This window comes from Singulisphaera chitinilytica, assembly GCF_049331405.1.
In the GTDB taxonomy this organism is placed as follows: Bacteria; Planctomycetota; Planctomycetia; order Isosphaerales; family Isosphaeraceae; genus PoT.
On record NZ_CP186274.1, the window covers coordinates 6206487 to 6263569 of the forward strand.

50 protein-coding genes and 4 pseudogenes (2 of these 54 cut by a window edge) are annotated in these 57083 nt (G+C 65.1%); 32 read left to right on the forward strand and 22 right to left on the reverse strand.

Annotated features, from left to right (window positions below):
• From ACOYYX_RS24635 to ACOYYX_RS24670, 8 genes are all read left to right on the forward strand, one after another.
• On the forward strand, positions 1–110 hold the 3' portion of the coding sequence (locus ACOYYX_RS24635; protein ID WP_422924642.1) for a hypothetical protein. It extends 175 nt beyond the left edge of the window; 110 of the gene's 285 nt are visible here — the last part of the coding sequence; its start codon lies beyond the left edge, outside the window; its stop codon occupies positions 108–110.
• Entirely contained in the window at positions 107–484 is a 378-nt protein-coding gene (gene rnpA / locus ACOYYX_RS24640) for a ribonuclease P protein component (RefSeq protein ID WP_422924643.1), read from the forward strand. Before ACOYYX_RS24635 ends, rnpA begins: the two co-directional genes overlap by 4 nt.
• On the forward strand, positions 481–735 hold the full coding sequence (gene yidD / locus ACOYYX_RS24645; RefSeq protein WP_422924645.1) for a membrane protein insertion efficiency factor YidD: 255 nt from the start codon (positions 481–483) through the stop codon (positions 733–735). The genes rnpA and yidD overlap by 4 nt, the downstream gene beginning before the upstream one ends.
• Positions 736–784: 49 nt before the next feature.
• Positions 785–1846: a S66 peptidase family protein gene (locus ACOYYX_RS24650; protein WP_422924647.1), complete on the forward strand. Its 1062-nt coding sequence runs from the start codon at positions 785–787 to the stop codon at positions 1844–1846.
• 123 nt (positions 1847–1969) lie between these two features.
• Complete coding sequence (locus ACOYYX_RS24655) at positions 1970–5227, forward strand: DUF1553 domain-containing protein (RefSeq protein ID WP_422924648.1); 3258 nt, start codon at positions 1970–1972, stop codon at positions 5225–5227.
• Positions 5228–5239: 12 nt separating this feature from the next.
• Positions 5240–6670, forward strand: a complete 1431-nt coding sequence (locus ACOYYX_RS24660) for a DUF1501 domain-containing protein (RefSeq protein ID WP_422924650.1) — start codon at positions 5240–5242, stop codon at positions 6668–6670.
• A gap of 394 nt (positions 6671–7064) precedes the next feature.
• Positions 7065–8198: a prenyltransferase/squalene oxidase repeat-containing protein gene (locus ACOYYX_RS24665; protein ID WP_422924652.1), complete on the forward strand. Its 1134-nt coding sequence runs from the start codon at positions 7065–7067 to the stop codon at positions 8196–8198.
• Between the two features lie 152 nt (positions 8199–8350).
• On the forward strand, positions 8351–9319 hold the full coding sequence (locus tag ACOYYX_RS24670) for a sugar phosphate isomerase/epimerase family protein (RefSeq protein WP_422924654.1): 969 nt from the start codon (positions 8351–8353) through the stop codon (positions 9317–9319).
• A 3-nt stretch (positions 9320–9322) separates the two neighbouring features.
• Here ACOYYX_RS24670 and ACOYYX_RS24675 read toward each other — a convergent pair whose 3' ends face one another.
• Positions 9323–9703 carry an MmcQ/YjbR family DNA-binding protein gene (locus ACOYYX_RS24675; protein ID WP_422924656.1) on the reverse strand — a complete coding sequence of 127 codons (381 nt, stop codon included), beginning with the start codon at positions 9701–9703 and terminating at the stop codon, positions 9323–9325.
• Between the two features lie 116 nt (positions 9704–9819).
• On the reverse strand, positions 9820–10614 hold the full coding sequence (locus ACOYYX_RS24680) for an SDR family NAD(P)-dependent oxidoreductase (protein ID WP_422924657.1): 795 nt from the start codon (positions 10612–10614) through the stop codon (positions 9820–9822).
• A gap of 128 nt (positions 10615–10742) precedes the next feature.
• On the opposite strand from ACOYYX_RS24680, the gene ACOYYX_RS24685 reads away from it, so the two are divergent.
• The 5 genes from ACOYYX_RS24685 to ACOYYX_RS24705 all read left to right on the forward strand — a co-directional run bounded on the left by ACOYYX_RS24685 (position 10743) and on the right by ACOYYX_RS24705 (position 16243).
• Positions 10743–12173: a hypothetical protein gene (locus ACOYYX_RS24685; protein WP_422924659.1), complete on the forward strand. Its 1431-nt coding sequence runs from the start codon at positions 10743–10745 to the stop codon at positions 12171–12173.
• Positions 12174–12451: 278 nt separating this feature from the next.
• Positions 12452–13531, forward strand: coding sequence for an acyltransferase family protein (locus tag ACOYYX_RS24690; protein ID WP_422924661.1), 1080 nt, complete (start codon positions 12452–12454; stop codon positions 13529–13531).
• A 619-nt stretch (positions 13532–14150) separates the two neighbouring features.
• Positions 14151–14639 carry a hypothetical protein gene (locus tag ACOYYX_RS24695; RefSeq protein WP_422924663.1) on the forward strand — a complete coding sequence of 163 codons (489 nt, stop codon included), beginning with the start codon at positions 14151–14153 and terminating at the stop codon, positions 14637–14639.
• Between the two features lie 68 nt (positions 14640–14707).
• Entirely contained in the window at positions 14708–15715 is a 1008-nt protein-coding gene (locus tag ACOYYX_RS24700) for a DUF1559 domain-containing protein (protein ID WP_422924665.1), read from the forward strand.
• A 117-nt stretch (positions 15716–15832) separates the two neighbouring features.
• A complete protein-coding gene (locus tag ACOYYX_RS24705; protein ID WP_422924666.1) occupies positions 15833–16243 on the forward strand; it encodes an RrF2 family transcriptional regulator in 411 nt (136 codons plus the stop codon).
• Positions 16244–16449: 206 nt separating this feature from the next.
• Here ACOYYX_RS24705 and ACOYYX_RS24710 read toward each other — a convergent pair whose 3' ends face one another.
• From ACOYYX_RS24710 to ACOYYX_RS24745, 8 genes are all read right to left on the reverse strand, one after another.
• Positions 16450–16818 carry a hypothetical protein gene (locus ACOYYX_RS24710; RefSeq protein WP_422924668.1) on the reverse strand — a complete coding sequence of 123 codons (369 nt, stop codon included), beginning with the start codon at positions 16816–16818 and terminating at the stop codon, positions 16450–16452.
• A 23-nt stretch (positions 16819–16841) separates the two neighbouring features.
• Positions 16842–17378 (reverse strand): cysteine hydrolase family protein, encoded by a 537-nt coding sequence (locus ACOYYX_RS24715; RefSeq protein WP_422924670.1) that lies wholly within the window; start codon positions 17376–17378, stop codon positions 16842–16844.
• Positions 17379–17455: 77 nt separating this feature from the next.
• Positions 17456–17746, reverse strand: coding sequence for a hypothetical protein (locus tag ACOYYX_RS24720; RefSeq protein WP_422924672.1), 291 nt, complete (start codon positions 17744–17746; stop codon positions 17456–17458).
• A gap of 1 nt (position 17747) precedes the next feature.
• Positions 17748–19190, reverse strand: coding sequence for a putative sulfate exporter family transporter (locus ACOYYX_RS24725; RefSeq protein ID WP_422924674.1), 1443 nt, complete (start codon positions 19188–19190; stop codon positions 17748–17750).
• A 467-nt stretch (positions 19191–19657) separates the two neighbouring features.
• Positions 19658–20035, reverse strand: a complete 378-nt coding sequence (locus ACOYYX_RS24730) for a hypothetical protein (RefSeq protein ID WP_422924676.1) — start codon at positions 20033–20035, stop codon at positions 19658–19660.
• The gene (locus tag ACOYYX_RS24735) at positions 19977–20429 is read right to left on the reverse strand and encodes a helix-turn-helix domain-containing protein (RefSeq protein ID WP_422924678.1); all 453 of its coding nucleotides are present in this window, start codon (positions 20427–20429) and stop codon (positions 19977–19979) included. Before ACOYYX_RS24735 ends, ACOYYX_RS24730 begins: the two co-directional genes overlap by 59 nt.
• A gap of 245 nt (positions 20430–20674) precedes the next feature.
• A complete protein-coding gene (locus tag ACOYYX_RS24740) occupies positions 20675–21856 on the reverse strand; it encodes a trans-sulfuration enzyme family protein (RefSeq protein WP_422924680.1) in 1182 nt (393 codons plus the stop codon).
• Positions 21857–21889: 33 nt separating this feature from the next.
• Positions 21890–23002 (reverse strand): PP2C family protein-serine/threonine phosphatase, encoded by a 1113-nt coding sequence (locus ACOYYX_RS24745; RefSeq protein WP_422924682.1) that lies wholly within the window; start codon positions 23000–23002, stop codon positions 21890–21892.
• A gap of 494 nt (positions 23003–23496) precedes the next feature.
• Here ACOYYX_RS24745 and ACOYYX_RS24750 point away from each other — a divergent pair, with 494 nt between their 5' ends.
• The 3 genes and pseudogenes from ACOYYX_RS24750 (at position 23497) to tnpA (ending at position 28652) form a co-directional block, all read left to right on the forward strand.
• Complete coding sequence (locus ACOYYX_RS24750; RefSeq protein WP_422924684.1) at positions 23497–26154, forward strand: M16 family metallopeptidase; 2658 nt, start codon at positions 23497–23499, stop codon at positions 26152–26154.
• Between the two features lie 157 nt (positions 26155–26311).
• Complete coding sequence (locus ACOYYX_RS24755; RefSeq protein WP_422924686.1) at positions 26312–28012, forward strand: prenyltransferase/squalene oxidase repeat-containing protein; 1701 nt, start codon at positions 26312–26314, stop codon at positions 28010–28012.
• 213 nt (positions 28013–28225) lie between these two features.
• A pseudogene (gene tnpA / locus ACOYYX_RS24760) lies at positions 28226–28652 on the forward strand (IS200/IS605 family transposase).
• A gap of 169 nt (positions 28653–28821) precedes the next feature.
• Here the strand turns inward: tnpA and ACOYYX_RS24765 are convergent.
• The 3 genes from ACOYYX_RS24765 to ACOYYX_RS24775 form a co-directional block, all read right to left on the reverse strand.
• Positions 28822–29625 (reverse strand): hypothetical protein, encoded by an 804-nt coding sequence (locus ACOYYX_RS24765; protein ID WP_422924688.1) that lies wholly within the window; start codon positions 29623–29625, stop codon positions 28822–28824.
• An 88-nt stretch (positions 29626–29713) separates the two neighbouring features.
• Positions 29714–29968, reverse strand: a complete 255-nt coding sequence (locus ACOYYX_RS24770; RefSeq protein ID WP_422924690.1) for a KTSC domain-containing protein — start codon at positions 29966–29968, stop codon at positions 29714–29716.
• 144 nt (positions 29969–30112) lie between these two features.
• The gene (locus ACOYYX_RS24775) at positions 30113–30529 is read right to left on the reverse strand and encodes a response regulator (protein ID WP_422924691.1); all 417 of its coding nucleotides are present in this window, start codon (positions 30527–30529) and stop codon (positions 30113–30115) included.
• Positions 30530–31237: 708 nt separating this feature from the next.
• Between ACOYYX_RS24775 and ACOYYX_RS24780 the strand changes: the two genes are divergently transcribed.
• Positions 31238–31714 (forward strand): hypothetical protein, encoded by a 477-nt coding sequence (locus tag ACOYYX_RS24780; RefSeq protein ID WP_422924693.1) that lies wholly within the window; start codon positions 31238–31240, stop codon positions 31712–31714.
• Here the strand turns inward: ACOYYX_RS24780 and ACOYYX_RS24785 are convergent.
• Positions 31707–33014: a TolC family protein gene (locus ACOYYX_RS24785; protein ID WP_422924695.1), complete on the reverse strand. Its 1308-nt coding sequence runs from the start codon at positions 33012–33014 to the stop codon at positions 31707–31709. The two genes, ACOYYX_RS24780 and ACOYYX_RS24785, sit on opposite strands and share 8 nt — an antisense overlap.
• Positions 33015–33218: 204 nt before the next feature.
• Positions 33219–33581, reverse strand: coding sequence for a hypothetical protein (locus ACOYYX_RS24790; RefSeq protein ID WP_422924697.1), 363 nt, complete (start codon positions 33579–33581; stop codon positions 33219–33221).
• 219 nt (positions 33582–33800) lie between these two features.
• On the opposite strand from ACOYYX_RS24790, the gene ACOYYX_RS24795 reads away from it, so the two are divergent.
• The 5 genes and pseudogenes from ACOYYX_RS24795 to rplS form a co-directional block, all read left to right on the forward strand.
• The gene (locus ACOYYX_RS24795) at positions 33801–34367 is read left to right on the forward strand and encodes a TetR/AcrR family transcriptional regulator (protein WP_422924699.1); all 567 of its coding nucleotides are present in this window, start codon (positions 33801–33803) and stop codon (positions 34365–34367) included.
• A 123-nt stretch (positions 34368–34490) separates the two neighbouring features.
• Positions 34491–35975 carry a signal recognition particle protein gene (ffh, locus tag ACOYYX_RS24800; RefSeq protein WP_422931661.1) on the forward strand — a complete coding sequence of 495 codons (1485 nt, stop codon included), beginning with the start codon at positions 34491–34493 and terminating at the stop codon, positions 35973–35975.
• Between the two features lie 365 nt (positions 35976–36340).
• The gene (gene rpsP, locus ACOYYX_RS24805; RefSeq protein WP_422924701.1) at positions 36341–36679 is read left to right on the forward strand and encodes a 30S ribosomal protein S16; all 339 of its coding nucleotides are present in this window, start codon (positions 36341–36343) and stop codon (positions 36677–36679) included.
• 17 nt (positions 36680–36696) lie between these two features.
• Complete coding sequence (gene trmD, locus ACOYYX_RS24810; RefSeq protein WP_422924702.1) at positions 36697–37356, forward strand: tRNA (guanosine(37)-N1)-methyltransferase TrmD; 660 nt, start codon at positions 36697–36699, stop codon at positions 37354–37356.
• 171 nt (positions 37357–37527) lie between these two features.
• Positions 37528–37869 (forward strand): annotated as a pseudogene (rplS, locus tag ACOYYX_RS24815) (50S ribosomal protein L19); the annotation flags it as partial.
• 246 nt (positions 37870–38115) lie between these two features.
• Here the strand turns inward: rplS and ACOYYX_RS24820 are convergent.
• From ACOYYX_RS24820 to ACOYYX_RS24840, 5 genes are all read right to left on the reverse strand, one after another.
• On the reverse strand, positions 38116–39021 hold the full coding sequence (locus ACOYYX_RS24820) for a cation diffusion facilitator family transporter (RefSeq protein WP_422924704.1): 906 nt from the start codon (positions 39019–39021) through the stop codon (positions 38116–38118).
• A 37-nt stretch (positions 39022–39058) separates the two neighbouring features.
• Positions 39059–42214, reverse strand: a complete 3156-nt coding sequence (locus tag ACOYYX_RS24825) for an efflux RND transporter permease subunit (RefSeq protein ID WP_422924706.1) — start codon at positions 42212–42214, stop codon at positions 39059–39061.
• A 234-nt stretch (positions 42215–42448) separates the two neighbouring features.
• Positions 42449–44071 (reverse strand): efflux RND transporter periplasmic adaptor subunit, encoded by a 1623-nt coding sequence (locus tag ACOYYX_RS24830; RefSeq protein ID WP_422924708.1) that lies wholly within the window; start codon positions 44069–44071, stop codon positions 42449–42451.
• A gap of 159 nt (positions 44072–44230) precedes the next feature.
• A complete protein-coding gene (locus tag ACOYYX_RS24835) occupies positions 44231–44611 on the reverse strand; it encodes a hypothetical protein (protein WP_422924710.1) in 381 nt (126 codons plus the stop codon).
• A 171-nt stretch (positions 44612–44782) separates the two neighbouring features.
• Positions 44783–45379, reverse strand: a complete 597-nt coding sequence (locus ACOYYX_RS24840) for a restriction endonuclease (protein WP_422924711.1) — start codon at positions 45377–45379, stop codon at positions 44783–44785.
• A 765-nt stretch (positions 45380–46144) separates the two neighbouring features.
• Here ACOYYX_RS24840 and ACOYYX_RS24845 point away from each other — a divergent pair.
• The 3 genes and pseudogenes from ACOYYX_RS24845 to ACOYYX_RS24855 all read left to right on the forward strand — a co-directional run.
• A pseudogene (locus tag ACOYYX_RS24845) lies at positions 46145–46690 on the forward strand (ice-binding family protein); the annotation flags it as partial.
• A gap of 71 nt (positions 46691–46761) precedes the next feature.
• A complete protein-coding gene (locus ACOYYX_RS24850; RefSeq protein ID WP_422924713.1) occupies positions 46762–47307 on the forward strand; it encodes a hypothetical protein in 546 nt (181 codons plus the stop codon).
• Between the two features lie 542 nt (positions 47308–47849).
• Positions 47850–48106: pseudogene (locus ACOYYX_RS24855) on the forward strand (lipopolysaccharide kinase InaA family protein); the annotation flags it as partial.
• A gap of 249 nt (positions 48107–48355) precedes the next feature.
• Here ACOYYX_RS24855 and ACOYYX_RS24860 read toward each other — a convergent pair.
• A complete protein-coding gene (locus ACOYYX_RS24860) occupies positions 48356–49303 on the reverse strand; it encodes a restriction endonuclease (RefSeq protein WP_422924715.1) in 948 nt (315 codons plus the stop codon).
• A 335-nt stretch (positions 49304–49638) separates the two neighbouring features.
• Between ACOYYX_RS24860 and ACOYYX_RS24865 the strand changes: the two genes are divergently transcribed.
• The 7 genes from ACOYYX_RS24865 (at position 49639) to ACOYYX_RS24895 (ending at position 56537) form a co-directional block, all read left to right on the forward strand.
• Positions 49639–50196, forward strand: coding sequence for a TerD family protein (locus ACOYYX_RS24865; RefSeq protein ID WP_422924717.1), 558 nt, complete (start codon positions 49639–49641; stop codon positions 50194–50196).
• A gap of 77 nt (positions 50197–50273) precedes the next feature.
• Complete coding sequence (locus tag ACOYYX_RS24870) at positions 50274–50894, forward strand: TerD family protein (RefSeq protein WP_422924719.1); 621 nt, start codon at positions 50274–50276, stop codon at positions 50892–50894.
• Positions 50895–50985: 91 nt separating this feature from the next.
• Complete coding sequence (locus tag ACOYYX_RS24875) at positions 50986–51624, forward strand: vWA domain-containing protein (RefSeq protein ID WP_422924721.1); 639 nt, start codon at positions 50986–50988, stop codon at positions 51622–51624.
• Positions 51625–51661: 37 nt separating this feature from the next.
• On the forward strand, positions 51662–52297 hold the full coding sequence (locus ACOYYX_RS24880; RefSeq protein WP_422924722.1) for a vWA domain-containing protein: 636 nt from the start codon (positions 51662–51664) through the stop codon (positions 52295–52297).
• 74 nt (positions 52298–52371) lie between these two features.
• Positions 52372–53934, forward strand: coding sequence for a protein phosphatase 2C domain-containing protein (locus ACOYYX_RS24885; protein ID WP_422924724.1), 1563 nt, complete (start codon positions 52372–52374; stop codon positions 53932–53934).
• A 21-nt stretch (positions 53935–53955) separates the two neighbouring features.
• Complete coding sequence (locus ACOYYX_RS24890; protein ID WP_422924726.1) at positions 53956–55470, forward strand: helix-hairpin-helix domain-containing protein; 1515 nt, start codon at positions 53956–53958, stop codon at positions 55468–55470.
• 44 nt (positions 55471–55514) lie between these two features.
• Entirely contained in the window at positions 55515–56537 is a 1023-nt protein-coding gene (locus ACOYYX_RS24895) for a VWA domain-containing protein (RefSeq protein WP_422924728.1), read from the forward strand.
• On the opposite strand, the gene ACOYYX_RS24900 is transcribed toward ACOYYX_RS24895, so the two are convergent.
• Positions 56518–57083: the 3' portion of a bile acid:sodium symporter family protein gene (locus ACOYYX_RS24900; protein WP_422924730.1), read on the reverse strand. The gene runs 415 nt beyond the window's last position; 566 of the gene's 981 nt are visible here — the last part of the coding sequence; its start codon lies beyond the right edge, outside the window — the gene reads right to left on this strand; its stop codon occupies positions 56518–56520. The two genes, ACOYYX_RS24895 and ACOYYX_RS24900, sit on opposite strands and share 20 nt — an antisense overlap.

Genomic DNA, 57083 nt, shown 5'->3' on the forward strand with positions numbered 1-57083 from the left:
AACGCCTCGGGCCGCCCCGGATCGCGGGCCTCCTCGAGTTCGAGGACCGGCCGGCCATGACCGAGTCCGACGCACCTTCTCCCGAGCCTCGAAAGTCCGAGCCTTCATGACTCCTCCGGCGACCTTCCGCCCCCACGAACGGATCAATGACCCCAAGGACTTCCGACGCGCCTTCGAACGCAAGCGGTCGGCCTCCGACGCGGCGATGGTGGTCTATGGCGCCGAGAACGGCCTCGGGTACCCCCGGCTCGGCATCTCCGTCGGCCGCAAGAAGATCCGGTCGGCCGCCGCGCGCAACCGCGTCAAGCGCCTGCTCCGCGAGGCCTTCCGCCTCGGCAAGGAAGAGCTGCCGGCCGGCATCGACCTCATCATCGTCCCGAGGGGGGCCCGCCTGACCTTCCAGGAGGCCAGGGCTTCTTTGCCCGCGCTGGCCCAGGCCGTCGCGCGTCGGCTTGGAGCCAGGACTTCGAAGGCCCCGACATGACGTACCGCGCCTTGCTCCGCTGGCCGGAGCAAGCCCTCATCGGCCTGCTGATCCTCGCGATCCGGGTCTATCAGAAGACCCTGGGGCCTTTGCTCTCGGCCAGCGGCCCCGTCTGCCGCTTCGAGCCCAGTTGCAGCCGATATACCATCGAGGCCTTGAAGAAGTACGGCCTGATCCGAGGCGCGACCAAGGGCCTTTTGCGCTTCCTGAGCTGCCACCCCTGGCATCCCGGCGGGTATGATCCACCCTGACATCAGCGATCGATCGGGCCACTCAAGCCGCCGGCACAGGAAGACTCCCTTGAAACGACAGAGACGCCGCATCGTCGTCGCCGCCTCGGCCTTCCTCCTCGCCGCACTCCTGGCGACCCCCGGCCGTTCGGCCGAGCCTGTCGCCGACGAGTCCTGGCTCAAGCCCCCTGCCCTACGGCCGGGCGACACGATCATGCTCGTGGCCCCCGCTGGGCCCTCGGATGAAACCCGGGTCCGTGCGTTCGCGCGACAGTTGGAGAAACAAGGGTATCATGTCATCATCCCCGCGAACCTCTTCAGGCGTCGCGCCTACCTCGCGGGGAGCGACGACGAACGCGCCGACGAATTGAACGCCGCCATCAAGGATCCCAAGGTCGACGCCATCTTCCCCTGCCGGGGCGGCTACGGCCTGATGCGGACCCTCGACCGCATCGACTACGCGGCCCTGCGTGCCCATCCGAAGATGATCATCGGTTTCTCCGACCTCACTGCGCTCCACCTCGCGGTCGCCCGGAAGGCCCACGTCATCACGTTCCACTCCCCGATGCCCGAGGCCAGTCTCGCGAAGAGCGGCCCCGGCATCGACTACGCCAACGACCTCTTCTGGAAGTCGGTGCGCTCCGACGGCTTCGCCGCCAGTCCGACGCCCGGCTACATCATCCCCCCGCCCCCCGGCGAGCCGAAGCCGACGACGCTGGTGCCCGGCAAGGCCCGCGGACGGCTCGTGGGTGGGAACCTCACGCTGATCAACTCCACCCTGGCGACCCCCTACGCCATCGAGGCCTCCGGCAAGATCCTCTTCATCGAGGACACGGGCGAGGCCCCCTACCGGATCGACCGCTACCTCACGCAACTGCGCCTCGCCGGGATCCTCGACTCCGTCGCGGGCATCGTGGTCGGCCACTTCAGCGAGAGTGACGTCGTCGACACCGAGCGCGTCCTGCGCGAGGCCCTCTCCGGGCTCAAGGTCCCGGTCATCCTCAACTTCCCCGTCGGCCACGTCCCGATCAACGCCACCCTCCCCCACGGCGCCCTCGCCGAACTCGACGCCGATCAGGGAACTCTGCGGATCCTCGAATCCCCCCTGACGACCGAGCCCTCCGCTCGCTGATCGGCCCGACCCCGACGCGGTAAGGAATTGGTTTGCCCAAATCCGGCCCCGCCGGTAAGCTGCTGAAACAATTGTTAAACGCCAGGGAGAGACGCGACCACCCGACCTCGAAGCGAGAAACAGATGCGGGCCTTCCTCGTCGCGACGATCTTGGGGACGCTGGGGACCTCGGCGACCGCTTTCGCGGGCGAAGCCGGCTCCGAGCGTTTCGAGAAGAAGGTGAGGCCCCTCCTCGCCGAGCGCTGCTGGCGTTGCCACGGGGCCGAGCAGGCCAAGGGGGGCTTGCGGCTCGACACGGCCGATGCGCTTCTCGCCGGCGGAGAGTCGGGACCGGCCGTCGTGCCCGGCAAGCCGGATGAGAGCCCGCTGATCGCGGCGGTTCGCTACTCCGACGGGCTCAGAATGCCCCCGAAGGGGAAGCTGAGCGACGCCGAGGTCCTCGAACTGACGGAATGGGTCCGCGCCGGGGCCATCTGGCCGGGCGGAGCTTCGGCTCCCGCGAGTCCTTCACCCGAGCCCACCAAGAAAGCCGGACCCCCCTCGCTCGAGGACGGCAAGTCGTTCTGGGCCTTCCAACCCCCGCGCGACCCCTCGCCCCCAGCGGTGAGGGATGCGGCCTGGGTGCGATCGCCGATCGACCGGTTCATCCTCGCCGCCCTCGAAGAGAAGGGGCTCGCCCCGGCCTCCGAGGCCGACAAACGCTCCCTGATCCGCCGTGCCACGTTCGACCTCACGGGTCTGCCCCCCACGCCCGAGGAGGTCGAGGCCTTTTTGGCAGACCAAGGCCCCGATGCGTTCGCGAGGGTGGTGGACCGACTCCTCGCCTCGTCGCGATACGGCGAGCGCTGGGGGAGGCACTGGCTCGACCTCGCGCGGTTCGCCGATTCGAACGGCATGGATGAGAATGTCGCCTATGCGAATGCATTCCGCTATCGCGACTACGTGATCCGAGCCTTCAACGCCGACACCCCCTACACGCAGTTCATCAGGGAGCAACTCGCCGGTGACCTGCTCCCTCGCTCGGAAGACGAAGCCGCGAACCGCAACCGGATGATCGCGACGGGGTTCCTCGTCCTCGGACCGAAGATGCTCGCCGAGGATGATCCGTTGAAGATGGAAATGGACATCATCGACGAGCAGGTCGACACCGTCGGCAAGGTCTTCATGGGCCTGACGCTCGGCTGCGCCCGCTGCCACGACCACAAGTTCGACCCGATCCCCACCGCCGACTATTACTCCCTCGCCGGGATCTTCAAGTCGACGAAGTCGATGTTCAACCACACGGTCGTTGCCATGTGGAACGAGCGGTCTCTTGCGACCGCCGACGAGCGAGCCGCCATCGACGCTCATACCAAGGAAGTCGCCCGGCGCAACGACGAGATCAAGGCCCGCGTCGAGGCGGCGAAGGCCGAGGTCGTTCGCGAGCTTCGCACGAGGCTCGCCGACTACCTCCCCGCCGCCTGGCAGATCGAGCAGGTGAACCGGCTCCAGCAACCTCCCCTCGCCGAGTCGAAAGCCGGCCAGCCGGGCACCCTGATCCGCGAGGCCGAGTCCTTCGACAAGGGCAACGTCCTGGTCGACACGACCGGGCACGGCCTTGGCATCGGCGTGATCCTCAACAAGGGCGAGGTGCCTAATTTCGCCGAGTACAATTTCGACATTCCAGCCGCGGGCGTCTACCAGTTGGAGCTGCGCTATGCGTCGGCCGAGCCGAGGCCCGTGCGGATCGTGGTCAACGGCCTGCTTCGCCCGGCGATGGCCGCCGGCTCGGTGACCGGCTCCTTCGGGCCCGAGAAGCAGGCCTGGACCGTCGAGGGGGTCTTGCCCCTGAAGGCAGGACGCAACACGATCCGCGTCGAGCGCGACGGGGCGATCCCTCATATCGACAAGCTCGCACTCGTTGCCCTGCCCCTGCCCGACGGCCTCAAAGTAGAGGAACTCAGGTCGGCCGAGGAATGGTGCCGGGACTGCCATCTGAATCCTCGACTGCTGGAACGCTGGCGGGGCATCCTCGCCCGAGCCGGGGCGGAGGCCGGCTCCATCTTCCGGGCCTGGAACCGCGACCAGACTATTGCCGATGTTTCGCTGCAAGCCGCCATCATCCAGGAGCCAAGGCCGCAGACTCCCCTCGAACTGGCCCGACGCTACCAGCAGCTCGTGGATAAGGCACTCTCTGGCGACCCGGCCAAGCTAGAGCCTGCTCCGGCCGCGTTGCGTCGCGTCATCGACGCCCCCGATGGTCCCTTCGCCCCCTCGAAGGAGCCGGAGACTGACTTCGCCCCCGAGATGGCCGACCTCCTCCGCCGCAACCGCGAAGAGCTCGTCGCGCTCGAGGCCAAGCCCCCGTTCGATCCCAGGGCGATGGCGGTCGAGGAGCAGAAGGCGACCAACCTCCGCGTCCACATCCGCGGCAACCACATGACGCTCGGGGACGAAACCCCCAGGCAGTTCCTGCGCGTGATCGCGGGCGAGTCGCAAAGCCCGATCGACGGCAGCCGCAGCGGCCGGCTCGAACTCGCCGACTGGCTCGCGAGCCCCGACCATCCGTTGACGGCCCGGGTGATGGTCAACCGGCTCTGGCTCTGGCACTTCGGCGAGGCCATCGTGCGATCGCCCGACAACTTCGGCCAGCTCGGCGACCGTCCCGCGCATCTCGACCTGCTCGACTGGCTCTCCCGGCGGTTCGTCGAGGCGGGTTGGTCGGTCAAATCCATGCATCGGGCGATCATGCTCTCGGCCACGTATCGGATGGGGACACGGCACGATGCCAAGGCGGCGCTGGCCGATCCCGAGAACCGGCTCCACTGGCGGATGAACCGCCGCCGGCTCGAGGCCGAGGCCATCCGCGACGCTCTCCTGTTCGTCGGCGGCCAGCTCGACCCGACGATGGGGGGGACACTCATCACGTACAAGTCGCACCAGTACGTCTCGCCCACCGGCGGGCCGACCCAGGCGGCCTACGAGCGGGACCGCCGCTCGGTGTACCTGCCCGTGATCCGGAGCGCCCTCTACGACGTCTTCCAGGCCCTCGACTTCGCCGACCCGAGCAGCTCGAACGGCCAGCGGGTCTCCACGACCGTTGCGCCCCAGGCCCTCTTCATGATGAACGACCGGATCGTCCTCCGCGCCTCGGAGGCCCTGGCGAAGGAGCTGCAAGGTCGCTCGGATCTGGATGAGCCTGGTCGCATCCGCCTCGCCTACGCGAAGGCCTTCGGCCGCCCGCCGACGGATAAGGAGATCGCCCGCGTCCAGGCCTACCTGCGGCGCTTCGAGGCCGAGTTCGAGTCGCAAGGGGTCGTGCCGGGTGACCGTCCCGCGAAGGCCTGGCAGGCCGCTTGCCAGTCGCTCCTCTCCGCGAGCGAGTTCATCTACCTCAACTGACGGGGAGTCGCCATGAACGCCCACTGGAACGGAACGACCGATCTCCCGTGCTCCCGGCGCGAGCTGCTCCGCCGGAGCGGCGGCGGGTTCGCGGCCTTGGCCCTGGCGGGGCTCCTGGGCAACGAGTCGCGTGCGGCCTGGCAGGCCCCCGATCCACGCGATCCCCTCGCCCCGCGACCACCCCTCTTCCCCGCGAGGGCCTCGCGCGTGATCTTCCTGTTCATGCACGGCGGGCCCTCGCAGGTCGACACCTTCGACCACAAGCCTCTGCTGACGCGGGACCACGGCAAGCCCTTGCCGTTCGCCAAGCCGAGGGTCGTCTCGGGGCCGACCGGCAACCTGCTCGGCTCCCCGTTCAAGTTCTCCAGACATGGCGAGAGCGGCATCGCCGTTAGCGAGCTCTTCCCGGAGGTAGCCCGGCACGTCGACGACCTCTGCATCCTGAACGGGATGCACGGGTCGAACTCGAGGCACGGCGGGGCCCTGCTGGAGTTGCACACCGGCAGCGATACGTTCATCAGGCCGAGCATGGGCTCCTGGATCACGTACGGGCTCGGGACCGAGAACCAGAACCTCCCCGGGTTCATCACCGTCTGCCCGGCGCTCAGCCATGGCGGCGTCAACAACTGGAGCTCGGCCTTCCTGCCGGCCGTCTACCAGGGGACCCCCATCGGCTCGGTCGGCATCCCCTCCGACCGGGCGAAGATTCCGTTCATCGAGTCGACGACCCCGCGCAAGCTCCAGCGCCTCGAGCTGGACATGGTCGCCGAGATGAACCGCGACCACCTCGACGCCGCCGGCCCCGACCAGGCCCTCGAGGGGCGGATCGCCTCGTTCGAGCTCGCCTATCGGATGCAGGCCGCCGCCCCCGAGATCCAGGACATCTCCAGCGAGTCGGCCGAGACCTTGAAGCTTTATGGGCTCGACCAGGAGCCGACGCAGAACTTCGGCCGCCAGTGCCTGATGGCCCGCCGGTTCGCCGAGCGCGGGGTGCGGTTCGTGCAGGTCTCGCACAGCTACAAGTGGGACCAGCACGACGGCCTCAAGCGGGACATCGTCCGCAACGCGCTCGAGATCGACCGGCCGATCGCCGGGCTTTTGAAGGACCTCAAGGCCCGCGGACTGCTCGACGACACCCTCGTGCTCTGGGGGGGCGAGTTCGGCCGCACGCCGACCTCGCAAGGCAACGACGGCCGCGACCACAACCCGCACGGCTACACCATGTGGATGGCCGGGGCCGGGGTGAAGCCCGGCTGCGTCCACGGCAGCACCGACGACTACGGCTATTACGCCGTCGAAAACAAGGTCCACATCCACGACCTCCACGCCACGATCCTCCACCTCCTCGGCCTCGACCACACGAAGCTCACCTATCGTTACGCCGGCCGCGACTTCCGCCTGACCGACGTCCACGGCGAGGTCGTCAAGGAGATCCTCGCCTGAGCCGATCGTTCGTCAGGCATGGTCGCGATCGTGTGGGCGGGCGACGATCCTGCTCGCGCCGATCGTTCGGTCTACCTTGCCGTGGAGCGTCGCCATCGACTCCCAGCACGGGTAAGATCGAGCGAGCTCGTCTCAGGCTCTGATTTTGTCAGGGCAAGAAATCGCCGTCGGTGGCGATTTCTTGGCCGGAGGTCGGCCGGTCCTCGCGCAATCGCGCTCGCGAGGGGCTTGCCCACTCATGTGTTGCATCAATCAAGGGGGGCGGGCGCGAGGTTTGCTTCCTTCGCCGACGCAAGACGGACCGCGAAGGCCGCGGTCCGTGCCGCCTCGCCGCCTCATCTTTCGAAACGGGTCGGCTTGTCTTCCAGGAAATGCTCATAGGGGGAACCATCTCATGTCAGACTTGCACCGCAGGGCGTTTCTCCAACGCGGGCTGGGGGCGGCGGGCCTGATCGGCCTGACCGCGAGGCTGGGCCTGTCGGCGGAAGGGGACGGGCCCGACGTCTCGGCGATGACGGAGAAGGCGGTCGGCTTCCTCCGGCCTCGCCAGGGGGCTGACGGGAGCTGGTCGGCCGACCGCAAGGAGCCGGGGATCACGGCCCTGGTCGTCACGGGCCTCCTGCGCTCGGGCCGCGTGACCGCCTCCGAGCCGGTGATCACCAAGGGGCTGGCCTATCTCGAGAAGTTCATCGGGGCCAAGGGCGGCCTTTCCGAGGCTCCTCACTCGGTCTACGCCACCTCGGTCGCTCTCATGGCCTATCAGGAAGCGAACCAGGACGGCCGCTACACGAGCATCATCAAGGGGAGCCAGGACTATCTCAAGGGGGCCCAGATCGATGAGACCGAGGGGAAGAGCCGCGACGACGCCTCTTACGGCGGCCTCGGCTACGGCGGCGGCAACAGCCGTCCCGACCTCTCGAACACATCGTTCTTCATGGAGGCGCTCCACGACAGCGGCCTCCCCGCCGACGACCCCGCGCTCCAGAAGGCCCTGATCTTCGTCTCGAGGTCGCAGAACCTCAAGAGCGAGTTCAACGACCAACCCTGGGCCGGCAAGGTCAACGATGGCGGCTTCGTCTACGTGCCGCCGACCCGAGGCGGCCCGGGCAAGGGTGCGGCGAAGCCGGCCGACGCCCCCCTGCGATCGGCCGCGGGCATGACGTATGCCGGGCTCAAGAGCATGATCTACGCCGGCCTCAAGCCGGACGACGTCCGGGTCAAGGCCGCGCTCGAGTACATCAAGAAGAACTACACCCTCGACGAGAACCCGGGCCAGGGCGAGCGGGGGCTCTATTACTACTACCAGACGTTCGCCAAGGCCTTCGCCGCCCTGGGCAAGCCGACGATCGTCGACGCCGAGGGCAAGGAGCACGACTGGCGCAAGGAACTCGTCGCCGCCCTCGCCAAGCGCCAGGCCGAGAACGGGAGCTGGGCCAACCATGCCGATAGCTTCATGGAAGGCGATGCCAACATCGTGACCTCGTTCGCCCTGCTTGCACTCGCCTCGGCGAAGAGCGTGAAGGGTTGATCGTCGTCCGCATCAAATCCGGCAGACTTGGATTGATGATGGCCGCCTTATGAGACTCGGCCGAGAGTTTTCCTCAATCGGGATTTGTAAGGCGGCCTTCGATGGGATAGCCTGGTTGCCGGATCGAATCGGCACCCGGGAGTCTCATCGACATGGACACGAATCGGAGAGCCTGGATCAAAGGTGCGGCCCTCGCGGGGGCTGCCGGCGTCTGGCAAGGTGCGGGCCCCTTGGCGACGGCGAGCGCGGCCGCCGCCGAGCCCGTCGAGTCGGCGCCCCCGTCGCGCCCGAACCCGATCGGCGTCTCGACCTACTCGTTCTGGCAGTTCCGCGGCGAACGCCTCGGCATCGACGCCTGCATCGATAAGGCGGCGGCGATGGGATTCGACGGCGTCGAGGTCCTCCACGTCCAGATGCGCGACGAGTCGAACGCGACCCTCCAGAAGATCAAGCGGCAGGCGCACTCGCTCGGCCTGGCCCTCATGGGCTTCTCCACGCACCAGGGGTTCGTCAGCCCGGATGTCGACCTGCGGCGGACGAACATCCAGAAGACGCTCTACCAGATCGACGTCGCCTACCGCCTGGGCATCCCCACCATGCGCATCAACACCGGGCGCTGGGGGACGACCAAGTCGTTCGACGAGCTCATGGCCAACAAGGGCATCGAGCCCAGGCTCGAGGGGCACACCGACGACGAGGCCTTCGGCTGGGTCCAGTCCGCGATTGAGGCGTTGCTGCCTCGCGCGGAGGAATGCGGCGTGGTGCTCGGCCTCGAGAACCACTGGGGCCTCGGGCGCACGGCGGAAGGGGTCCTGCGGATCGTCGAGTCGATTAACTCCCCCTGGCTCCAGATGACGCTCGACACCGGCAATTTCCTCGAGAACTCGTACGCGCAGATGGAGGCGATGGCCTCGAGCAAGGTGCCCATCGCCCTCGTGCAGGCGAAGACGTACTTCGGCGGCGGGCGCTGGTATCAGCTCGACCTCGACTACGCGAAGATCGCGTCGATCCTCAAGAAACGCCCCTACTGCGGCTGGATCTCGCTCGAGTTCGAGGGCAACGAGGAGGCCGAGACCGCCGTCCCCAAGGGCCTCGCCTTACTCCGCAAGAACTTCGCCTGAGGTTCATCCTTGCGACGAGTCGTAGGCGTCGAGCAGCTTCTTCGGGGCGCTCCGACGCCACGACTCCTGCAGCAACTCGCGCAGGTCTTCCTCGTCCACAGTCGCGAGCCGCACGAGTATGTACGGATGGTCGAGGTAGTGGTCGGTGATGTAATAGGTCTCGGGATCGACCTTCATCCGCATCGCCCGTTCATCCATGTCGATCTTGATGACGAGCGACTCGCCGTCCTGATGCTGCCGGACGAAGAGCACCTTGCGGACTTTGAACGCGGGCGTGCCGTAGGAGGTTCCCTCCTCGACTTCCGGTAATTCGAGGGCGAGCCGACGCACGGTCTCCCAGGTGGCCGGTGTCGGCTTATTTGCTGACTTCGTGGTGCGGGCCATCCCTCGCCCCTCGATGGATGAAGTGGAGATGTCTGACTGAGTCGAAGTTTGTGTAATGACCCGAGGAGGGCGGCAGAGCCTTGAATGGTGCCGCCCTCTCGGCTTTGAGACGAGGCTCAGACGATCGCCCGCACGATCCCGCCGTCGACGCGGAGCGCGGCGCCGTTGGTCGCCGAGGCGAGCGGGCTCGAGACGTAGACGATCATGTTGGCCACTTCCTCGACCGTGGCGAATCGCTTCAGGAGCGACGTGGGCCGGGCCTTCTCGAAGAACTCGGCCTCGATCGCGGCCGGCTCGACGCCCCCTTGCTTGGCGAGGTCGGCGACGAAGGTCTCGACCCCTTCCGAGCCCGTCGGGCCGGGGAGGATCGAGTTCACCGTGACGTTGGTGCCGGCCACCGACTCGGCGATCCCTCGGGCGACCGCGAGCTGCGCCGTCTTGGTCATCCCGTAGTGGATCATCTCGACGGGGATCTGCACCCCAGACTCGCTGGAGATGAAGAGGATCCGGCCCCAGTTCCTTGCCGTCATGCCGGGCAGGTAGTGGCGGGAGAGGCGGACGCCGCTCAACACGTTGGTCTCGAAGAAGCGGAGCCAGTCGGCGTCGGGGATCTCGAGGAAGGGCTTGGGCTCGAAGATGCCCATGTTGTTGACGAGGATGTCGACGTCGGGCACCTGGGCCACGAGCGACGCCGCGCCTTCGGCCGTCGCCAGGTCGGCGGCCACGCCCGAGACCTTCCCGCTGCCGCCGCCCGCCTGGATCTTCTTGACCGCCTCATCCACGCGCTGCGGGGTACGCCCGTTGACGATGACGGTGGCCCCTTCCCGGTACAGCCCCTGGGCCGCCGCGAAGCCGATCCCCGCCGTCGACCCCGTGACGAGCGCCTTCTTTCCCGCGAGTTGCAGATCCATGAAATGCTCCCTATCCTGGTTCCCGAATTCGAGTCCGCATACCATACCGGTTTACGCGCCGGGAAGAATAGTCATTCGACGACATGGCCTCGGTTGGCCCCAAGGCCGAACGACGAGGGACCTCGATCATGCTGGCCGGACTGTTGAGCCTCATCCTCGCCTCGACCGCCTTCGCCCCGCCCGAGAGCCCGTTCGCCCAGCGCGGCTATTACATCACGTTCATGCGGATGCCGACGTATGATCTCGGCGACTGGAAGACCATCCTGGACGGCATCGCCGACGACGGCGGCAACACGCTCGTCCTCTGGACCGCCGGGGCCTTCCGCTCGAAGCAATACCCCATCACCTGGAAATATAATCAGGAGCACGTCAATGTCCGCGACGACTTCGCCTCTCGCCTGATCGACCACGCCCACGCGAGAGGCATCAAGGTACTGCTCGGGTTTACGCCGTTCGGTTATGATGGCGTGAATCAATATGCGCTGGAACATCCCGAGCTGAAGGCCGTTGGCCAGGATGGCAAGCCGGTCGAGCCGTTCGGGATCGGTTGCTGGGGGTATAACCTCTGCCCGTCCCGCCCGGAATCGCAGCGATTCCAGCTCGACTATGCCCGCGAGATGGCGTTCGACTTTTACCCCAACGCCGACGGCCTGTTCATCGAGTCGTCCGACTACGCGATCTGCCACTGCAAGGATTGCGGCCCGCGGTTCTTCGAGCGGGAATTCGGCTTCGTCCGGCAGATCTCGGAGGAAGCCTGGAGGCGCAAACCGGACGCGACGATCGCCGTCTATCCCCATTACTTCTCCGGCTCCGAGGTCCCCGGCTTCGGCGTGAAGGCGGCGAAGCTGCCGTTCGACCCGCGCTGGACGCTCGTCTTCACGCCCCACAGCGCCCATCCCGAACCCGACCTGATCGCCCGGGCCAAGGGGAGCCTCTGGTCGGATGACTCCCCGGCCCTCCGCCGTCCTCAGGAAATCCAGGCCAATGCCCGGCGCGCCCGAGACGCGAAGATGACCGGGTACGTCCCCTCTCTGGAGGCCTTCACCTTCGTCGCAACTGTCGCCGAGGAGGGGCAGACCTGGCTCAAGGGGCGACGCCAGATCCCGCTTGGCTTCGGCTGGCTCGAACCCGACGATCCCCCTTATGGCGAGTTGCCCATGCGGGTCAACCGGATCGCCTACCGGGAATTCAGCCGCAACCCCGACCTCGACTTCGAAGAGTACAGGCGGATCCTCGGGCGAGAGCTCTTTGGTGCGTCAGCGAACAGCCAGGCGGTCGACGACGTGCTGGAACTCCAGGCTGCCTTGAACCGGGATCGAACCTGGTGCCAGCCCTCTCCCCTCACCAACCCCGAGCGAGTCCATGCGATGGACGACCGCGGCCAGCTATCCCCTGCGAAGCGGGCCGAGTACCTCGCCGCGCTCGAACGTCTGAAGGCCCTGGAATCTCGCCATCAGTCTCCCGCTTCGGGCGGAGAGCGAGAGCTTCGCCGGATCGCCCGATGGCTCCTCGACCGTTGGAGCGACCAGGACATCGATCGCCTGCAGGTCGCCCCGTAGTGGCTTGGGGGCGGTCGGGTTCCGCAAATCATCGCCCATACACATGAGTCAATTCATTTGGCAATAGAGTGAAGGGCCGCCGCCTCGTCCCCGGACTGCCCGGCTCGATGGCCTGGTTCGGGCCCTAGGGGGCCTCCACGGAAATCCGGCCGAAACGGGAGGAGACTCCTGGTTTCTTCCCTGCCGCCTGGCTGTCACGAGCCATTTTTGATAAAGTTTTCTGACTTGAAAACTTTGGTTGCTATATGTCGACTCGAAATGTGTTCTCGGGAGCTGCTATGAGCGTTGACAAGCGTCTGTATCACACCCTCGATGCGATGCGGGGCGTCGCCGCGATCATGATCGTCCTCTGGCACGCCAGGCACATGTCTGCCCCGATCGTCCTCCCGAGCTCGTACCTGGCGGTCGACCTGTTCTTCGTCCTGAGCGGCTTCGTCCTCGCCTTCGCCTATGATGGCCGGCTCGAACACGGGATGGGAACGGGCCGCTTCTTCATAACCCGCGTCATCCGCCTCTACCCGCTTTACATCTGCGGCACCCTGATCGGGATCTTCAGCGGGCTGGTGGCCTACAAGCTGGGCGCGGGTGAGCTCAACGCGACTGGCCTGGTCCTGGCCATCGTGGCGGGGCTGCTGATGCTGCCGTCGCCGACCTTCCGCCAGACCCCGGACGTCTTCGTCCTGAACGGCCCGGCCTGGTCGCTCTTCTTCGAGTTGTTCATCAACCTGGTCTTCGCGTTGTTCTGGAAGAAGCTCACGAGAACAGGTCTCATCGCCATCATCGCGGTGTCGGGTCTATTGATGATCGCGTCTACAATCGCTGAGGGGCATTGCGACCTCGGCCACAAGTGGACCAACTTCATCTACGGGTTCCCGCGGGTCACCTTCTCGTTCTTCGTCGGGGTCCTGATCCACCGCCTGTTCAAGGAGCGGCGGGAGTCGACGTGGATCGGGCTCGTCTTGCCTTTCGTGCTGATCCCGATCTTCGCATTCGGACCGACGGGGACGCTGAGAATCGCTTATGACTTGCTGTGCGTCATGGTCGTCTTCCCGCTCCTGATCATCGCGGGGGCCGCGTACGATCCGCCGCCGTTGGGCGTCGGTATCAGCCGCTTCCTCGGGCTCATCTCGTATCCCCTCTACGCGATCCACGTCCCCATCATCGAGTTGACGCGCCGCACGGTCCGAGTGGCCCATTTCGAGACGCTCGATCTGGCCCCGGCGCTCGGGATCGCCCTGACGACCGTCCTGGTCCTCGTCAGTTGGCCGCTCGTGAAATACTACGATGAGCCCGTGCGCCGTGCCCTGACGCAGCGGTTCGCGAAGCGGCGAGAGCTTGCCCCGGCACAAACGACGTGACGGGTCATTCTCAGCTTGGATCGTCGGGATTCCGAGGACGTGCTGTCGTCGAAAGGGGCGGATCAATCTCGAGGGATCGCGAATCCCATGCGGTTGCCGCCCCTGTCGCCTCATTGCAGAGGGTTTTCGGGTCGACACGATGCGCTCCCGGCCGGCGGCGCCAAACCGGAAATCGCACTCCTACCCCAGCTCCAGCACGGTTACGAGCCTCCTCCCAAGGCCGCACTCCCCGCCTCAACTCGATTCCCGCTTCGAAACGGCGAGATGTGTGTATTGATTCCAGTGATGGTTGTGCGTTTGTTCTTGAATGTCGTAATTCTTGTTCGAGCTGATCACGCGTAGCATCTGCTGTCGGCTCGAAATACGAGAAACCGACTAGCCCTGGTAATCGATCATGAGCCTCGACATTAAGCCGAAGGCCGGGGCGGGCTGCGCCCGTTGATCGGCTGGAAAGTCGGGTCGACTTCAAGTCGACAAATTCAATTGGATTACAGAAATTAATGTTGACTTAGTCGACAGAAAACGTGATGATGCCCCTCCTCACCCTGGTGTAAACCTTCCAGGATTGCTGTGAATTGTTCTGGTTTGGGTCGTTGTCCCCCCCCGAGGACCCTTTGAGATGCTGCGCGTCCAGCTTGCGGACGCGGGAAATCCCCGCCGTTTCGCCACTTCGCGGTCTGCGGCCCTGAGCGGCCGGTTCACTTCGCTGATCATCCTGGCCGCCCTGCTCGCCGGTTGCGGCGGGAACGGTGATCGGGTCCCCGTCTATCCCGTGAAGGGCAAGGTCACCGTCTTCGGCGAAGTGCCCGAAGGAGCCCTGGTGATCCTGAACCCGGTGAAGGACGGCGGCGAGACGGAGATCCGGCCCTCGGGGAAGGTCCGGAGCGACGGCACGTTCAGCGTCACGACCTATGACGCGGACGACGGTGCACCCGCCGGCGAGTACCTCGGCACGATCCAGTGGAACAAGCTCGTCCAGAATGGGCGGGACTGGAAGGCGGGTCCGAACGTCGTGCCCAAGGACTACGCGAGCCGGCAGACCTCGCCCTGGAAGATCACGGTCGAAGCTGCGCCGAAAGAGCTCGAACCCCTCGCCATCGCGAAGTGATTTTCGCCATTGTCGTCGACGTCGACGGCAGGTTTCCCCCCCCTCCCTCCCAAAGTCTCGAGGTCGTCATGAGGAATCGCACGCGTCAAGGATTTACCCTGATCGAATTGCTCGTGGTCATCGCGATCATCGCGGTCCTGATCTCTCTACTCCTGCCCGCCGTGCAGGCCGCGCGCGAGGCTGCGCGTCGGACCCAGTGCGTCAATAACCTGAAGCAGATCGGCATCTCGGTCCATAACTTCCACGACGTGAACACCAACTTCCCGTCGAGCGACCGGCCGGGCGGCGTCACCACCGCGCCTCGTATCGCGGCCCTGACCTACATGCTGCCCTATTTCGAGCAGAACAACCTCTTCAACGCCTACAATCAGACGGTGAACTGGAGCTCGCCGCTGAATTCGACGGTCGTCACCACCAAGATCAACATGCTGCTCTGCCCGTCGGCCCAGAACAACGATGCGCTGGATGGCGACCCCCAACCCCCGATGACCTGGGCGGCGAACGTGGCGGCCGTGACCGACTACTCGCCGACGATCGGCGTCGACACCCGCCTCGGCACCCCCGGCCTTGGCCTGACGGGCGCGGCCGGCGACACCACGACGCTCGGCGCCTGGACGGGCCTGTTGCCCAAGAACACGAAGTCGCGGATGGCCAATGCCACCGACGGGCTCTCGAACACGGTCGCCTTCGCCGAGTCGGCCGGTCGCCCCTACGTCTACCGCAAGGGGGGGCGCCAGTTCAGCGGGGACACGCTCAACCATCGCGTCAATGCGGGAGGCTGGAGCCGACCGGCCAGCGACTTCAGCATCGACGGCTCGAGCCTCGACGGCAGCATCATCCCCGGCCCCTGCCCGATCAATTGCACCAACGGCGAGAATATCGGCGGGCAGACCTTCCCCTACCCGTATTACGGGTCGGAGGGGACAGGCGAGGCTTACGCTTTCCACCCCGGAGGAGCGAACTTCCTCTTTGGCGATGGGTCGGTTAAATTCCTGAAGGAGACCATCAGCATGCGCATCTTCGGAGCGCTGATCACGAGAGCTGGAGGTGAGGTCATCAGTTCCGACCAGTATTGATCGGAATCCTCCAAGCGGCAATGTTTCCGTCGACGGGCCGAGGGCATAAGCTGCGGCCCGTATCTCTCCCCGGCGGATTCCCCCCCCATTCCTGCCAACGAGGAGGGACACTCCCAAATGAGGTTGTCCGCGCGCATCGAGTACGCCTGCCTTGCGCTCGTCGCACTGGCCCGGCACGGGACTTCGGAGAAACTTGTCCACGCCCGTGTGATCGCAGAGGATTACCAGATCCCCGAGAACTACCTGGCGCAGATCCTGCTCCAGTTGAAGGCGGCCGGGCTGATCTACAGCACCCGGGGGACCCTGGGAGGTTATCGCCTGGCCCGACCGGCCGACGCGATCTCGCTCCACGAGGTCTTCTCCGCCATCGAAGGGCCCGAGGTCCAGCCTCGAGACCCCCAGGGGCTTGGTGCGAGCATCCTCGCCCCCGTCGTCGAACACCTCCGCGCCGCCGAGCGCACCGCCCTCCGCCAGGTCAACATGGCCCAACTCGCCGAGCGCGCCGCGCCTCGAGAATGGGTGATCTAGCGATAAGGCTGACGAACCCGACTGCCAACGATCCAGGATCCCCGCGTGAGATAGAACGCAACGCGTCAATCCCGAGGCATGGGCCAGGTTGCCGATGCCAACTCTCGTGCGTGAAGCCGATCGTCGACCGGGCCGGGGGGACCTGGTTGGATGATCCGGCTTTTCGTCGTCATGGAGGCTGGCGAAATTTCCTCGCCCCTGGCGTGCTAGAATAGTCCGATGATCAGGGGGATGGAGAATAAGATTATGAAGGTCCCGACCGAGGCCCAGAGGACTCGCCACCCCAGCCAGGCCATGAAAGCCCCGAACATCCCGTACATGACCCCGCCTATTCCCTGGTAATCGTCGACGCCCGGCCCGATCGCGCAGCCGAAGGCGGCGTACATGAGGAGCCCGACGGTGACCCGATGGATCCACCCTCGGGATGCGCCGAGCCCGAGCACAGCCCCCAAGCACGTCCCCAGCGAGGCGCCGAGGACGGTCTGCCCCGTATGCAGGCCGACACCCGCGAGTAGCAGGCCGCCGATCCCTGCCCCGGCAATCGCCGACAAGACTGGGCCCTTCGCGAAGGTCATGGCGCAGGCCTCGATTTGTTGGCTCAGAGCCGCTGGATCCACTCGGACGACGGGACGACCTCGCTGAGGAGCATCTGCTGGGCGCAGAGGATCGCGCGATGAAGTTCCTCGGCCGTGACCTCGCCCGCCGAGTTGGAGAGCGGCAGGGTGCCGGTGGCGTCGCTCAGGAACTCGACCTTGAAGCCGCGGTGGACCGCCTGCCTCGCGGTGGTGTCGCAGCACATGTGCGTCATGTAGCCGGCGACCGTGACGGTGTCGATCCCGCGTTCGCGAAGCCAGGCTTCGAGCGGCGTATTCGTGAAGCTCCCCGGCAGGGTCTTCTCGACGAGCAGGTCATTGGGACGGCCGGCGACCTCGGGGTGGAGCTGCCACTCGTGCGTCCCCCGCTTGAAGATCGGCATATCCGTGCTGTGGTGCTGGATGACCACCGTCGGGATCTTCCCCCGGGCGGAGTCCATCACGTGCAGGATCTGCTCGAGATGCCCCGCCGGGTGCGTGATCGGCAACGCCCCGGTGAAATACTCATTCTGCACGTCGATGACGAGTAGCGCCCGGCTCATGATCGGGGATCTCGAGTTGGATATGGATCGGGGAAGTTACGCCCGATCTTAGCCGATCGAGGGCCCCGACGCACGCATCAGCGGGCAGGAGCGGGAATGGGAGACGGAGCCGGGTTCTTGGCCGCAGGCTGGTCTTTCGCCTTCGCCACCTTGGTGGGCCTGGGGTTTGGGTCGATCGGGAAATACTTCGAGGTCGCCCACGAGAGGAGGCCCAGGAGCGAGACGCCCAGCACCAAGCTCACGACGATGAGCCACTTCTCGGCCGGCAGGAGCGGCTCGTAGGGGATCGCCGAGAGCTCCTGCGCGAGGGTCCGCGTCGCGCCCGTGGAGTTCGGATTCGAAGGTGTGTCGAGATTGGGGCCGCTCAACTCAGGGACCTCCGGAGATGATCGGCGGGTGGGCTCCGTGGAAGAATAGCCACGAGATCGCCAGCCCGATCCAGATGATGAAGCCGAAGAGGCTGATGATGTACACGAGGGCGAGCTTGCCGATCCCCTCGGCCCAGAGCCGCTTGAGGTCGGAGGCCATGCCGATCGTGAAGAAGGTCATCGCGAAGAAGACGCCGCGGAGCGGGTCGGTCTGGGCGGTCGCCGCCGCGAATCCCACCTTCATCGAAGGCCACGCGAGCGTCATGCCGAGGAAGGCGAGGAAGAGCGCGAAGTATCCCAGCACGAAGGCCGGGAACCGTTTCAGGACCTCGCGTATCGGGGGCTTCTCCCCGGATTCGCGCTGGATGCCGTAGGCCCAGACGAGCGAGAGGATCATCGCCCAGACGCCGATGAAGAGGTCGATGAAGACCTTCACCGTGGTCGTGGTCGTCAGCATCCACTCGGCCTCGTAGTTGATCCCGTTCTCGAGCGCCTTGGCGTGGATCAGGGACTCGGTGATGGCGCCGCTGGCCAGGGCCGAGCCGTCGGTCTTGACGGCGAGGCCCATCCAGGCGGCCGCGACCATCGGCTCCTTCCAGAGGAACTCGCGGGCCGCGATCGGCAGGGCGACCAACTCCACGACCGAGAAGATGACCACGAGCGACGAGACCATGATCGGCACCACCGGGCGGGCCCGGATGGCCGCCCCCGTGGTGATCGCGGCCGAGACGCCGCAGATCGAGATCCCCGAGGCCAAGGGTGCCGCCCACTCCCGGCTGAACTTGAAGAACCGCCGGGCGATGAAATAGACGATCGACCAGTAGATCAGGTAGGCCTCGATGATCGCCGCGAGGCCCCGGAACATGATCGACGTGACCAGGCTCGACGATGCCGCGGCCTTCACCCCCAGCCCCGCCCCCAGCAAGACGATCGCCGTCTTGATGAACCACTCGGCCCTCGCCGCCGGCTGCAGCCTGGCCGCGACCCCCGGCAGGACGTTGCCGACGAAGAGCCCCGCCAGCAAGGCCACTAGGAACCCCGCCTCGCCCGTCAGCCCCAGGGACCAACTGATCCCGAGCGCCGCCCGCTTGTTGGGCGTCTCCGCGATGTAGGCGTAGTGGCCGAGGAGCCAGCAGCCCACGCTCAGCCAGTAGATCACGGCGAAGCCGGGCAGGAAGGATCGGAGCGGGATCCTGCGGATCGCCGCGCAGATGCCCAGGAGCGTGAACAGCAGCAGGAACGTGAAGAGGAGGCTGGCCGTCCCCGAGACCCCCGCGTACTTCGCCGAGACCGGCTTGACCGCATTCTCGAGCACGAGCCAGACCTTCGGAGAGGCGACCCACCCCAGCAGATCGAAACCCATCCCGGTCGGCAAGGCAATCAGGACGATGGCGAGTCCGAGCCAGACGGCAAACCAATCTTCCGAGGCAAACCAGGATCGCACGGAACCACGCCCCCGGGGGTTGAGCATCGAGCAAGGTCGGTAAGGGGACGCTATTTGACCGGCTCAGCCCGACTCCCGTCAAGGACAATCGCTCGAAACCCATCCGTCAAGGATACATCAGAATCTTGACTTGACAAATTATTTATAAACATTTTGATTATTTGTCTTGAAGCCTCCGTCAGCCCGGCCGCCATGGCGGGAGATCGTTCTCGCCATCGGCCGGCCTCGTCCTTGATCCGCAGGGTCCGGACGCGCCAGCAGAAGTTGTAGCCGTACATGGTCAGGTATGTCATCGCCTCGTGGGCTTCCCAATCCTTGCTGAACCGGTAGGTCTTCCTCGCCTTCCTCGCGTTGAATCCGCGGTTGGTCCCGTGCTGACGCTCGACGAAAGACGTGTTCACCCGATGACTGACCTTCGATCCGCCCAACGACTCCTCCAGCCGGGCCGACGACCCGAAGATCAGGCGTTATTCCACGGCGATCACGCGGTTGCCCTCGCGCGTCTTGTGGACCGTCGCGTAGACGAATCCCTCCGGCAACCGGCGTCGGGGGAGCAGCCGCGGTCGCCCCGGCCCGCGTGCCCGCGGCTCGGCCTCTCCGAAGACGCCCTCGATCGCCGCCTCGTAGGGCGCATATTCATCGCCGGTCATCAGGGCCGGGGCCCGGCCTCCGAGCCGGCCCCGCACCTCGGCGACGATCGCCTCGGCGTTCTCGGCCGTACGCGCCCCGGGGACGACCGCCAGGACCAGGCGATGCTCGGGGTCGTACGCGACGTGGTCCCAGTAGTCACCGCGATGCGCGTCGTCGGGCTCCGCCAGGTCGCAGTTCCTCTGCTTCTTGCCCACGAACGCCCACTTCTCGTCGAGCTGGACCTCGCGGGTCGCGGGGGGAAAAGGCCACCAACTCGTCGTGGGCGGCTTGGGCGTGCCGGCCGGCCAGCGTGGCCAGGCGGCCGACCGTGTCCTTACTGACGCCCACCAGCCGCGCCGTCAGGCGGATGCCACATCCCTCGGCCAGGTGCTCCAGGATCGCGATGGCCTTCTCGTGCGTGATCTTGGAATTGAACAGCGGGGTCCCCTTGAACTCGGAGAAGCGGGCCTTGCACGCGTTGCAGTAGAGGAGGCGGTGGACTCCCCTGGCGAAGCGGTCGCAGACGGACAGGTTGCCGGCCCCGCGCTCGCCGTGGCGAGGGCAATCCGGGTTCTGGCAACAGAAGCGGCTGAGGTCGTCCGCGGGCATGATTCACCCCGGCGTGGTCCATCTGGATGGTCGGTTCCTGGACGACAGCCTACCCATCAGTAGAATCCCGTGCAACCGTTATCGGACACCACCGCAACCGTCAATGAGAATCATAGGGATGTAACCCTAGGCTGGCTGGGCAAAGACGGCCGCCCTTGGGCATGTTGAATAAGTCACATGCGGAATTGTTCCGGCGGATCTCGTGAAGAATTCGGGAAGGGGTGCTCGGCGTCTATCGCGCAAGATCAAGATGTGAGGGCTTGATCGATCTGGTGCCAGAGGTCGTCGGGGTGTTCGAGGCCGACGGAGAGGCGGACGAGGCCGGGGGTGATCCCCTGCCGCGCCCATTGCTCGGCCGACTGGCCGCGGTGGCTGGTGGTGGCGGGATGACTGAGTGTGGTGGCGACGTCGCCGAGGCTCGGGGCGAACGGGATCTCGCGGGCGTTCCGGATGAAGGCGTCGGCCTGTTCGCGGCCCCCGAGGTCGATCGTCAGGATGGTCCCGAAGCCGCCGCGGAGCACGCGCGACGCCCGCTCGTGGTCGGGGTGGGACGGCAGCCCCGGATAGTGGACGGCCCCGACGCGTTTGTCGCCGGCCAGGTGCCCGGCCAGCGTCAAGGCGGTGGCACAGGCCCGCGCCGAGCGCACGGGGAGGGTCGCCGAGCCCCTGAGGGCGAGCCAACTCTCGAACGGGTTGCCGGCGAGCCCGAAGGTCGACGCCACCGTTGCGACGCGGGCCATGCGCTCGCGCGAGGTGGCGACCAGCCCGAGGGTCAGGTCGCTATGCCCGCCGATGAGCTTGGTGGCCGAATGGACGACGAAGTCGGCCCCGAGTTCGAGCGGGCGGCAGAGCAGAGGCGCGAACGTGTGATCGATCGCGAACGGGACCCCCGCGGCGCGGCCGATGTCGGCGAGCCCGGCGATGTCGGCGAGCCTCACCAAGGGGTTCGAGAGCGTCTCGGCGAAAATGACCTTCGTCGCGGGCGTCAGGGCCTTGCGGAGCGTCTCCGGGCGGGTCGAGTCGAAGAGGCGATGCTTGATCCCGAACCGGGGCAGTTCCCGGCCCACCAGGGCCACCGTCCGCCCGTAGAGCCCTTCGGACAGGGCGACCTCCCCCCCCTGCTCCAGTAAGGCGAGGAATACGGCGGCCTCGGCCGCCATACCCGAGGCGCAGACGAGCCCGGCCTCGGCCCCCTCGATCGTGGCGATCTTCTCGCCGAGCTGGGCGGCATTGGGGTGGCCGTCTCGCGCGTAGATGAACCCGGAGTCTCGCCCTTCGTACAGGGCGTCGACGTGGTCGAGGCCGTCGATTTTATAGACGACGCTGAGGTGGATCGGCGGCGTCAGCGGGGTCGTGGAGAGTTCGACGTCAGCAGGAGGTCGCGCACAGGATGTGGCGATGTCGGGGCGACGAGGCGAGGAATTCATGGCCCGACCGATCCCATCCATCCGAGGTGTGAGTTAGACCATCTGGCTCTTGCGCTGGAAGCGGGCGGCCACGCCGAGCAGGACCAGCATCTCGCCCAGGTTCTTCAGGGCGGCCCGGAGGTTGCCGGCGGCCCGGGCTTCACCTTCGAGGCGACGATAATGGGCGAACTGGGTCCAGTCAAGGGACCAGGCCTGCTCGATGGCGTGCCCCTGGGCGCGTCGGATCAGATCCGAGATCCGATCGACCAGCTCGAGCGTGATCGGGCATTCGGCCGAGCGATAGGGGTGATCCTCGACGACTTCGGCCTCCCCTTTCTTCTTCCCGCCGCTGAAGAGGCTGGTGAGGCTGAATTTCTTCTTCTCGGCCTTGCCGCCGTTGCTCGAAGGCTGCGCGGCGGAGTCGGCCGGCATGTCCTCGGCCGTGTCGGGCTCGACCCAGTTGCCCACCCGGAGGATGACGACGGTGATGTTGTCGTGCCCGCCCCGGAGGTTGGCCAGGTTGATGAGGAACCGGCAGGCGTCCTTGGGGTGGAAGTTGGCCGCGAATGCGCCGATCTCGGGGTCGTTGATGGGGCCGGAGAGCCCGTCGGAGCAGAGCAAGTAGACGTCGTTGGGGGCGACGGCGAGCGGCCCTTCGATGTCGACCTCGACGCTCGGGTCGGGCCCGAGGCTCCGCGTGATCACATTCTTGGGGACGGCGACGTTGGCATTCTCGGGGGACAGATGCTTGCGCTTGACCAACTCCCAGACGAGGCTGTGGTCGAACGAGAGCTGATCGATCCGCCCCTCGCGGATCCGATAGACGCGCGAGTCGCCGACGTGGGCGATGAGGGCCCCTTGCGGGAGCAGCAGCAGGGTCGAGCAGGTCGTGCCCATCCCCTGGAAGTCGCGATTGGCCGTGGCCCGGCTGTGGATCAGTGTACCGACCTCGCGATACGCCTTGGTGATGGCGTCGGACGAGGGGGCCGACTTGGCCTTATTGTAATTATGGGGGATGTTGTCGCAGGCCATCTTGCTGGCGAGCTCGCCGACGGCATGGGCCCCCATCCCGTCGGCCACCATGAAGAGATGCCCGCGCTGCCGCCAGGTCTCCGGATTGGACGCGCGGACGATCGAATAGCTATCTTGATTATTCGAACGGCGCATCCCTGTATCGGTCGCCGCGGCATCGATGATGATGTCGTCCCAGTTCACGACCCGACCTTATCTAGAATCCGTCGCCGGCCGCACCCGAGCCCTTGGCGATCCGTGACGCCGGCAAGAGGGGACGAAGCCAACTCGGGAAGAGTGCAGAGATCCTCGCCTCTCGGGAACGGACCCTTCGAACCGAACCGACCCGGTCGATCGGATGCGATGGCCGCCGTCCCTCCTCAAAGCGAGCCTTCCCAAACGAAGCGCCGCCGGCGGGCCGGCGAGACTTCTTGATGGGGGCATTGTATCGCTCGTTGGAAGGTCGGGAAGAGAAAAAACTCGCATGCGCGCCCATGTTTCGTCAAGCATCAAAGCCGGCGAAGTCCCGGGGACGGCTAATCTCTTCCCAATCGGACCATTCCCGGGTGGATAGGCATGAAACTTTACTTGCGGTATCGTAAGTTTGTGACCAAGAATCTTTGCCGACCTCCGAGAACGTTCGTCGCCCCATGACATGGCCCCTCCTCTTCCCCGAATTCCCGTTTACAAAGACCACGCTCGCCAACGGACTTGACGTCATCATCAGGCGCCAAGGGCCCCTGCCCCTGGTGGCCGTGAACCTCTGGTATCACGTCGGATCCAAGAACGAAGAGCGGCGTCAGCGCGGTTTTGCGCACCTGTTCGAACACCTCATGTTCGAAGGCTCCGAGCACTATCCCGGCGACTTCTTTAAGCCGCTTCAGCGCCTCGGGGCGAGCATCAACGGCTCCACCTCCGCCGACAGGACGAATTATTTCGTCGACCTCCCCGCCGCCCATCTCGAGCGGGCCCTGGCGATGGAGTCGGATCGGATGGGGCACTTCCTCCCGGCCCTGACCGAGGAGAAGTTGCGGATCCAGAAGGACGTGGTCAAGAACGAGTATCGGCAGAACTACGGGAACCGCCCGTATGGGATGGTCGGCCGGATCCTGGCCGAGTCACTGTATCCACCCGACCACCCCTATAACTGGCTCACGATCGGCCTGATGGAAGAGGTCGAGGCGGCCACGCGCGAGGACGTCGAGGCTTTCTTCCTCCGTTATTACGTGCCGAGCAACGCGAGCCTCTGCCTCGTCGGCGATCTCGACGAGGATAAGGCCCTCGCATTGGCCGAGCGCTACTTCGGTCCGATCGCCGGGGGATCCAAGTCCCTGCGGATCTGGGCGCCAACGGTTGAGCTGACGCAAGGTCAAGAGATCGTTCTCAATGACCGCGTCGAATTAGATCGATATTATGAAGTATGGCCGACGGTCGCCCATTTCGGGGACGACGACGCCCCGTTGACGCTCCTGGCCGACATCCTGGCCCGGGGCAAGTCGAGCCGGCTCTATCGCAAGCTCGTTGTGGATAAGGGTCTGGCCCAGGACGTGACGGTCTCGCAGTCGGCCCGGGAGCTCGCCGGGACCTTCGGCGTCGTGGTGACGCTCCGCCCCGGGGAGTCCTGGGAAGAGGCCCGCGCCCTGGTCCTGTCGGAGCTGGCCGAGGTCGCCGAGCGCGGGGTCGAGGCGGATGAGCTCGAGCGGGTCAAGAATGGGCGGACGGCCGGGTTCATCTACGCGATGGACAACATCGGCGGGTTCGGCGGCGTGGCCGATCGCCTCAATGCCTACAATACGTATCGAGGCGACCCGGGCTGGTTCCGGCAGGACCTCGAGCGATACCTGGCGGTCCGAGGCGAGGAGATGCAGGCGGCGGCCAGACGCCACCTGATCGGTCGGAATTCGATCCGGCTTCTGGTCCAGGGGAAGAAGCCGGCGACCACCCTGCCGCCGCTCGATCGCTCGGTCGTCCCCTCGAGCGCCCCGGCCGTGCCATTCAGCGCCCCTCGCCCCGAGACGGTGACGCTCGCCTGCGGGATCCCGCTCTGGGTGCTCCCGCGCAGGGACCTGCCGATCATCGCGGCGACCGTGGCGCTCGGCGGGGGTGGAGCCGGGACCCAGGCCCCCGGGGTCTACGGCCTGGCGCAACTCACCGCGTCGATGATGGACGAGGGGACGACCACGCGGTCGTCGCTCGACCTCGCCCGCGCGGCCGAGTCCATGGGCTCGAGTCTCTCGACGAGCTGCGGCTGGGATGGCGCCTACGTCAGCCTCCAGAGCCTCTCGCCGCACTGGCAATCGAGCCTCGACCTGGCCGTCGACGTGCTCCGGAACCCGACCTTCCCCGAGGCGGAGTGGAACCGGATCCACGCCCAGACCATGGCCGGGCTCAAGGCCGAGCGCGACCGCGCCGAGTCCAGGGCCCATCGCGCCCTGCTCCACGCCCTCTACCCGGCCAACCACCCGTTTTCCTCGCCCGTCGATGGCGAGGAAGCGATCGTCGCGAAGCTGACCCTCGACGACGCCCGCCGGTTCCATGCCGAGCATCACGGCCCGTTCAACGCGGCCTGCGTGGTGGCCGGCGACGTCGACATCGACCGGGTCGCGAAGGAGCTGGACGAGAGGCTCGCCGGTTGGGTCGGGCCGGAGACGACCAGGCCCGCCCTGCAAGCCCCCGCCCTGCCCACGCAAAGACGACTGCTCCTGCTTGACCGCCCGGGGGCACCCCAGGCGGTGGTGCATGCGGGGCACGTCGGGGTCCATCGGCTCGACCCCGACTACACCGACCTGCTCGTCCTGAACCAGATCCTCGGCGGTCAGTTCTCCTCAAGGCTCAACGCGAAGCTCCGCGAGGAAAAAGGGTTCACCTACGGGATCCGCAGCAGCTTCGACGTGCGCCGGAGTGCCGGGCCTTTCGTCGTCGCCGCGAGCCTCCAGAGCGACCGGCTTGCCGAGGCGATTGAGGACCTGCGCGGGGAGGTCGAGGCCCTGCTGACCGATCGTCCGCCGACCGAATCGGAACTGGATGATGCCCGGCGATCGTTGATCGAGGGGCAGGCCCGGCAGTTCGAGACCCCGTCGTCGCTGGTCGCGCGTTATGCCGGGCTGTTCATCCACGGCCTGCCGACCGACTACCACGCGCAGTTCGCCGGGCGGCTGGCCTCGATCAGCGTCGACTCGATGAGGGCCGCGGGCTCGCGCCGGATCCACCCGGAGTCGCTGACCTTCGTCGTGGTCGCGGACGCCTCGAAGGTGCTCGGCCCGCTCCAAGGGTTGGGCTGGGCCGAGGTCGAAGTCGTCTCGGAGTAAGCCTCGCGTCGACGCGGGGGTTGTATCGAAACATACAAACCTTTGCGCGAAACGGGGGCCGGATTCTCGGCGAAACCCTTAGCGGCGCGGGCACGGACGAATACAATGTCATGGACATTCAGGATGGCCCTTTCCCCAATGACGGACGGGTTCCCCGATGCCGCCCACGAAGCGCCCCCGTCTCACGCGTCTCGCACGCATCCAGTTTCGCCGATTGGTGCGTCGGCTCGACCGGCTGGCACCCCTGATCCTGCTCTGGCTCCCTTCGTGGGGGACCAGCCTGCTGCTCCACGCGATCGCGATCCTGCTCCTGGCCCTCTACTTCTACACCCACACCGGCGCCCGTAAGGAGGCGGTGATCCAGGCGAGCCTCCCCTCGCAGCTATCCGACGACGTGACCTCGCTAGTGCCCGCCAAGATCGCGGGGGATCCGTTCACGACCCTGAAGAATGAAGAATCCCCCTCCCTGGCGCTCAAGCCCTCGCCGCTCGATGCCGAGGAGATCGTCCAGCCGAAGATGCCCGACCTCACGGAGTTCGCCCCCGAGCTCGCGGCGCCCGAGATGCCCATGGAGACGGCGCCCGGCCCAGAGCCCAAGGGGGCGAGGGCCAGGGGCGGAAGGGGAGGCTCGGGTCGAGGCCTGCCGTACGCCCTGCACGCCGAGAGCCTGATCGCCCCGTTCTCCGGCAGGCAGGGGGAATCGAAGGCGAAGCTCGTGCGTCGCGAAGGGGGGACGGCGCGGTCGGAGAAGGCCGTCGAGGACGGCATTGACTGGCTGATCCGGCACCAGCGCGAGGACGGCGGCTGGAGCCTCAACTTCCACGGCCAATGCCGGGACGGCGACGGTTGCCCCGAGCAGGTCGCCATGGAGTCCGACACCGCAGCGACCGGCCTGGCACTCTTGCCGCTCCTGGGCGCGGGGCACATCCACACCGCCAAGAGCCGATATCAGGGGAACGTCCGCAAGGGGCTCGAGTGGCTGGTCGAGCGTCAGCAGGACACGGGCGACTTCTTCATCGGTGGCAGCAACAGCGCCCGGATGTATAGCCACGCGATCGCCACCATGGCCGTCTGCGAGGCCTACGGATTGTCCCAGGACCAGACCCTGCGGGGCCCCGCCCAGAAGGCGATCAACTTCATCATCGAGTCGCAGAACAGCGCGGACGGCGGCTGGCGGTATTTCCCGACCCAGCCCGGCGACACGTCGGTCTTCGGCTGGCAGATGTTCGCCCTGAGGAGCGCCCGGCTCTCGGGCCTGAAGATCCCCATCAATGCGCTCAAGGGATGCAAGACCTACCTCGACCTGGCCGCGACCGACGCGAGCAAGACGATGTATGGCTATCAGCCCGGCCGGGATGTCTCCCCCGTCATGACGGCCGAGGCCCTGTTGAGCCGCCAGTACCTCGGCTGGCCGCGCAACTTCCCCCCGCTGGTCAAGGGGGCCTCGCAGGTCGCGAACCACCTGATGAACTCCCAGGATCGCAACATCTATTACTGGTATTACGCGACCCAGCTCCTGCACAACATGCAGAACAAGGACTGGAAGCGCTGGAATGTGCAGGTGCGCGAGGGCCTGATCGTGATGCAGATTGCGGGCAAAGGCTGCGACCGCGGGAGCTGGGACCCTCGCCTGCCCCAGCCCGACCGCTGGGGGGCCTCGGGCGGCCGGCTCTTCCTGACGGCCCTCTCCCTGCTCACCCTCGAGGTCTATTACCGCTACCTGCCGCTCTACCAGCCGAGCGACGCCGACTCCGCCCCGCTTGACGCCGACGCGCCCGCCGAGCCCAAGAAGCCGATCGTCAAGCCGAACGAACCGGCCGCCCTGAATCTCAAGGCCGGGCTCGCGCCGGGAGCCTGAGGCGAAAAAGAAGAGCGGCCCCGATGGCTGGTGGGCCATCGAGGCCGTTCTCTCAATCTCAATCGGATTCCGGCTGGCTCGCTCGGCTTGACTTAATACGTCATAAATCCACGGCCTCTGGCCGTGCGACCCGAAGAGCTTCGAGCGATCCGACGTGCAATGAAATAGGCTCCTCCTTCCAGGAAGGCCCCGAGGGGCAGGAAGGAGGAGCCTATGCACGAATGGCAGAGCCTTTCCCATGTCCGGTGGGAATGCAAGTACCACGTCGTGATCATACCGAAGTACCGCCGCAAAGTCTTCTACGGAAGGCTTCGGCATCAGATCGGCCCGATCCTTCGGGAATTGTGCCGTCAACGCGGGATCGATCTGTTGGAAGGGCACGCGATGCCCGACCACATCCACCTGTGCTTGAGCATACCGCCCAAGTATAGCGTGGCGAACACGATCGGGTTCCTGAAGGGCAAGAGCGCCGTCCGGATCCATCGTGAGCTGTTGAAGGAGTCGCCGGATGACGGGCCTGCATTTCTGGGCGACGGGTTATTGCGTGAGCACGGTGGGCCTTGATGAGGCCCGGGTGCGGCAGTACATCCGCGAGCAGGATGAGCTGGATCGTCGGCAGGGCGAGTTGAACCTGGAGTAACCCCGTAGGCCCCGAGGGGGCCTTCCTGGCCTTACGCCCCCCGCGGGGGCTACCGCATGTACCGGGCTCCGACGGAGCGACTCAAGTCATCGCCCCCAACGGGGGCTTCCTCACGTATCGGGCCCCCTCGGGGGGCCTTCCTGATACCTCGGCCTCCGGCCGAGGAGCCTCATTCGGCGACGAACCGGCTGCGGGGGATTTTCTTGTAGACGACGAGCTGGTTGAGGACCAGGCTCTTCGGGTTCAGGTCGACCGGGGTGAGGAAGACAATATCCCCCTTCTCGGCGAACGACTGGGTCCCGCGGGTGACCTGGGTCATCGTGAACGAACCCGAGGCGTCCGGGACGATCGTGGCGACGTTGTTGCCCGGAGTCCCGACGCGGAGCGGATCCAGGCCGAGGGCGTTGCCCACGACGTACAACTGCCCCGGGATCCCGTTCGTGCCGGGATCGATCGGGTAGGCCCAGCCGTAGAGCGTGTTCTGTCCGGCGATGTCGAACGCGTTCATGAACCGGTTGAACGTCGGGTCGATCGTGGTGACCACCGAGTTGGTTGGTAGCACGCTCTTGTTCGTCGCCGTCACCAGGGTCTGGTCGGTCCCTTCATAGACGTCGAGGTGATCGGTCCGGACCGTGTTCGAGCCGAGGTCGAGGCCGATGGCCTCGATCAACGAGCGGTTCGTGAGGGCGGCGGCGTTCGTCGGCCAGCGGACGAGGTACTGGCTGACCGACTCCCATGAGATCGGGAACTGCTGTCCTTCATGATTCTGCACGACCAACCACTTGGAGTTGGACATGATCACTTCGCCCCAGGCCCCCTTGGGGGGCGGCGGGGGTAGCGGGGTCAGTCCCCCCGCGGTCAGGTTCACATACGGCCCGGGATACGCCTGCGACCAGGCCCTCGAGCCCGGGATCGTGGCCAGGGCCAGGAGCGCCAGGCCGACTCGCGTCCACGAACCCACACCGATCTTCATGGCCCGTCCCTCCATCCAGAGCAACGTGACTGCACGGATCGCCGCCTTGCCGATACGTTCAAGCGACGACGACACTACCGATACTATTCTATCGGTCGTGGGGAATCGAGAGGACGAGATTTCGGGCGGGCCCTGATTCGATGATCACGCAGGGGTATGAATCCTTGATGAACTCGCGGAAGAACGCGTCATGCGAGCCGGCTTTGATGAATCGGTCGTAGACCAGGGTCACCACGGCCCGATACAGCCGGGCCCGCCCGGACGAGAATCCGATCTCCAGGGTGAAGGTCGTGTCGCTGTGCCGAATCGACTGGATCGATGTCGAGGCTCGAGTCTGGGGCATGGGGCGCTCCCTTGCTCCCCGCTCGAGTGCGGGCCGGCAAGCAGCTTTCTTTCGAGTCCTTGAAGGCCGGATTAAGCGGTGAGAGACGATCGATGTCACGCGGATGAGTCGGCGCGAAGCGGGGAGTGTCGAGCGAGGCGGGCGTCAGTTGAGGCGTTTGGCCAGGATTGGGAGGAGGTCGGCGAAGTCGACCGGCTTGCTGAAGTAGTAGTCGAACCCCGCCTTCCGGGCGGCGTCGGGATGCATGTAGGGGGCGTAGGCCGAGATCCCGATGATGACCACCGACTTCAGGTCGGGGTCTTCTCGGATCAATTCGGCGGCCTTGAACCCGTCGAGGCCCGGCAGGCGGATGTCCATCAGGATGAAATGGGGCCGGAAGGTGAGGGCGGTCGGATAGACAAGTGCCCCATTCAGGACCTCCTTGACCTCGAATCCGTAGTGGCCCAGGAGCAGCGACGTGACCGTGGCGAGGTCGCCATAGTCCTCGGCGATGAGGATGCGAAGTCGGACCGTCTTCGACGGTGACATCGCCATCTGGAGGAGATCGGAAAACCAGTGCATGGACGGCCCCGGGAGCCCGGCGCGGCGGTTGTACATAAGGACCATACCGGGCCGCGGGGCGCATCCCTCTCCATTGAGGAGGATGGAATGTCCCGCCGCCGGGCCTTCATCCGGATCCAAGCAAATGAGGGGCCTGAGTTACGCCTCGACGAGACATTTGCCGGGAACCAGCCGAGGGCCGGCCCCTCCAACCAGGGGGCATGCACTCCGAGGACCGGACAGGTCTCGACGCCGGTGAGCGTCGGGATTCCCAAAAGATTCGTTGGTTACCAAACACCGGCCCGAGACGACTACGGGCGATTGGTTTCTGATCGGGATGTGATGGGAAATTAAAGCTAAAGGATGCAGGACAAAAAATGTGACCTATGGTTTTATTACGGGCTGGCGTCGATCTCTCCATTCGATTCCGGTTCGACGCCGGGAACCCCCGGGACACCCAGCCCGAGTTTCTAGGCGGGGAGGCCGCTTTCTTTGCGCAGAAATTGGCCCATGGCGGACCCGTCGCCGACTCCCATTCCGCGTGTCGGCGGTTTGCGAAGGCAGACGGAGGAATTCCACCCTGCCCCTTTGCCTTGATTCTCAAGCCTTAATTGTAGGGACGAAGCTGTCCCGAAGGCGACGACCATCGGTGCGGTGCATTCATCCCCGAGACCGGGGAGCGACCATGGCGGTCAAACTTGATGCCCACGGCGGGATCGATAGAATCTTATGAGTCGACTTACGCGAACCGTGCTCATCATCGCGGGCCACACCGGCACGAGGCGGGCCCTGGACCTCATCTTCCGACAGGCCGGCTGGAGGACACTCACGGCCTTGACGACCCTCGAAGGCTTCGGCCACCTGCACCTGGGGCCGAGTTGCGTTCTGCTCGACCTGCCTGACTCGGGCCGCGAGGGGGAGATGATGATCGACCGGGTCGAGGCGCTGGGGCTCCAATCCCGGGTGGTCGTGATCTCGGGGACCGAGGACGTGTCGGGCCCGAGGGCCGGCGACGACGGCTCCCCGCACGTCTACCTCGCCAAGCCGGTCAACCTCTCGAGGCTCTTCTCCCTCTTCGACCCCGAGGATCTGGCCTGGGGCGAGGTCAAGTCCATGTCGAGGCGGTTCGGTCCGCCGCCGGTCCGTCGCGGCCCGGCGAGCCTTCCGTCGGGCCAAGGCATTTCCTCGCTGCGATCGGTCAGTTAGCCCCGATGACCTCCAGCAGCTTCGCATGCGCGACGCGGTAGTCGGCCTCGGCGTGCAGTTGCTCGAGCTCGGCCTTCGAGGTGGCGACCTTCGCGTCCTGGAGCGCGGCGGGGGCCTTGATCGTCTTCTCGGAGTCCCTGCGTGCCCCGACCATCTCGTTGGCGAGGCCCAGAGCCTCGGTAGCCTGCTCGAACGCGGCGTACGCCTTCCTGGCCTCGAGAGCGACCTTGTCGATGGTCACCTGGATGTTCTGCTGGGCCTGGGAGACCTGGAAGAGACGCTGGTGCTTGACGTGCCGGCGCTTTCCCCAATCGACGAACGTGTATGATGCCGTGACCCCGAAGGCCCCGAAATTGTCCTGGATGACCGGGGCCGCGGTCTGGTTGAAGTACGAGCCGAAGATGTTGACGTCGGGCAGGAACTCGGACTTCGCCACCTGGAGCGCGGCGTCGGCCTTCTGGGACGTGGCCATCGCCTCCTGGATCTGCGGGTTGCAGGCGATCGCGAGGCTCGCCGCCTCATCGGCCGAGTGGACCGGGGGCGCCGGGGGCATCGGCTCGACGAGCACGAGGATCGTCCCGGCTGGGAGTCCGACCAGGCTGTTGAGCACTTCGGCGATGTCGGCCGCCTGGCCGTGGACCTGGTTCAACGCCTGCTTCGCCTCGATGGCTGCGATGCGGACCTCCGGCGAGGGTTTGACCCGGGAGAGCTGCTCGGCATATCCGACCTGGAGACGCAGGGCCCCCTCGATCTTCTGCGCCCCGTGCAGGCCATAGAAAGCCTGGGCGACGCCCGAGAGCAGGTCTCGCGTCCCCTTGGCGTACTGCGCCTTCGCGATCTCCTCGTCCGCCTTCGCGATCTTGACCGCAGCGTTCACCGCGATCAGCTTCGTGATCGGCTGCGCGAGCGTGATGGCGGCGAAGCTGCTGTCCTGGTTGAGGGCGTTGACGGCCACGGTGCGCGTGCCGGGGGGGAGGATGCCGAGTCGGCCCGTTCTGACCGTGTTGACCGTGCCTAGGTCGGTGTTGAAGTGCAGGTAGGTCACGTTGCCCAGGAGCTTGGGCAGGTAGTCGGTCTTGGCCGCCGCCGTGGCCTCGGCCTTCTCGCGGACCCCGAGGTCGGCGAGCCCGAGTTCCTTGTTCATGGTCAGGGCCCGCTGCTTCGCGTCCTCGAGCGTCAGGTGATAGACCCCTTGCGGGGGCACGGGGACCGACGCACCGGGGATGAGGGCATCCTGCGCCCGCGCTTCGAGACCGATCGCGAGTAACGCAAGGACGACCAGCTTGCGCACGGGTAGCATGTCAGACTCCTCCTCCTTGAGGCGAGCCCTCGCGGAGGGGGATTCCGCGTGGAGACTCTGAACCGGCCTTCCTCGGCCGTCACAAGGAACGGTATCGACACAAGGAGGGTAAAGTGGGCAATCAAAATCCCGGATTCGTCGAACCTTCTCGACATGGGGGCGAGATCTGAACGGATCTGGATCTGGGGGGATCGTCGTTCGATCTCAGAGGTTTCCGCCGTGGAGTTCGCCGAAGTGTTTGGCGAGCATCAGGCCGATGAGCAACGCCCCGACGACCAGCGCGGCCGCATGGGCCGTGCGCCTGAGGTCGAATCGCCCGACCTTCAATGTCAGCCCGTAGGCCACAATCAGGTTGAACATCCCCCAGAGCGTGTTCACCGTCGACGACGAGAGCCCCCTCCCCGAGGGCGTCGCGAAGGGGCTCTGGAAGGGCTCGCCCGAGAGTCCCTTGACCAGGTGGGGGATCGCATTGGTGAGGAAGATGCCGCCGAAGACGTAGGCGATGAGGTGATACCATCGCGTCGTCTTCACCGGTTCCAACGTCGTCGCATGGGCTTCGTGATCCATCTTGGGAATCAACCTCCGGCCGTATCGCGTTACCAATAAAACCTCCCGAGCGCACCGACGCCGCTCGGGGGACGTGCGAGGCCGACCCGCATCTGATAACATGAGGTAAGCCTCGCAAACAGATTTATGAGGATATCCTCGCAAATGTCAAGTCCCAGGGAGAGAATTACGGCTCGCGCCCCTCAGCGAGAGCGCGGCAAGCGCAGGGTTGCCTCCCTCATGGAAGCCGCCCTTTCCCTCTTCGCGGAGAAGAGTTACGACGCCGTCACCATGACCGAGGTGGCGGCGCGGGCGGGCGCCCCGATCGGGTCGCTCTACCAGTTCTTCCCGAGCAAGGAATCGCTGGCCGAGGCGCTCCTCGAGCGATTCGGCGAGCAGGTCGTGGTCGCGCTGGGCGCGATCGAGGAGCGGGCGGCCGCGATCTCCCTCCCCGAACTGGCGGAACTCTTGCTCAGAGTCCTGCCCGGCATGCAGCAGGAGCGGGCCGTGGTGTCGACCCTGCTGGAGTCGCGTCAGGACGCCTCGGCTCGGGCCCTGGAGCTGAGGCTGCTCCTCCGACGATATGTCACCCGGATCCTCCGCGTCAGGGCCCCGGAACTGCCCCTCGAGCGTGTTGAGGCCGCCGCCCTGCTCGTCATCCAGCTCATGAAGGCCGCCGCGAGGGTCGACGCCGAGAACGAGGCCGGCGTCCGTGAGGTCGTCCTCGGGGAGTTGAAGGAGGTGATGGTCCTCTACCTCAATGAGAGGCTGGGAGCCGGTCCGGGCGTCGACGGGTCGAGCGATTGAGAGGCGAGCTTCGGCAACCTCCGGTGGCACTCCGACCTCGCTCGACCTTGGCGTTGCGAGAGGTTGTGAGAGTCATTATTGTGGTAGGTTCGCGATCCGCTGTACATGGGAACGGACCAGGCCATGTTCGATGACCTTCAGAAACGCCTCTCGACCGCATTTGGACGCTTCCGCGCGCGTGGAGTCCTGACGGAGGCCAATATCCAGGAAGGCCTCCGCGAGGTCCGCACCGCCTTGCTCGAGGCGGACGTCCACTATCAGGTGGTCCAGGAATTCATGGCCAAGGTGGGCGAGAAGGCCGTCGGCCAACTCCTCATCAAGAGCGTCCGCCCCGAGCAGCAGATCGTCAAGATCGTCCACGACGAGCTCGTCGAGCTGATGGGCCCCGTCGATCCGTCGATCCGGATCGAGAAGTCGGGCCTGACCGTCATCATGCTCTGCGGCCTCCAGGGTTCGGGCAAGACGACGACCTGCGGCAAGCTCGCACGGTTGCTGGCCTCGCAAGGTCGCAAGCCGCTCCTCGTCGCCGCCGACCTCCAGCGCCCCGCGGCCATCGAGCAGCTCAAGGTCATCGGCCAGCAGTTGCAGGTCCCCGTCTACAGCGAGGCGAGCTCGAACCCGGTGAAGGTCTGCCAGGACGCCCTCCTGGAGGCGAACCGCCAGGGACGCGACACCGTCATCCTCGACACCGCCGGCCGGCTCCACGTCGACGACGAGCTGATGGCCGAGCTCCAGCAGATCGAGAAGAAGGTCAAGCCGCATCAGGTCTTCTTCGTCTGCGACGCCCTGACCGGCCAGGACGCGGTCTCGTCCGCGGGCGCGTTCAACAAGGCGCTCGAACTCGACGGCGTGATCCTCACCAAGCTCGACGGCGACGCCCGCGGCGGCGCGGCGCTCTCGGTCCGCAAGGTGACGGGGGTCCCGGTCAAGTTCGTCGGCAAGGGGGAGAAGCTCGACAAGCTCGAGGCGTTCGAGCCCGAGCGGCTCGTCGGCCAGATGCTCGGCATGGGCGACATCGTGGGCCTGGTCTCGGCCGCCCAGTCGGTGATGGACGAGGAGGAAGCTGCCCGGCAGCAGGAGAAGCTGTCCAAGGGCAAGTTCGACCTCAACGACTTCCGCCAGCAGATCTCGCAGATGAAGAAGATGGGGTCGCTTCGCGACCTCGTCGGCCTGATCCCCGGCATGAGCCAGATGCCGGTGAACCTCGACGAGCTCGACGCCGACGGCGAGGTGAAGCGGATCCAGGGCATCATCGATAGCATGACACCCGCCGAGCGCAGCAACCCGCACATGATCGACATCTCGCGTCGCCGCCGGATCGCGGCCGGTGCGGGCGTCGAGCCTTCCGACATCTCGGGGCTGGTCAAACAGTTCGACGCCATGGCGGCCGTCGTCAAGAAGATGTCGCAGATGAGCATGCTCGACAGGCTCCGCACCATGGCCGGCCTGGGCCAGGCCGGGGCCTTCAACCCGGGTGCGAAGCTCATGGCCCCCAAGTCCGGCGGCGGCAAGCGGCTCACTCCCAAGGAACGGGAAAAGGCCCGCAAACAACGCGAGAAGGACGAGCGCAAGAAGCGCCGCGAGGAGAAGAACAACCGGGAAGGTTGACCGCTGAGGAGCGAAGGGCCCCACTGCGGCCGATTATCCCGGAAAAGCCGATCAGTCCGTCTCGGAGGAAAAATCCGGCCGCATCCGTGTTCCCAACGCGGATGCGACCTGGTTACAATCTCCCTTTCCCTCCCGACAGGGGTGGCGAATTTCGAGGACCGTTCACGGAAGGGTCCCGGGGAGGATGTCCCCCTTTTGTTTCCGTTTTGATCCGATCGATAGGGGATGGAGCGGGAGAGCAATTCTCGCCGCGACGCAAGGCCGCCGTTGGCTCGGGACCGGCCTTGTCCTTTTGAGGAAGTGTGAAGGGTTCCCGAAGGTCTTGCCATGCGTCCGAGCCGGCTGGTTCTTGCAGGAGTTTTCGAGTGGTCCGTATCCGCATGAAATCGTTCGGCCGTCGTCATCGCCCGTTCTTCCGCATCTGTGCGATGGACGCCCGCAGCCCCCGAGATGGGCGTGCGATCGAGGAACTCGGGCACCACGACCCGATGGTCCGCAACGTCGATGCCCGCACCGTCCTCAACGTCAACCGGATCCGCTACTGGCTGTCGGTCGGCGCCCAGCCGAGCGAGAAGGTTCAGGCCCTGCTGACCCGTTACGGGGTCACCAAGCCCGCGCCCGGCGAGGACTGGAAGCTTCCGGAGCCCCCCGCCGCCGCTGCCGCTGAGCCGGCCGCGACCCCGGCCGCCCCGGCCGCCTCGTAACGAACGTTGGCCCGACGATGTCCGCCCCCTTGGTTCGCTTCGACCTCCTGACGCTCTTCCCCGCGCTCTTTGACGGATTCCTCAATGAGAGCATCCTCAAACGCGCGATCCAGAAAGAGCTCGTCGCCGTCCATCGCTGGGATATCCGCGACTGGGCGGAGGGGAAGCACAAGCAGGTGGATGACCGGCCGTTCGGAGGAGGCCCCGGGATGGTCCTCATGGCCCCGCCCACCGTGGCGGCGGTCGAGGCCGTCAGAGCCTCCGCGGAGCCGCCCGGACGCCTGATCGCCCTGACGCCGCAAGGCCGCAGGCTCGACCAGGACCACGTCCGAGAGCTGGCCAGGGAACCGAGGCTGATCCTCCTCTGCGGGCGGTACGAAGGGTTCGACGAGCGGATCCTCGAGACGTTGGAGCCGGAACGACTTTCCATCGGAGACTTCGTGCTCTCGGGCGGTGAGGTGGCGGCCATGGTCGTCGTCGACGCCGTCATGCGGCTGATACCGGGCGTCCTGGGGGACGCCGAGAGCGCTGTGGACGAGTCGTTCGGGCCTGATGGCGGGCTCGAGTATCCCCACTACACCCGCCCCCGCGAGTTCCGCGGGCGCGAGGTCCCCGAAATCCTCCTGGGTGGCGATCACGCCGCCATCGCACGTTGGCGTCGAGAACATCGACGATGATGATGATTCATCGGGGGTAGGCAGGAGAAGGGAGCCGAGGAGACAACCGCTGCAGGAAGGCCCGGGGGCCGCCCCGAGTTTCGCCCGACCGCCGCGAGGTCTCGTCTCCTCCGGACGCACCTGTCTCCCGAAATATCCGCCTGCTCATCTGCGGAGACGAAGGGTTCAGTCATGCAAAATCACCTGATGGAATTGATCGAGCAATCGAGCATGAAAAGCTCGATTCCGAAGTTCGAGATCGGCGACACGGTCGACGTGCACGTCCGAATTCTCGAAGGCGAAAAAGAACGTATTCAGATCTTCAACGGCGTCGTGATCGCCCGCTCGGGCACCAAGACCCGCGAGATGTTCGTGGTCCGCCGCATCGTGCAGGGCGAGGGCGTCGAGCGTAAGTTCCCGGTCCACTCGCCGCGGATCGCCGACATCGTCGTGAAGCGTTCGGGCAAGGTCCGTCGCGCCAAGCTCTACTACCTCCGCGAGCGTTCGGGCAAGGCCGTCCGCCTCAAGGAGCGCTTCCCGACCAGCAAGGTCACCCCCGCCGAGGCCAAGGCCGCCAAGGCCGAGCGTCGCGCCACCAAGATCGCGGCCAAGCAGGCCAAGGCCGAGGCCGCTGCCGCCGCCAAGGCCCAGAAGGCCGCCGAGACGACCGAATCGGCCGAGTAAGGCCGTTCGAGCGAGTCCGCGAAATCCAAGCGTCGAGCCCTACTCGGACGGCCGGGGGGCTCGACGCTTTCATTTCGAAGCCGGACGTTCTTGAGCTCACTGATGATGATCCGAGTGCGCCTCGCCCGCGTCGCAGCCCTCCACCTCGACCTGGATCGTGGAATGGGTGACGCCGAAGGACTGGCGCAGGGCCTCGGCGACGTTGCGGAGCACGTCCTGGCCGCCACGCGTGCTCTGGTCGGCGACGACGATGTGGCAACTGCACGCGATCACCCCCGAGGCGATCGTCCAGACGTGGAGGTCGTGGGTCTCCAGCACCCCCGGCACATCCTTGATCGCCTTCGCGAGCGCCTGCATGTCGATATGCCGAGGTGCGGCCTCCATCAGCACGTTCACCGACTCGGCGAGGATATCCCAGGAACTCCAGAGGATCAGGCCGCCGATCAGGAGCGAGACGATCGGATCGGCGATCGAGGCCCCCGTCACCGCGACGATGATCCCCGCGATCACCACGCCGAAGGCCGACGCGGCGTCTCCGAGCATGTGCAGGTAGGCGCTCCGGATATTGAGATCATTCCTGGCCTCGGCCCTGAGCCAGAGGCTGATGATCCCATTGAGGATCATCGCCACGAGCGCGACCACGATCATCGGCCCGGCCTCGACGGGCTCCGGCGCCCGCAAGAGCCCGATGGCCTCCCAGACGATGACGAGGGCCAGCACGACGAGCGAGACCGCGTTGACCAGCGCCGCGAGGATGCCGACCCGTAGATATCCATAAGTCCTGGCCTCATCCGCCGGCCTCCTCGCAACGCGGATCGCGTACCACGAGAGGATCAGCGCCAGGGCGTCGGCGAAATTATGCCCCGCGTCCGACATCAGCGCCAGGCTGTGGGCAAAGTAGCCCGCGACGGCCTCGGCCGCCACGAATCCGAGCGTCAGGGCGATGGAGAGGCCGAGCTTGCGGCCGGTGACCGGGGCATGCACCGCGTGATCGTGTGCCATCTTGGTTCTTGCCTCTCCCTTGTGAAAACCCGGCGCCTCAGGCGGTGAACGCCGAGGATTCAGTCGCCCTCAATCCATGCGGGCCGGGGACTTCGCTCGCATTATCGAGGATTTCGGCGCTAGCCTCGATGGTCGGCCCGCGCCCGAAGAGGAGGTAGAGCACGGGCAAGGCGAGCATCGTCAGGAGCGTGTCGCAGGCCATGCCGAAGACGACCACCGTCGCCAGCGGGCGCTGGACCTCGGCGCCGATGCCGTTGGAGAGCATCATCGGCACGAAGCCGAGCGCGGCGACGGTCCCCGTCATCAGCACCGGCCGGAGCCTCGCCAGCCGGGCTTGCTCGATCGCCTCGCGTTTGGGGACCCCCTTCGCCATCCGGTCCCGGATCGCGCTGACGAGCACGAGCCCCTCGAGCATCGACGCCCCCGCCAGGGCCACGAAGCCGACCCCCGCCGAGATCGTGAACGGCAGGCCCCGGATCCAGAGCCCGAAGATGCCGCCGACCCTCGCGAAGAGCACCCCGCTGAAGATCATCAGCGCATCCCTGAGCGAGTTGAACGTGATGTAGAGCAGGCTCAGGATCAGGGCCAGCGCGACTGGCACCACGATCAGGAGTCTTCGCTCGGCCCGGCGCATGTTCTCGAACTGGCCCCCCCACTCGATTGAGTAGCCCGTCGGCAGGGTGACCTCCTTCTCGATCCTTTCCTTCGCCTCCTCCACGAACGAGCCGAGGTCGCGGCCCCTGACGTTCGCCTGCACGACGATCCTGCGCTGGCCCCACTCGCGGAGGATCGTCGACGGCCCGGTCGTCTCGATCACCCTCGTCAGTCGGGTGAGGGGGAGCCGCTGCCCCGAGGCCGTCGGGATCAGGATCTTCTCCAGGGCCTTGGGGTCGTCGCGGTAGGAGACCGGCAGGCGGACCACCAGTGGGAACCTCCGGCTCGGCTCGAGGATCTCGCCGACCGAGATCCCCCCCATCGCGTTGACGGCGTCGAGCACCTGCCGCCCCGAGATCCCGTAACGGGCCACGGCGTCGCGATCGAGCTCGACGCGGAGGACGGGCTGGCCGGTGATCTGCTCGGTGCTGACATCCGCCGCGCCCCGGACCTGCTTGATGACCTTCTCGATCTCGGCCGCCTTGTCCTTGAGGATGTCCAGATCCTCGCCGAAGAGCTTGATGCCGAGGTCGGACCGGATCCCGGCGACCATCTCGTTGATCCGCATCTCGATCGGCTGCGTGTAGACGGCCCGCATCCCCGGCAGGTCCTTGGTGACCTTGGCCATCTCGTCGACGAGCTCGTCCTGCGTCTTCGCCTTCTTCCAGCGCTCGCGGGGCTTGAGTGTCACGAAGACGTCGCTCAGCTCGAAGCCCATGGGGTCGGTGGCGACCTCGGCGGTCCCGGTCCGGCTCCAGATCTGGTCGACCTCGTCGGGGAACTCCTCCTTCAAGAGGGCCTCGATCCGCGTCCCGTACTCGAGCGACTCTTCCAGGCTCACGCTCGCCAGCCGCACGGTGTTGAGGACGATCGTCCCCTCGCCGAGCCTGGGGACGAACTCCGATCCCAGCGTGAGCCCCAGGATCGTGGCGGCGATCGTGATCGTCCCCACGAATGTCAAAGTCAGCTTCGGGAACCGCAGGGCGAGGTGCAAGGTTGGCTGGAAGATGAAGTGGGCCAGGCGATCGACGATCGTCTCCTTATCCTTGACCTTCCGGCCCAGGCCGAGCGAGGCGAGCGCCGGCATCAAGGTGAGCGAGAGGACCATCGACGCCGCCAGGGCGAAGACGACCGTCAGGGCCATCGGCCGGAAGAGCTTGCCCTCGACCCCTTCCAGCGTGAGGATCGGCAAGTAAACAATCATGATGATGAGCTCGCCGAACATCGTCGGCTTGCGCACCTCGACGGCCGCCTCGCGGATGATCTCGATCCTGGGGCGCCCGGAGCGGTCGCTCGCGAGCCTCCTGACGCAGTTCTCGATCATCACGACCGAGCTGTCGACGACCAGGCCGAAGTCGATGGCCCCGAGACTCATCAAGGAGCCGGCGATCCCCACGCGCTCCATCATCGTCACGGCGAAGAGCATCGACAGCGGGATCGCCGAGGCCACGATCAGGCCGGCGCGGATGTTCCCGAGGAAGGCGAAGAGGACGGCGATAACCAGCAAGGCCCCCTCGAACAGGTTCCGCTCGACGGTGGCGAGTACGCGGTCGACCAGATGGGTCCGCTCGTAGACGGGGGTGATGATCACGCCGGGCGGCAGCGACTTCCGGACCTCGTCCAGCGCACGGTCTAGGGCCATCGTCACGTTCCGCGAGTTCTCCCCCATCCGCATGAAGGCCAGGCCGAGCACGACCTCCCCCTGCCCGTTCGCGGTGGCCGCCCCTCGGCGGATCTCGAACCCCTCGCCGACCTCCGCCACGTCTCCGACCCGGATCGGCACGCCATCGATCGCCTTGACCACGACCTTGGCGAGCTCGGCGGTGGTCCTGGCGCGGCCGATCCCCTGCACCAGGCTCGACTCGCCCGCGCGTTCGACGTATCCCCCGCCCACGTTCTTGTTGTTCTCGCGGAGGGCCAGGATCACGTCGTCGAGCGTGAGCCCGTACATGGCGAGCTTGATGGGGTCGACCCTGGCCTCGAACTGCCTGGCGAGCCCCCCCCAGGGATTGACCTCGGCCACCCCCGGCACCCGCCGCAGGCGTGGCCGCACGACCCAGTCCTGGATCGAACGCAGTTCGGCGAGATCATATTCGGGGTTCTCGCTGGTGATGATGTAATGATAGACCTCGCCCAGGCCGGTCGCCACCGGGCCCATCGTCGGGTCTTTAATCCCCTCGGGGAGCTGAACCTCGCCGAGGCGCTCGTTGATCTGCTGCCTGGCGAAGTAGATGTCGGTGCCGTCGTCGAAGATGGCCACAACCTGCGAGAGCCCGAACTTCGAGACCGAGCGGACCTCCGCGAGCCCCTTCAAACCGCCGAGGGCCTGCTCCACCGGGAACGTGATCTGACGCTCGACCTCCTCGGGCCCGAGCTCGGGGGCCACCGTGTTGACCTGGACCTGCACCGGCGTCGTGTCGGGGAAGGCGTCCAGCGGCAGTCGTATCGCCGCGCGCACCCCCAGGGCGATCAGGATCCCCCCAAGCAGGAGCACGACGAACCGATTTTTGAGGCTCAGATCGATCAAGGCGTTGAGCATGTATCCGCGTCCGTAAGGTGGGACTCGCCCACTTTGTATCTCGATATGTTGGGTCGGAGCCGGGCTCCGAGGAAGGGCCGCGAGCCTGCCGAGGCCCCCTCATGGCCTTCGAGGCTGGCTGTCTGCCGATCCTGCGCCCGGAGCTTCCGTAGGCTTTGATGAAAATGTCGACGCCTGTGACTGATGGAATCTTGGCCCCACCGTCATCGTCTCGCCTCGTCGGAGGGGCGGGCCTTATTCGCAGCAGCCGGCGCCGATGGAGCCCTTCATGATCTCGGTCTTGAGCAGGAAGGCCCCTCGGGTGACGACGCGCTGGCCGGGCTTGAGGCCCCAGGTCACCTCGACGACGTCGCCGTGATCGGTCGGCTTGGTGACGATCCGCTGGGCGCGATAGCGACCCGGCTCGTCCTCGGGCAGGAAGACGAGGTCGGTCCCGTCCTTGCGCTGGACGGCCATCTTGGGGACGACCACTGCCTTGTGCTCGGGGTCGATCTGAATCTCGGCGCGGCCGAACTGGTTCGCGCGGAGCCGGCCGTCGGGGTTGTGCAACTCGGCCCGGACGCGGGTGGTGCGGGTCTTGTCGTTGACCTCGGATCCGACCCAGTTCACCTTCCCCAGGAACGAGAGGTCGCCCCCCTTCGGGTCGGAGCCGTTGATCGTGAACGAGACGGGCTGGCCGGGGCTGATCTTCGTGATGTCCCCCTCGTAGACGTCGATCCAGAGCCACATCCGCGAGGTGTCGGCGACGACGAAGAGCCGGCTGGCCGCGTCGACGGCCTCGCCCAGCACGGCGTGGCGGATGACGATCGAGCCATCGATGGGCGCGTTCACGTCGAGCAGGTTCTTCGTGTCCTTGGCCTTGAGGAACTGGTTGAGCGCCTCGTCGTCGAACCCGAGGTTCCGCAGCTTCTGCTCGGCGTCCATCGCGCTGGCTTTCGCCTGATTGAGCGCGGTCATCACCTCGAGTTCGGCCTTACCCGGCACCGCGCCCGAGCGGGTCAGGGCCTGGACCCGATCCGCGGTGACCTGTGCGAGGTTGACGGCCGCATGTGACGTGAGGAGCTGAGTCTTCCCCGCGCTGACCTCGGAGGAGTCGACCACCGCGAGCACCTCTCCCCTGCGGACGACCTTGCCGAGGTCGACGCGGATCTCGCGGAGGAACCCCGTGACGCGAGGGCTGACCTCGGCGTAGCGGTTGGCGTCGTAGGCGGTCTCGGCGTTGGCGACGAGCCGGTGCGCGTGGACCTCTTCGGTCACGGCCGCCGTCTGGATCCCGATGCGGCCGGCCAGCTTCGCCGAGGCCAGGCGCACGATCGGCAGCGGTTGGCGGCAGACCTTGGCCTTGGCGGCTGCCGAGGCTTTCGCCTCGGCACCCCCTTTCGTCTCCTTCTCGGCCGCAGCCTCCTTGAGGCATTCCACGCATCCTGCCTCGGGCTGGTTGTGCGTCGCGCACCAGCCGTCATCGGGGAGCGCGGCCGACGCGGAAGGCGCCTTGCCGCACTTGTCGCAGAATTCGCGCGGGAGGCCATGCCCCTTGGGGCACATCTCGAGCTTGTACTTGCGCTCGACCTCCGGGTGGCAGAGCGTGCAGATGTCTTCGGGCAAGCCGCCGTGCTCGTCGCAGAGTTGGAGCGTCTTCTTCAACTCCTCGTGGCAGAGCGTGCAGAATTTCTCGGGGACGCCGTGCTCCTTGCAGTAGAGCCCGCCGTCGTCCTCCGCCTTCTTCTCCCCCGCGAAGGCGAGGAGGGGTCGCACAATGTGGTTGCGGATCAAGTCGGGCTTCGCGACCGCAACCGCCACGCCGGCCAGCACGATCACGCCCGGCACCGCCAGGGCGAGGATGTACTTAAGTTTCATGGGACGTCTTCCCTGCGTAAAGGATCGCGGATCATCACCGCCCGCCGGCGAGCGTACGCTCGAACCGCGCAGGGGTGGACTCAACGCCGGTTTTCAATGGCCCGATCCGTCGATCGAGGAGACGGGCCGAAGGAAAGGACACGTCGAGCGAAGGCGATCTCAGCAGAGAAAGCACTGGAGCCACGCCCGCAAGACCCGGGCGTCATGCCAGCCCGTGGAGGCTGCAGCTCCCCTCTCTTCGGCGAGCGAGGCAACCGTGAGCCGGGGGATGGCCAGGTCGATCACGAAGTGGTGTGGCAGGAACGGCAGGTCGCTCGCATCGGCCGAATGATCCGCGACGCGGACCTCGACCGACCTCACGGCCCCCTGGCAGATGCAGTTATCGCCGTCCTCCGGGCAGGATTCCGGTTCCCCCGCATGCTCGCGCGAATCCGTCGACGTGCCATGCCCCCCCGGCCCGTGGCCGATCTCCGCCGCCCCGCAGATGACGGGGCAGAGCAGGAGCAGGCCAATCAGGACCAGCGAGGCGAGTTTCCGCACGTTTCGTCAGCTCGCACATCAGTTCGGAACGGAACCGGACCCATTCTCTTAAGCATAGGCCCTCCCCCGTTCCCGTCAAGCCGGTTTGCGAGCCGTGTTCGACCTCCGGGTCCATGTCTGCTGAACTGTACTGCTCATGCGGCCACGACCCGGCCTGCAAACCTCAACCTACTACATCCTGATATTGCCGTGGATGAGCGTCGGCAGGTCGTTCCGATCGACGAGGAGGCATCCCACCTTCGCGGCCAGTTCCTTGCACTTCCTCGTGAAGGTCGAGTTCGTGATGACGACCGCGACGTGGCAATGGTGATAGGATTTCCCCGTGTGGACCTCCTGGACCGCCCCGTTGCCGACGGTCGAGTTCGGATACCCCTTGGCCTGGACCGCGATGCGGCGGCCGTCCTTGATCACGATCAGATCGACGCCCTGATCCCCGGTCACCGGGGTGGTTTCGATCTGGTAATTCCAGAATCGGAAGACATCCGCCAGGAAGTCCTCGAATTCGATTCCCGTCAAGCCTCTCCATCGCTGGCTTGAAAGGTCGGCCCTGGCCAATCTGCGCTCGAGTTCAAGCGCGGCCTGCTCGGCGGCGAGCCTGCGAGCGAGTTCGAGCGCCGCTTGGTCTGCCCGATATGTCGATTCGATCCTGAGGTAATCGGCGTGTCGTGCCTCGACGTGGCTCTGGGCGATCCTAAGGTCGCTTTCCGCTCGGGGTAGCTCCGACCTGGCGACCTCCAGCACGGCCAATGCGTCGCGTGATTTCGCCACCAGGATTCGGTCACGCGGGAAATAGAGCAATCCGCCCAGGCCACCTCCGGTCGAGTGCCTATCAAGTAATGACGTGATTTCTTATAAATGCCAGTGGGCCAATTATGGTAAACCCTCCATGGTTGCCCTGATGGCAATCGTGCGATCTACGACATGTTCGCGGTACTTCCCCCGTGGTTCAGCTTTCGCGAGGCGCTCAGGGGTGATACAGCCTTGGTCGATGCCCACCAAGCCATGGAGACTGAAGTATGCGACAGCGAACACATCGGAGGAAACATGAAAAATCGGCGGAGTTCGATGGCGGGGGCGCCACGCGGGATGCCGCGGCATCCAGTGAGTCGGAATTCACCGGGCGAGAATCCGCACAAGGGCCTTGTGGACCACAATGGCGAGCCGTCGGATGCCAGGTGTTGGAGCGGGAATAGCCTACCCTTCACGGCCATCGCCGGCATGGGGTAGCAGTGGAATGGGGAGGAGGCCGAACGCGGGCGGCTCATCCGCACCCTGTTGGAGTCGGGACTGCTCACCCGGAAGGACCCCCGTCCACAAATGCGGAAATGTGGACGAACGCTAACTCGTCCGTAATTGTTAATAGGTTTGTTTTAATTTGATATTCTTTTAAATTCTCAGTACAATAAATTTTGACATTACTTATTAAAAAGATTGTGATCCCAGGAGTCTTCTTCAATGTCGCCAATTCGTCGGAACCGGGGTCGAATCCGCCAAGCGGCCAGAGCGTTGGAACAGTGTGAAGCCCGAATCCTCATGGCTACTATACCCCCGTTGGGTACAGCGGAGGATTTCGCGATCCTCGCTGGTACGACTGTTACCAACACCGGCGCGACTGCCATCGTCGGAAGTATTGGTGTCAGCCCGGGTAATGCGATTACCGGATTTCCCCCGGGGGTCATCACGGGGGGAACGATTCATACCGGGGATGCAGTGGCAGCTCAGGCTGAAAATGATCTTACTACGGCGTACAATGTCCTCGTGGGAGAGGCCGCCGACCAAGACTTGACCGGTCAAGATCTTGGGGGGAAAATCCTGACTCCGGGCGTCTATCATTTCGCGTCGTCAGCCCAGCTGACGGGGCCATTGACGCTCGACGCTCAAGGCGACCCCGACGCGGTCTTCGTAATTCAGATCGGGAGCAGCCTGACGACAGCAACGGACTCGTCCGTTCTTCTGATCAATGGCGCCGACGCTTGCAATGTATTCTGGCAGGTGGGGAGCTCAGCGACACTCGGGACACGCACCGCGTTCGAAGGGAATATCTTAGCGCATACGAGCATCACTCTCGAGACCGGTGCCACCATCGCATCAGGTAGGGCCTTGGCGCAAACCGGTGCGGTAACGCTGGATACCAACGCTCTCTCCAATGTATGTTTGACCCCCACACCGACTCCGACCCCCACACCGACGCCGACACCGACCCCCACACCGACGCCGACCCCGACTCCGACACCGACCCCCACACCGACGCCGACGCCGACGCCGACGCCGACGCCGACCCCGACGCCGACTCCCACACCGACGCCGACCCCGACCCCGACGCCGACACCGACCCCGACGCCGACGCCGACTCCCACACCGACGCCGACGCCGACCCCCACACCAACGCCGACCCCGACTCCGACACCGACCCCCACACCGACGCCGACTCCCACACCGACGCCGACCCCGACCCCGACTCCGACCCCGACCCCGACGCCGACCCCGACCCCGACTCCGACCCCGACCCCGACTCCGACCCCGACACCGACCCCGACTCCGACCCCGACACCGACGCCGACTCCCACACCGACGCCGACCCCAACACCCACTCCGACTCCGACGCCGACTCCCGTCGTGAAGCGATACGGCTTCCATGCTCAGCCCACGGTTCTCGTACTCTCCTTTCGCTCTCAGCTAAACCAGGCACGAGCTGAGGACGTCAAGAACTATCGGATCATAACGCTCGGAAGACTAGGACGGGGTGGATTACTCCACCAGCGTTCAATTGCCGTCCGCACCGCGAAATATGACCCGGCTACCGACACGGTCACGCTTTACCCAGCTCGTCGGCTCGACGCCCACTACCACTATCTGTTGACCATTAACATGGCTGGGTTGGGCGGAGAGACCCACGCGGCAGGCGAGTCGCTCAGTGGAAGTTTCTCGACGGTGATTTCGCCACATCTGTTGGCCGGATCGGCATCGAAGTCGTTCAATATCCGCCCCTTCCAGCGGCCGAGCCTTCTCCGATAGAGTCTTCATAACGTCGCCTGGCGTTGAAAACGTCATGGCCACAACGGTGGATTGACTGACCTCAATCCTTCGTTGTGGGCGACGTCATCGAACCTATATCGGTATCCACGAGAGTGCGGATACCATTGATCAGGGCCGTCCTCGAATTTTGGTCCAGGCGTTATGAGAATATGGGTTTCGGGGTCGTCACGTCCTCGGCCGAGGAGAGCAAAGTGACCCCCTCCCCCGAGAATTAGGCAACTTGCGGGCCTATCTGACCACCTGCATCAAGATCTGCCGGGCCGTCCACAGACTCCATGCAACGGGCCTGGCGCACTCGGACCTCTCTTTTCGAAACGTCCTGGTGGATCCCGCTGGGGGCAACGCCAGCATCATCGACATCGATGGACTCGTCGTCCCCGGCAAGATCCCCCCGACGTGATCGGGACGGCCGACTTCATCTCCACCTCGAAACTTTTCCTTCTGCATCAGCCGCAACGGTAGTCGAGGATCGGGGCGCGATGGCGCCTGCGGACGTGGAGTTCGTCGACGGCGCAGCGTGGGCGGGCGAGCCCTCCGGAAGTGGAGCTAGGCGCGGAGTGTGTCGAAGCAGACGTCGTCCATCGGGCCGAGGATGCGCAAATCCATGGCAACCTCCGCACGGCCGGGGTGAGAGCTTCCCCCCATTTCAACCATGAGCCGCGTCATTACGTTAGGCCCCACCAGTTACCCGGTATGAGCCTCGCCAACCTACATCCTGATATTGCCGTGGATGAGCGTCGGCAGGTCGTTCCGATCGACGAGGAGGCATCCCACCTTCGCGGCCAGTTCCTTGCACTTCCTCGTGAAGGTCGAGTTCGTGATGACGACCGCGACGTGGCAATGGTGATAGGATTTCCCCGTGTGGACCTCCTGGACCGCCCCGTTGCCGACGGTCGAGTTCGGATACCCCTTGGCCTGGACCGCGATGCGGCGGCCGTCCTTGATCACGATCAGATCGACGCCCTGATCCCCGGTCACCGGGGTGGTTTCGATCTGGTAATTCCAGAATCGGAAGACATCCGCCAGGAAGTCCTCGAATTCGATTCCCGTCAAGCCTCTCCATCGCTGGCTTGAAAGGTCGGCCCTGGCCAATCTGCGCTCGAGTTCAAGCGCGGCCTGCTCGGCGGCGAGCCTGCGAGCGAGTTCGAGCGCCGCTTGGTCTGCCCGATATGTCGATTCGATCCTGAGGTAATCGGCGTGTCGTGCCTCGACGTGGCTCTGGGCGATCCTAAGGTCGCTTTCCGCTCGGGGTAGCTCCGACCTGGCGACCTCCAGCACGGCCAATGCGTCGCGTGATTTCGCCACCAGGATTCGGTCACGCGGGAAATAGAGCAATCCGCCAAGCGCTCCACCGGCCAGTACGCAGACGAAGAAGACGAATGCGAAGGCGCCGGAGTCGAGCGAAGCCGCCGCGCGGATTGCGATGGCCAAGACAACGCTGATGACCAGGAGGTTGGCGAGTACCCCGCCTCGCGTCATCGTACGATCCGACCAGGACCTCGCCCAGAGGAGAGGTCGCAGGTGGGAGAGCTCTCGCTCCGCGAGGCTCACAGGTTCGCGAACGCTCGCCGCATAACGCAAGCGTCGCTCCAGGATATCCTTTGCTTCAGCAAGTTCCGCAGAGGCGCGAGACAGTTCCGCATGAGTCACGGGCATCGTCGACCGATTCTCCGAGATCGAAATGTCAAGGCTTCTCGAGCATTGAGTTGTACGTGATCCCACCTCATTTCTGGATCAAAGGTGGGATCACAAGCCAGTTTCAGACGATCCAGTCGTATCTTAACGCTTCTTCCTTGGTTTTATCAAATTTGGTGTAGGGCGTTGAAGGCCAACTTCATAAAGTGTCTTCAAACTTGAACAGCGAGATTACAATTTTGGACATTACACTTGAATTTTCAGATCGATTTCTGATATCTCAAAGCATGTGGTAATCGACGTATGTGAACTATGTGTTTCGCGGTGATATTCAGCGGATCGATTGGGGAATTGCAATGGCGATCAATCTACAAAAGGGACAGCGCGTCGATCTGGGTCTGAGCCGGGCGGGAATCGGGCTCGGCTGGGATCCGAATGAGGGGACCGGCGCCGCTTATGACTTGGACGCATCGGTCTTCATGATCGGAGCCGATGGCAAGATCCCCGAAGATCGGTTCTTCGTGTTCTATAACAACCTGGAATCGTTCGATAAGGCGGTGGTCTCCTCGGGCGACGATACGACCGGCGGGAATAGCGAAGGTGACGACGAGACCTTGACCGTCGACTTCGCGAAACTCGACCCCCGCATCAACGAAATGATCGTGGTCGTCACGATTCACGAGGCCGCCAAGCGAAAGCAGAACTTCGGGCAGATCCGCAACTCCTTCATCCGGATCTACGACGCCTCGTCGAACGAAGAAATTTGTAAGTACGAACTCGAGGAGGATTTCTCGATCGAGACCGCCGTTGAGTTTGGCCGGCTGTACAAGAAGAGCGGCAAGTGGAAGTTCGAGGCCGTGGGGAAGGGATACGCGGGCGGACTTCAACACTTCGTCGATAAATACACCGGATGAGTCGACCCACTTCAACTGCACAGGTCGCGTCTCGGTCGTGCTCGATTCAAGGCTTTCCTGGTCTGGAGCGATAGGCGATGGCGATCTCACTGATAAAAGGCCAGACGATCAACCTCGATAAGGAAAAGAACGACTTATCATCCATCACGGTCGGCCTCGGCTGGAAGGTGAAGGAGAAGGACTTCCTCTCCAAGCTCTCCGCCGACGGTGAATTCGACCTCGATGCCGTCGCCTTCCTCCTGGATGAGAGTGGCAAGGTCAGCAACGTTGGGGACGATCGACTCGAGGGCGGGGATGTCGTCTTCTTCAATAACCTTAAGCATCGCTCGGGCGCGATCGTGCATTCCGGCGACAACCTCGTCGGCGGCGAAGGGGTCGAAGACGATGAACAGATCGTCGTCAAGCTCAACGACCTGCGTCCGGAATACCATCGCATCCTGTTCCTCGTCTCGATCTACCGAGGGAAGAGTAAGGATCAGCACTTCGGCGATATCGAACAGGCCTTCATGCGGGCCGTTGATAACAAAGGGGTCGAGATCGCTCGCTATAACCTCTCCGACGACGAGTCGCGTCAGGACACACGTACCCTGGTCTTCGGCGAGGTGTATCGCAGGGGCGATGGCTGGAAGTTTCGGGCGTTGGGAGAAGGGTACGAGACCGACTCCTTCGTCAGTCTCTTGAAGAAGAAGTACATTTAAGTGGGTTCAAGAAATCGGCTCGACAGGATCGATGCAGGCCGTTTTCAATCATTTTGAGTCGTCAGCCGGGTCGAGCACGAAGGGATAAATCATGCGGCGGTTGCCAATCTACCTTGTCCTGGATACTTCCGGCTCGATGATCGGGGAGCCGATCGAGCAGGTGAAATATGGACTCCAGATGCTCGTCTCGGCCCTGAGGCAGGACCCTCAGGCTTTGGAGACGGCTTATCTGAGTGTCATCACCTTTGATAGCTCCGCTCGCCAGCTGGTGCCGCTGACGGATCTGGCTTCGTTCCAGCCGCCCGAGATCAAGGCCTCCGGCTCCACGAACATGGGAGATGCGCTGAAGGTCGTATCCGAGTGCCGCGACCGCGAGGTCGTCAAGGCCGGCGCGGGGGTCCAGGCCGACTGGAAACCGATGGTCTTCCTGATGACGGATGGCTCTCCCGACAGCGGTTGGGAGAAGGGATTGGACATCTTCCAGAAGCAGTCCTGGGGCATCGTCGTCGGATGCGCCGTAGGGGCGGGCAACACGGCCGTCCTGCAGAAGATCGCGGGGGAGTCGGTCGTGAGCCTTGCTTCCACAGACTCGAGCGCGATTGCGGCGTTCTTCAAGTGGGTCTCGGCCTCGATCATCGTGGGTAGCCAGAGGGTGGAGTCTTCGCGGAAGGAAGTCGGTGGCCTGAACGAACTCCCGCCCCCGCCGCCCGAGATCAACGTCGTGGTCTGAGGCACTCACCCTCCCCGCCCAAACCGTGAAGAGACATATGCGACGACTCCCGGTCTATCTGCTGTTGGACACCTCCGGCTCGATGCGCGGCGAGCCGATTGAATCGGTCAAGGTCGGCCTGCAGGCGATGATATCCTCGCTGCGCCGCGACCCGCAGGCCCTCGAGTCGGTCCACATCTCGGTGATCACCTTCGATCGGGATGTGAATGTCGTCGTCCCCTTGACGGCGCTCGAGGATTTCAACCTCCCTCAACTGGTGACCCCCGACTCGGGCCCGACTCACCTGGGCTTGGCCCTCGAGGAACTCTGCCGGCGAGTTGACAGCGAAGTCGTGAAGAACACCGGCGCGGTCAAGGGCGACTGGAAGCCGATGCTGTTTGTGATGACCGACGGCAGCCCATCGGATGCGCTCAAGTATAAAGAGATGATCCCCGAGGTCCGCCAGCGTAACTTCGCGGTCATCGTGGCCTGCGCCGCGGGCCCGAAGGCGAGGAAGGAGGACCTCATCCCTCTGGCCGATCACGTCCTCAGCCTGGATGCGACCGACAGCTCGACCTTCGCCGCGTTCTTCCAGTACGTCTCCGACGCCGTGAGCGTCGGCGGTACGAGCATGGGCGTGGTCGCCACCCCGCCGCTCCCGCCGCCTCCGCCCGAGGTCCATGTCGTCTTCTGAGGACGGACTCAAGCCGAGGGCGTCTGGCAGTCTCGTGCAGGTATTCTCCATACCCATGCGTGAAGGATGAGGTCGTGATCAATCGCGAAGGCGAGCTGATTGAGGACGGGAAGGATCCGCATGGCGGCGACGAAGCCCCGGCAGAACTCCAGGTCGGTGCATCCGCGGCGGCGCACTCCGATGTCGGCCCGAGTGGGGATCTCCTCGCGTCGACCGAAGCCACCCACGACTCGGTGGGGGCCAGCCCTTCGGATCAGGCTCCGGCGAGTCCCTCTGCACCGACCGAGGCGGAGACTCATCCGAGGTCGGTTGCCGAGCCCTCCACCCCACCTTCCTTACCGACGGCGCCCTCTGTGGAAAAGAAGCCGCCCGGGCCGCCCAAGCAGGCGACACCCTCGCTCAACATCCAGTTCCAGATTCCCAATGGGATGGTCGGCAAGGCGTATAACGCCATCGCTTCTGCGGGCGTGCATAAGTCTTCGGAACTCCCCCGAGGCTATCGACCTGAAGACGTCTCGGTTCGCCCTCTGCGGGTCGACGGGTTGGAACCGCTCGGGCTGCATGAGGAGCCGGATGGCCAGGAGTTGCGGATCGTCGGCGAGCCCAAAGTGGCCGGTGATCACCCGATCGTCGTCCACTTCTCCGTCTTGCTCAGGGGTGAGGTCTGGGTCAGGGCGCAGAAGCAGGTCGTTTTGACGATCAACCCCGACCCACGCTCGCTCTGGAAGGACATCGAGCCTGACCCTAACTCGCCCTTCCGCCGTCCTCACGTACATCATTTCCGTGTGGAGGCCGAGGCGGTCCTCCTCGGAGCCAGCAGGCGAGGCCGGTCTCACGCGAACAAGGGCGAGCATCGCGACGACGATTTTCGAATCGCTCATGCGAGAGGGTTGGGCTGGTATGCCTTGGCCGTTGCGGATGGAGCCGGCTCGGCACCGGTCTCGCGACGCGGGGCCGAGATCGCCTGCAAGTCCTCAGTGGACTCGCTCAAGACGCATCTGACGACAACGTTCGACGAGTCGTTCCAGAAGTTGGTGGAATCGTATGCAGGGGGAGACGAAGCGTCGCGCGAAGCACTCCATGATGCCCTGCTCCGGAGCCTTGGCGACGGGGGACGAGGCGCCTATCAGGCTGTCCTTGCCGAGGCGATGCAGCACGGTCGGCCGATCGAGCATTTCGCCACGACTCTGATCCTGACGATCGCGCGTCGCTATCCTTGCGGTTGGTTCATCGCGACCATCGCCGTCGGGGACGGAGCGGCCGGCGCCTATCGGGCGAACGGCGAGGTCGTGGTCCTCAACCGCCCGGATACCGGAGAGTTCGCCGGCCAGACGCGATTCCTCACCATGCCGAAGATCTGGGCCGACGACAGCGAGGTCCGCAGCCGGATCCGGTTCGCGGTCGTCCCCGACCTTGTCGGGATCGTCGCCATGACGGACGGCGTTTCCGACCCCAAATTCCCGACCGATCGGGATCTCGCCGACCCGGCCCGCTGGCAGGCTTTCTGGGGGGAGATCTCCGGCGCCGTCGGGCTCAACAAGACCAACACTCAGGCCGCATCGGAACTCCTGGATTGGCTGGGGTTCTGGGCCGTGGGCAATCACGATGACCGGACCATTGCACTCCTCCTGCCCTGACCTTCAACCGAGGCCTCACCGATGAAGGACATCGTCACGGTCCAGGCCACCGACGGCTCGACCGTCCAGTTCGTCGACGAGATCATCGGCGCGGGGGGGATGAAGGACGTCTACTTCTCGCCCGATCGATCCTACGTCGTGGCCCTTTTCCGGGAGCCGCAGAACGCGACGAGCCGCGACCGCCTTGAGACCATCGTCGGCCGCTATCGCAAGCAGATCTTCGAGGAGGCGGGGGGCGATTACTGGAAGGATCTCTTCTGCTGGCCCACCAAGATCGTCGAGGTCAAGGGTAAGCTCGGGATCGTCGCGCCGACTTATAAGCCCGAGTTCTTCTTCCAGTATGGATCGAGGAACAACGATTTCCTGGGCATTAAGGGGAAAGAGAAGCAAGGCAAGTGGTTCGCCTCGGCGAACAACCGCTCGAAATTCCTCGACCCCCGAGAGTTGGGCAACTGGCGGACCTACCTGACGACCTGCATCAAGATTTGCCGGGCCGTTCATAGGCTTCACGCAACCGGCCTGGCGCATTCGGATCTCTCCTACAGGAACGTCCTGGTAGATCCCGCGGGGGGCAACGCCTGCATCATCGACATCGATGGACTCGTCGTCCCCGGCAAATATCCCCCCGACGTGATCGGGACGGCCGATTTCATCGCGCCCGAGGTCATCTCCACCTCGAAACTGGCGAGGGACGACCCCAAGCGGTGCCTGCCCAGGATCGAGACCGACCGCCATGCGCTTGCGGTCTTGATTTACATGTACCTGCTTTATCGGCATCCGCTCAACGGCGGAAAGATCCACGACCCAGACCCGGCACGCGACGAGGAGTTGTCGAAGGGGGTGAACGCCCTGTTCGTCGAACATCCCTCCGACCTCTCGAATCGCCCGATGGTCGCGTCCGCCAAGCCGAGCGAACTGCCCTGGCTCGACGTGTCGAAGCGGCCCTACTCCATCGCCGGGCCTTATCTCAAGGAACTGTTCGACCAGGCATTCATCACCGGATTGCACGACCCGTCTCGGCGGCCGTCGGCGAATGACTGGCTCCACGCCCTCGTCAAGACCGTCGACCTGATCCAGCCGTGCTCGAACCCCGCGTGCGAGCAGAAGTGGTATGTATTCGACAACTCGACGAAGCCGGTCTGCCCCTTCTGCGACACCCGCTATTCCGGCGACCTGCCGATCCTCAACCTCTACTCGACCAGGGGTAAGGGAACCTTCCGATCGGATAATCATCGCGTGATGGTCTATCACGACCAGTACCTCTATCAATGGCACGCCGACCGTACCGTCTTCCCGAGCGAGAGGCTCACCGCCGATCAGAAGAAGCCGGTCGGATACTTCAAAATTCACGGGAATAAGTGGGTGTTTGTTAATCAAACCCTCCCGGATATGAAGGAGCTCATCGAGGGAAAGCCCGCCGCCGATGGGATCTCCATCCCGATCAACTCGATGGTTGAACTAACCGACGGCAAGAAGCTGTTGCTATCGCCGGCCGACGGGGGCCGCCTCATTCATGTCCAGATGGTTCGGGGCTAATAAACGAGTTGTCCCGGGCTGCCGGGCATTGAAGGAGCTAAAATATGAGCTTGCGACGACTTCCCGTCTATCTGCTCCTGGACTGCTCGGAATCGATGATCGGCGACGCGATCGAGGCCGTCCAGCGCGGCGTGGATCTATTGATCCGCCAGCTCCGCTCCGACCCTCATGCGCTGGAAACGGTCTATGTTAGCATCATCACCTACCACGCGACGGCCCAGCAGGTCTTGCCCCTGACCGAGCTCTCCGAAGTCCAGCCGCCGGCGTTGAGCGTCCGGCCGGGGACCTCGCTCGGGGCGGCGCTCAACCTCCTGCGCGAATGCATCAATCGCGAGGTGCGCAAGACGACGACGTCGCAGAAGGGGGATTATCGGCCGATCGTCTTCCTCCTGACCGACGGCCAGCCCACCGACGACTGGGAGTCGGTCCAGCAGATGACTTATCGCCTAACGCATCCCAAGATCGCGAATCTGTACGCGATCGGCTGCGGCGATGACGTCGACTTCGAGACCCTCCATCGCGCGAGCGACATCGTCTTCAAGCTCCAGGACATGACGCCCCAGACCCTCGGCAAGTTGTTCCTCTGGCTCACCGGCTCGGTCCAGGGAGCGAGCCAGGGTCTCGGCGCGGGGGATCAGGCCGGGATCGACCTGACCAAGAAGCCCGAGGATGTTCGCGAGGTCCAACCCGGCTCCGAGCCGACCTACCACGGCCCTGCCCGGCAGGTGTTTTTGAAGCTCTACTGCAGCAAGGTCCGTCGCCCGTATCTGGTGCGGTATCGCCTCGATGAGGAAGTCGAGGGCTACATGCCGGTCGCCGCACACGTCCTGGAGTCGACGATCGACGAAGGCAAAGGGTTCGAGGTCCCTCCCATCAACTCTTCGCTACTCCTGGGCTCTTTCCCTTGCCCCTATTGTTCGAATCCGCACGCCGGGATGTGCAGTTGCCGGGCGCTCTTCTGCTTGCCCGACGAGGTCAATCCGTCCGTCACGTGCCCGCGATGTCTCAGCCGCATCACGTTGGGGCAGACGGGCGAGGATTTCGCGATCAATCAGTCGGCGGGCTGATCGGGTGGCGGGCCCAGCGGCCGGCGAGGATGCCGCAGACGACGAGCTGGAGGGGGTGGTAGATCATGATCGGCAGGAGGATCAGGCTCAGGCCGGGGTGGTTGCCGAACATGAGCTGGGCCATCGGGACGCCCGAGGCTAGCGTCTTCTTCGAGCCGCAGAAGACCACCGCGGCGCGGTCGCCGGGGACGATCTTGAGGGCGTCGCAGGCGAGGATCGTGCCGGTGAGGACGATCGCGAAGAGGACCATGACGCCGATGACCGTCGCCAGCACTGTGCCCAGGCCGTTGCCCGTCCAGACGCCCTCGACGACCGAGTCGCAGAAGGACGTGTAGACGAGGACGAGGATCGTGACGCGGTCCACGACGTTCACCCTCGACTTGTGCCTCGCGATCCAAGAGCCGAGCCAGGGGCGGCAGAGCTGGCCGACGGCGAGGGGGACGAGGAGCCAGAGGCAGAGGTCCAGGACGACCTTGCCGAGCGGGAGCGGATGGCCGCCGCTGTCGGCGACGGTCCCCATCCAGAAGGGGGTGAGGAGGACGCCGA

Bases quoted from the DNA above. Each gene is read 5' to 3' on its own strand.
- ACOYYX_RS24795 (WP_422924699.1), top strand. From the start codon at position 33,801: ATGGAAGCCGCCCTTTCCCTCTTCGCGGAGAAGAGTTACGACGCCGTC.
- trmD (WP_422924702.1), top strand. From the start codon at position 36,697: ATGTCCGCCCCCTTGGTTCGCTTCGACCTCCTGACGCTCTTCCCCGCG.
- ACOYYX_RS24890 (WP_422924726.1), top strand. From the start codon at position 53,956: ATGAAGGACATCGTCACGGTCCAGGCCACCGACGGCTCGACCGTCCAG.
- ACOYYX_RS24685 (WP_422924659.1), top strand. From the start codon at position 10,743: ATGCTGGCCGGACTGTTGAGCCTCATCCTCGCCTCGACCGCCTTCGCC.
- ACOYYX_RS24745 (WP_422924682.1), bottom strand. From the start codon at position 23,002: ATGCGCCGTTCGAATAATCAAGATAGCTATTCGATCGTCCGCGCGTCC.
- ACOYYX_RS24700 (WP_422924665.1), top strand. From the start codon at position 14,708: ATGAGGAATCGCACGCGTCAAGGATTTACCCTGATCGAATTGCTCGTG.
- ACOYYX_RS24850 (WP_422924713.1), top strand. From the start codon at position 46,762: ATGTTTGACCCCCACACCGACTCCGACCCCCACACCGACGCCGACACC.
- ffh (WP_422931661.1), top strand. From the start codon at position 34,491: ATGTTCGATGACCTTCAGAAACGCCTCTCGACCGCATTTGGACGCTTC.
- ACOYYX_RS24895 (WP_422924728.1), top strand. From the start codon at position 55,515: ATGAGCTTGCGACGACTTCCCGTCTATCTGCTCCTGGACTGCTCGGAA.
- ACOYYX_RS24705 (WP_422924666.1), top strand. From the start codon at position 15,833: ATGAGGTTGTCCGCGCGCATCGAGTACGCCTGCCTTGCGCTCGTCGCA.
- ACOYYX_RS24715 (WP_422924670.1), bottom strand. From the start codon at position 17,378: ATGAGCCGGGCGCTACTCGTCATCGACGTGCAGAATGAGTATTTCACC.
- ACOYYX_RS24775 (WP_422924691.1), bottom strand. From the start codon at position 30,529: ATGCACTGGTTTTCCGATCTCCTCCAGATGGCGATGTCACCGTCGAAG.
- ACOYYX_RS24790 (WP_422924697.1), bottom strand. From the start codon at position 33,581: ATGGATCACGAAGCCCATGCGACGACGTTGGAACCGGTGAAGACGACG.
- ACOYYX_RS24655 (WP_422924648.1), top strand. From the start codon at position 1,970: ATGCGGGCCTTCCTCGTCGCGACGATCTTGGGGACGCTGGGGACCTCG.
- ACOYYX_RS24770 (WP_422924690.1), bottom strand. From the start codon at position 29,968: ATGCCCCAGACTCGAGCCTCGACATCGATCCAGTCGATTCGGCACAGC.
- ACOYYX_RS24785 (WP_422924695.1), bottom strand. From the start codon at position 33,014: ATGCTACCCGTGCGCAAGCTGGTCGTCCTTGCGTTACTCGCGATCGGT.
- ACOYYX_RS24820 (WP_422924704.1), bottom strand. From the start codon at position 39,021: ATGGCACACGATCACGCGGTGCATGCCCCGGTCACCGGCCGCAAGCTC.
- ACOYYX_RS24860 (WP_422924715.1), bottom strand. From the start codon at position 49,303: ATGCCCGTGACTCATGCGGAACTGTCTCGCGCCTCTGCGGAACTTGCT.
- ACOYYX_RS24825 (WP_422924706.1), bottom strand. From the start codon at position 42,214: ATGCTCAACGCCTTGATCGATCTGAGCCTCAAAAATCGGTTCGTCGTG.
- ACOYYX_RS24665 (WP_422924652.1), top strand. From the start codon at position 7,065: ATGTCAGACTTGCACCGCAGGGCGTTTCTCCAACGCGGGCTGGGGGCG.
- ACOYYX_RS24670 (WP_422924654.1), top strand. From the start codon at position 8,351: ATGGACACGAATCGGAGAGCCTGGATCAAAGGTGCGGCCCTCGCGGGG.
- ACOYYX_RS24875 (WP_422924721.1), top strand. From the start codon at position 50,986: ATGCGGCGGTTGCCAATCTACCTTGTCCTGGATACTTCCGGCTCGATG.
- ACOYYX_RS24870 (WP_422924719.1), top strand. From the start codon at position 50,274: ATGGCGATCTCACTGATAAAAGGCCAGACGATCAACCTCGATAAGGAA.
- ACOYYX_RS24695 (WP_422924663.1), top strand. From the start codon at position 14,151: ATGCTGCGCGTCCAGCTTGCGGACGCGGGAAATCCCCGCCGTTTCGCC.
- ACOYYX_RS24830 (WP_422924708.1), bottom strand. From the start codon at position 44,071: ATGAAACTTAAGTACATCCTCGCCCTGGCGGTGCCGGGCGTGATCGTG.
- yidD (WP_422924645.1), top strand. From the start codon at position 481: ATGACGTACCGCGCCTTGCTCCGCTGGCCGGAGCAAGCCCTCATCGGC.
- ACOYYX_RS24710 (WP_422924668.1), bottom strand. From the start codon at position 16,818: ATGACCTTCGCGAAGGGCCCAGTCTTGTCGGCGATTGCCGGGGCAGGG.
- ACOYYX_RS24765 (WP_422924688.1), bottom strand. From the start codon at position 29,625: ATGAAGATCGGTGTGGGTTCGTGGACGCGAGTCGGCCTGGCGCTCCTG.
- ACOYYX_RS24780 (WP_422924693.1), top strand. From the start codon at position 31,238: ATGAGTCGACTTACGCGAACCGTGCTCATCATCGCGGGCCACACCGGC.
- ACOYYX_RS24680 (WP_422924657.1), bottom strand. From the start codon at position 10,614: ATGGATCTGCAACTCGCGGGAAAGAAGGCGCTCGTCACGGGGTCGACG.
- ACOYYX_RS24750 (WP_422924684.1), top strand. From the start codon at position 23,497: ATGACATGGCCCCTCCTCTTCCCCGAATTCCCGTTTACAAAGACCACG.
- ACOYYX_RS24735 (WP_422924678.1), bottom strand. From the start codon at position 20,429: ATGCCCGCGGACGACCTCAGCCGCTTCTGTTGCCAGAACCCGGATTGC.
- ACOYYX_RS24880 (WP_422924722.1), top strand. From the start codon at position 51,662: ATGCGACGACTCCCGGTCTATCTGCTGTTGGACACCTCCGGCTCGATG.
- ACOYYX_RS24865 (WP_422924717.1), top strand. From the start codon at position 49,639: ATGGCGATCAATCTACAAAAGGGACAGCGCGTCGATCTGGGTCTGAGC.
- ACOYYX_RS24660 (WP_422924650.1), top strand. From the start codon at position 5,240: ATGAACGCCCACTGGAACGGAACGACCGATCTCCCGTGCTCCCGGCGC.
- ACOYYX_RS24675 (WP_422924656.1), bottom strand. From the start codon at position 9,703: ATGGCCCGCACCACGAAGTCAGCAAATAAGCCGACACCGGCCACCTGG.
- ACOYYX_RS24755 (WP_422924686.1), top strand. From the start codon at position 26,312: ATGCCGCCCACGAAGCGCCCCCGTCTCACGCGTCTCGCACGCATCCAG.
- ACOYYX_RS24740 (WP_422924680.1), bottom strand. From the start codon at position 21,856: ATGAATTCCTCGCCTCGTCGCCCCGACATCGCCACATCCTGTGCGCGA.
- rnpA (WP_422924643.1), top strand. From the start codon at position 107: ATGACTCCTCCGGCGACCTTCCGCCCCCACGAACGGATCAATGACCCC.
- ACOYYX_RS24690 (WP_422924661.1), top strand. From the start codon at position 12,452: ATGAGCGTTGACAAGCGTCTGTATCACACCCTCGATGCGATGCGGGGC.